This is a genomic window from Geodermatophilus arenarius, from assembly GCF_042654585.1.
Lineage (GTDB): Bacteria > Actinomycetota > Actinomycetes > Mycobacteriales > Geodermatophilaceae > Geodermatophilus > Geodermatophilus arenarius.
The window spans coordinates 1-41302 of the sequence record NZ_JBHSGR010000032.1 but is presented as its reverse complement, the minus strand read 5'-3'; the positions used below and the strand labels follow the sequence as shown (position 1 = coordinate 41302).

Annotated in this window: 43 protein-coding genes; 21 read left to right on the top strand and 22 right to left on the bottom strand. The window is 77.7% G+C overall.

The features are described from left to right. The 3 genes from ACFO3M_RS21460 to ACFO3M_RS21450 all read left to right on the top strand — a co-directional run. Window positions 1–1557: LCP family protein (locus ACFO3M_RS21460; RefSeq protein WP_387993846.1), on the top strand; the 1557-nt coding region annotated here is incomplete at its 5' end. Window positions 1558–1733: 176 nt separating this feature from the next. Then, complete coding sequence (locus ACFO3M_RS21455; RefSeq protein ID WP_387993844.1) at window positions 1734–2096, top strand: STAS domain-containing protein; 363 nt, start codon at window positions 1734–1736, stop codon at window positions 2094–2096. 47 nt (window positions 2097–2143) lie between these two features. Continuing rightward, the gene (locus tag ACFO3M_RS21450) at window positions 2144–3244 is read left to right on the top strand and encodes a LacI family DNA-binding transcriptional regulator (RefSeq protein WP_387993841.1); all 1101 of its coding nucleotides are present in this window, start codon (window positions 2144–2146) and stop codon (window positions 3242–3244) included. Here ACFO3M_RS21450 and ACFO3M_RS21445 read toward each other — a convergent pair. From ACFO3M_RS21445 to ACFO3M_RS21430, 4 genes are read right to left on the bottom strand one after another with little or no spacing between them, the layout of a single operon-like run. Then, on the bottom strand, window positions 3241–4005 hold the full coding sequence (locus ACFO3M_RS21445; RefSeq protein WP_387993838.1) for a crotonase/enoyl-CoA hydratase family protein: 765 nt from the start codon (window positions 4003–4005) through the stop codon (window positions 3241–3243). The two genes, ACFO3M_RS21450 and ACFO3M_RS21445, sit on opposite strands and share 4 nt — an antisense overlap. Window positions 4006–4048: 43 nt before the next feature. Next, a complete protein-coding gene (locus tag ACFO3M_RS21440; RefSeq protein WP_387993835.1) occupies window positions 4049–5158 on the bottom strand; it encodes a CaiB/BaiF CoA transferase family protein in 1110 nt (369 codons plus the stop codon). Next, complete coding sequence (locus ACFO3M_RS21435) at window positions 5155–5859, bottom strand: dienelactone hydrolase family protein (RefSeq protein WP_387993832.1); 705 nt, start codon at window positions 5857–5859, stop codon at window positions 5155–5157. Before ACFO3M_RS21435 ends, ACFO3M_RS21440 begins: the two co-directional genes overlap by 4 nt. A gap of 56 nt (window positions 5860–5915) precedes the next feature. Beyond that, window positions 5916–6416, bottom strand: coding sequence for a winged helix-turn-helix transcriptional regulator (locus tag ACFO3M_RS21430; protein WP_387993830.1), 501 nt, complete (start codon window positions 6414–6416; stop codon window positions 5916–5918). Window positions 6417–6608: 192 nt separating this feature from the next. Here ACFO3M_RS21430 and ACFO3M_RS21425 point away from each other — a divergent pair, with 192 nt between their 5' ends. Next, a complete protein-coding gene (locus ACFO3M_RS21425; RefSeq protein WP_387993827.1) occupies window positions 6609–6752 on the top strand; it encodes a hypothetical protein in 144 nt (47 codons plus the stop codon). Window positions 6753–6935: 183 nt separating this feature from the next. Continuing rightward, entirely contained in the window at window positions 6936–8177 is a 1242-nt protein-coding gene (gene mftD, locus ACFO3M_RS21420) for a pre-mycofactocin synthase MftD (RefSeq protein WP_387993824.1), read from the top strand. A gap of 44 nt (window positions 8178–8221) precedes the next feature. Here mftD and ACFO3M_RS21415 read toward each other — a convergent pair whose 3' ends face one another. Continuing rightward, entirely contained in the window at window positions 8222–8923 is a 702-nt protein-coding gene (locus ACFO3M_RS21415) for a hemerythrin domain-containing protein (RefSeq protein ID WP_387993821.1), read from the bottom strand. Window positions 8924–9142: 219 nt separating this feature from the next. On the opposite strand from ACFO3M_RS21415, the gene ACFO3M_RS21410 reads away from it, so the two are divergent. Continuing rightward, complete coding sequence (locus ACFO3M_RS21410) at window positions 9143–12448, top strand: BTAD domain-containing putative transcriptional regulator (protein ID WP_387993818.1); 3306 nt, start codon at window positions 9143–9145, stop codon at window positions 12446–12448. Here ACFO3M_RS21410 and ACFO3M_RS21405 read toward each other — a convergent pair. Continuing rightward, window positions 12445–13158, bottom strand: coding sequence for a hemerythrin domain-containing protein (locus ACFO3M_RS21405; RefSeq protein ID WP_387993816.1), 714 nt, complete (start codon window positions 13156–13158; stop codon window positions 12445–12447). The genes ACFO3M_RS21410 and ACFO3M_RS21405 overlap by 4 nt on opposite strands. A 122-nt stretch (window positions 13159–13280) precedes the next feature. Here ACFO3M_RS21405 and ACFO3M_RS21400 point away from each other — a divergent pair, with 122 nt between their 5' ends. Beyond that, window positions 13281–14270, top strand: coding sequence for an LLM class flavin-dependent oxidoreductase (locus ACFO3M_RS21400; RefSeq protein ID WP_387993813.1), 990 nt, complete (start codon window positions 13281–13283; stop codon window positions 14268–14270). An 89-nt stretch (window positions 14271–14359) separates the two neighbouring features. After that, window positions 14360–16012, top strand: coding sequence for a Na+/H+ antiporter (locus ACFO3M_RS21395; RefSeq protein ID WP_387993810.1), 1653 nt, complete (start codon window positions 14360–14362; stop codon window positions 16010–16012). 9 nt (window positions 16013–16021) lie between these two features. Here ACFO3M_RS21395 and ACFO3M_RS21390 read toward each other — a convergent pair whose 3' ends face one another. From ACFO3M_RS21390 to ACFO3M_RS21375, 4 genes are all read right to left on the bottom strand, one after another. Next, window positions 16022–16861 (bottom strand): SMP-30/gluconolactonase/LRE family protein, encoded by an 840-nt coding sequence (locus tag ACFO3M_RS21390; RefSeq protein ID WP_387993807.1) that lies wholly within the window; start codon window positions 16859–16861, stop codon window positions 16022–16024. A 40-nt stretch (window positions 16862–16901) separates the two neighbouring features. Continuing rightward, on the bottom strand, window positions 16902–17423 hold the full coding sequence (locus ACFO3M_RS21385) for a pyridoxamine 5'-phosphate oxidase family protein (protein ID WP_387993804.1): 522 nt from the start codon (window positions 17421–17423) through the stop codon (window positions 16902–16904). After that, window positions 17420–18037, bottom strand: a complete 618-nt coding sequence (locus tag ACFO3M_RS21380) for a class I SAM-dependent methyltransferase (protein ID WP_387993801.1) — start codon at window positions 18035–18037, stop codon at window positions 17420–17422. Before ACFO3M_RS21380 ends, ACFO3M_RS21385 begins: the two co-directional genes overlap by 4 nt. Window positions 18038–18110: 73 nt before the next feature. Next, window positions 18111–18947, bottom strand: a complete 837-nt coding sequence (locus ACFO3M_RS21375; RefSeq protein WP_387993798.1) for an alpha/beta hydrolase — start codon at window positions 18945–18947, stop codon at window positions 18111–18113. 92 nt (window positions 18948–19039) lie between these two features. On the opposite strand from ACFO3M_RS21375, the gene ACFO3M_RS21370 reads away from it, so the two are divergent. Both ACFO3M_RS21370 and ACFO3M_RS21365 read left to right on the top strand, forming a co-directional pair. Further along, window positions 19040–20032 (top strand): alpha/beta hydrolase, encoded by a 993-nt coding sequence (locus ACFO3M_RS21370; protein WP_387993795.1) that lies wholly within the window; start codon window positions 19040–19042, stop codon window positions 20030–20032. Next, complete coding sequence (locus tag ACFO3M_RS21365) at window positions 20029–21351, top strand: carboxylesterase family protein (RefSeq protein WP_387993793.1); 1323 nt, start codon at window positions 20029–20031, stop codon at window positions 21349–21351. Before ACFO3M_RS21370 ends, ACFO3M_RS21365 begins: the two co-directional genes overlap by 4 nt. A 4-nt stretch (window positions 21352–21355) precedes the next feature. On the opposite strand, the gene mscL is transcribed toward ACFO3M_RS21365, so the two are convergent. After that, window positions 21356–21766 carry a large conductance mechanosensitive channel protein MscL gene (gene mscL / locus ACFO3M_RS21360; RefSeq protein WP_387993790.1) on the bottom strand — a complete coding sequence of 137 codons (411 nt, stop codon included), beginning with the start codon at window positions 21764–21766 and terminating at the stop codon, window positions 21356–21358. A gap of 194 nt (window positions 21767–21960) precedes the next feature. Then, window positions 21961–23604, bottom strand: a complete 1644-nt coding sequence (locus ACFO3M_RS21355) for a sensor domain-containing protein (RefSeq protein WP_387993787.1) — start codon at window positions 23602–23604, stop codon at window positions 21961–21963. Window positions 23605–23787: 183 nt separating this feature from the next. Here ACFO3M_RS21355 and ACFO3M_RS21350 point away from each other — a divergent pair, with 183 nt between their 5' ends. From ACFO3M_RS21350 to ACFO3M_RS21340, 3 genes are all read left to right on the top strand, one after another. After that, window positions 23788–24312 carry an ANTAR domain-containing protein gene (locus tag ACFO3M_RS21350; RefSeq protein ID WP_387993784.1) on the top strand — a complete coding sequence of 175 codons (525 nt, stop codon included), beginning with the start codon at window positions 23788–23790 and terminating at the stop codon, window positions 24310–24312. Then, the gene (locus ACFO3M_RS21345; RefSeq protein WP_387993782.1) at window positions 24309–25088 is read left to right on the top strand and encodes an MEDS domain-containing protein; all 780 of its coding nucleotides are present in this window, start codon (window positions 24309–24311) and stop codon (window positions 25086–25088) included. Before ACFO3M_RS21350 ends, ACFO3M_RS21345 begins: the two co-directional genes overlap by 4 nt. Window positions 25089–25167: 79 nt before the next feature. After that, window positions 25168–25401 carry a hypothetical protein gene (locus tag ACFO3M_RS21340; RefSeq protein WP_387993780.1) on the top strand — a complete coding sequence of 78 codons (234 nt, stop codon included), beginning with the start codon at window positions 25168–25170 and terminating at the stop codon, window positions 25399–25401. A gap of 29 nt (window positions 25402–25430) precedes the next feature. Here the strand turns inward: ACFO3M_RS21340 and ACFO3M_RS21335 are convergent, their stop codons facing one another. From ACFO3M_RS21335 to ACFO3M_RS21310, 6 genes are all read right to left on the bottom strand, one after another. Next, a complete protein-coding gene (locus ACFO3M_RS21335) occupies window positions 25431–26021 on the bottom strand; it encodes a hypothetical protein (RefSeq protein WP_387993778.1) in 591 nt (196 codons plus the stop codon). Between the two features lie 102 nt (window positions 26022–26123). Beyond that, window positions 26124–27545 (bottom strand): NADP-dependent succinic semialdehyde dehydrogenase, encoded by a 1422-nt coding sequence (locus ACFO3M_RS21330; RefSeq protein ID WP_387993775.1) that lies wholly within the window; start codon window positions 27543–27545, stop codon window positions 26124–26126. A 79-nt stretch (window positions 27546–27624) separates the two neighbouring features. Then, window positions 27625–29019 (bottom strand): chromate efflux transporter, encoded by a 1395-nt coding sequence (gene chrA / locus ACFO3M_RS21325; protein ID WP_387993772.1) that lies wholly within the window; start codon window positions 29017–29019, stop codon window positions 27625–27627. 16 nt (window positions 29020–29035) lie between these two features. Next, the gene (locus ACFO3M_RS21320) at window positions 29036–29467 is read right to left on the bottom strand and encodes a chromate resistance protein ChrB domain-containing protein (RefSeq protein WP_387993769.1); all 432 of its coding nucleotides are present in this window, start codon (window positions 29465–29467) and stop codon (window positions 29036–29038) included. Next, the gene (locus ACFO3M_RS21315) at window positions 29464–29961 is read right to left on the bottom strand and encodes a Chromate resistance protein ChrB (protein WP_387993766.1); all 498 of its coding nucleotides are present in this window, start codon (window positions 29959–29961) and stop codon (window positions 29464–29466) included. Before ACFO3M_RS21315 ends, ACFO3M_RS21320 begins: the two co-directional genes overlap by 4 nt. Window positions 29962–30021: 60 nt before the next feature. Next, complete coding sequence (locus tag ACFO3M_RS21310) at window positions 30022–31197, bottom strand: HNH endonuclease signature motif containing protein (RefSeq protein WP_387993763.1); 1176 nt, start codon at window positions 31195–31197, stop codon at window positions 30022–30024. Between the two features lie 131 nt (window positions 31198–31328). On the opposite strand from ACFO3M_RS21310, the gene ACFO3M_RS21305 reads away from it, so the two are divergent. Continuing rightward, a complete protein-coding gene (locus ACFO3M_RS21305; RefSeq protein WP_387993761.1) occupies window positions 31329–31898 on the top strand; it encodes a dihydrofolate reductase family protein in 570 nt (189 codons plus the stop codon). Window position 31899: 1 nt separating this feature from the next. Here the strand turns inward: ACFO3M_RS21305 and ACFO3M_RS21300 are convergent, their stop codons facing one another. Further along, a complete protein-coding gene (locus ACFO3M_RS21300; RefSeq protein ID WP_387993758.1) occupies window positions 31900–32868 on the bottom strand; it encodes a sulfotransferase family protein in 969 nt (322 codons plus the stop codon). Window positions 32869–32945: 77 nt separating this feature from the next. Between ACFO3M_RS21300 and ACFO3M_RS21295 the strand changes: the two genes are divergently transcribed. The 4 genes from ACFO3M_RS21295 (at window position 32946) to ACFO3M_RS21280 (ending at window position 35076) form a co-directional block, all read left to right on the top strand. Beyond that, entirely contained in the window at window positions 32946–33869 is a 924-nt protein-coding gene (locus ACFO3M_RS21295; protein ID WP_387993755.1) for a glycoside hydrolase family protein, read from the top strand. Window positions 33870–33947: 78 nt separating this feature from the next. Further along, window positions 33948–34037 (top strand): putative leader peptide, encoded by a 90-nt coding sequence (locus tag ACFO3M_RS21290; RefSeq protein ID WP_387993752.1) that lies wholly within the window; start codon window positions 33948–33950, stop codon window positions 34035–34037. Between the two features lie 68 nt (window positions 34038–34105). Continuing rightward, on the top strand, window positions 34106–34669 hold the full coding sequence (locus ACFO3M_RS21285) for a cysteine dioxygenase (RefSeq protein WP_387993750.1): 564 nt from the start codon (window positions 34106–34108) through the stop codon (window positions 34667–34669). After that, window positions 34666–35076, top strand: coding sequence for a rhodanese-like domain-containing protein (locus ACFO3M_RS21280; RefSeq protein WP_387993747.1), 411 nt, complete (start codon window positions 34666–34668; stop codon window positions 35074–35076). Before ACFO3M_RS21285 ends, ACFO3M_RS21280 begins: the two co-directional genes overlap by 4 nt. A 58-nt stretch (window positions 35077–35134) precedes the next feature. Here the strand turns inward: ACFO3M_RS21280 and ACFO3M_RS21275 are convergent, their stop codons facing one another. From ACFO3M_RS21275 to ACFO3M_RS21265, 3 genes are read right to left on the bottom strand one after another with little or no spacing between them, the layout of a single operon-like run. After that, window positions 35135–35311 carry a hypothetical protein gene (locus ACFO3M_RS21275; protein ID WP_387993745.1) on the bottom strand — a complete coding sequence of 59 codons (177 nt, stop codon included), beginning with the start codon at window positions 35309–35311 and terminating at the stop codon, window positions 35135–35137. After that, the gene (locus ACFO3M_RS21270) at window positions 35308–36360 is read right to left on the bottom strand and encodes a glycosyltransferase (protein WP_387993742.1); all 1053 of its coding nucleotides are present in this window, start codon (window positions 36358–36360) and stop codon (window positions 35308–35310) included. The genes ACFO3M_RS21275 and ACFO3M_RS21270 overlap by 4 nt, the downstream gene beginning before the upstream one ends. Beyond that, window positions 36357–37415 carry a glycosyltransferase family 9 protein gene (locus ACFO3M_RS21265; RefSeq protein ID WP_387993739.1) on the bottom strand — a complete coding sequence of 353 codons (1059 nt, stop codon included), beginning with the start codon at window positions 37413–37415 and terminating at the stop codon, window positions 36357–36359. Before ACFO3M_RS21265 ends, ACFO3M_RS21270 begins: the two co-directional genes overlap by 4 nt. A 105-nt stretch (window positions 37416–37520) precedes the next feature. Here ACFO3M_RS21265 and ACFO3M_RS21260 point away from each other — a divergent pair, with 105 nt between their 5' ends. The 3 genes from ACFO3M_RS21260 to ACFO3M_RS21250 form a co-directional block, all read left to right on the top strand. Beyond that, on the top strand, window positions 37521–38774 hold the full coding sequence (locus ACFO3M_RS21260) for a glycosyltransferase (RefSeq protein WP_387993737.1): 1254 nt from the start codon (window positions 37521–37523) through the stop codon (window positions 38772–38774). Then, window positions 38771–40555, top strand: coding sequence for a glycosyltransferase (locus ACFO3M_RS21255; protein ID WP_387993734.1), 1785 nt, complete (start codon window positions 38771–38773; stop codon window positions 40553–40555). The genes ACFO3M_RS21260 and ACFO3M_RS21255 overlap by 4 nt, the downstream gene beginning before the upstream one ends. A 31-nt stretch (window positions 40556–40586) precedes the next feature. Further along, on the top strand, window positions 40587–41302 hold a 716-nt coding region (locus ACFO3M_RS21250; protein WP_387993731.1), incomplete at its 3' end, for a hypothetical protein.

The window sequence follows — 41302 nt, the reverse complement described above, 5'->3', positions numbered from 1 at the left end:
CCGGGACGCCCGATCCCGGCGCGGCTCGACCCGCGCGCCGGCCGCCCGCCGCGCGGCCGCGGCGCCGGTGCGGGCCGGGCCGGCGGCGCCCGCGGGACCCCGACGACGCGCCGGCGCTCCTCCCGGGGCGCCGTCGCGGCCCGCGTCGTCGCCGCCGTCGTGTCGGTGGTGGTGCTGGCCGGCAGCGGGTGGGGCTGGTACCTGGGCCGGCTGGCCGACGCGACGGTCAGCCGCACCGACGCGATCCCGGCCGACGGCAACTCCGAGTCCGGTGGCATGCCCGAGGCGATGAACCTGCTGCTGGTCGGCAACGACAGCCGCGCCGACCTCACGCCCGAGCAGCTCGCGGAGCTCGACGCCGGGGTCGACTCCGGCACGAACACCGACACGATGATCCTGGTGCACGTGCCGGCCGACGGGTCGGGCGCCTCGTTCGTCTCCTTCCCGCGCGACTCCTGGGTGGAGATCCCCGGCCACGGGACGGACAAGCTCAACGCCGCCTACGCCTACGGCGCCGCGGAGGTCGACGACGCCGCTCCCGAGAGCGAGAGGCAGGCCGCCGGCGCGCAGCTGCTGATCCGGACGATCAACCAGCTGTCGGGGCTGCGGATCGACCACTACGCCGAGGTCGACCTCCTCGGCTTCTTCGAGCTCACCAGCGTCGTCGGCGGCGTCGAGGTCAACCTCTGCCACGCGGTCGACGACTCGCAGTACTCCGGCGCGGTGTTCCCCGCCGGGAAGCAGACGATCTCCGGCGCCGACGCGCTGCGGTTCGTCCGCCAGCGCCACGGCGTCCGCCCGGACGGCTCCCTCGCCCTCCCCCGCGGCGACCTGGACCGGATCGTCCGCCAGCAGGTCTTCATCGGGGGGGTGCTCCGCAAGATCCTCTCCCAGGACGTGCTGCTGGACCTCGGCAAGCAGCGGGAGCTGATCCGGGCGGCGTCGGAGTCGCTGACCATCGACGAGGACCTCGACCTGCTCGACCTCGCCCAGCAGATGCAGTCGGTGACGGCCGGGGACATCGAGTTCCGGACGATCCCCGTCGCCGACCCGAACGCGAAGAACGACGAGGGCTCCTCGATCGTGGAGCTGGCCGACGAGGACACGCTGCACGCGTTCTTCGCGGGCCTGTCCGCCGAGCCCGAGGCGCCCGCGTCGGAGGCCCCGGCGCCACCGGCGACGGTCGACCCGTCGGAGGTCTCGGTCGCGGTCTACAACGGCTCCGGCGTCTCCGGGATCGCCGCGGAGGCCACGGCCGACCTGGAGGCCGCGGGCTTCCCGGTGGTCAGCACCGGCAACGCCGACAGCAGCGACCACGAGCAGACGACGATCCGGCACGCCGCCGGCGACGAGGCGCTGGCCGCCACCCTCGCCGCGCAGGTCCCGGGAGCGGTCCCCGAGGTCGCCGACGACGCCACCTCCGGCACCGTCCAGCTGATCCTGGGCTCGGACTTCACCGGCATCGGCCAGGCGACCACCCCGCCCGCGGACACCGGCGATCCGGCCGCACCGACCGAGGAGCCGCGCACCGCCGCCGACACCGGCTGCATCAACTAGCCGGAGGACCCTCCCGCCCCCACCGGGGGAGCCCACCGCCCTCCCCACCCTCCGCGGACCCGGGTGGTGGCCGGGACGGTGCCCCCGGACGCGTACCGTCGTCCCCACGGGCCGGGCCGAGTCAGCGGTCCGGCGGCACCCTCCCTCTCGACGCGTCGGCGGGCGAGGAGGCTGAGATGACTGCCCACCCCGAGGACGTCCGGCCGCTCCCCGGATCCATCACGGTCCGGGAGGAGGGCGGCAGCCGGGTGCTGTGCCTGCGCGGCGAGCTGGACACCGCGGTCGGCACGCGGTTCAAGCAGCGCCAGGGCCGGGCCCCGCTGCTGGTCGACGTCATCGACGCCGCCGGGGTGTCCTTCATCAGCTCGACCGCCCTCAGCGTCCTGGCCCGGTGCGTCGAGGCGTCCCACGCCGTGGGCCGGCGACCGGTGCTGCGCGCGGCGTCGCCCGTCGTGGAGCGCATCCTGCAGCTCAGCGGGCTGCAGGACGACTTCGACCGCCCGCCCGCCACCTCCGGTCGCGCCGAGACGCCGGGCTGACCGCCGGACGGCGGACCCCGGGCGGGGAGCCCCCGCAGAATGGCCGCGTGCCCGCCGACCGCGCCCGCCCGGTGACCCTGCGGGACGTGGCCGCCGAGGTCGGGGTCTCGGCCAAGACGGTGTCCAACGCCTTCTCCCGGCCCGACCAGCTCTCCACGGCGCTGCGCGAGCGCGTGCTGGCCGCCGCCCGCCGGCTCGGCTACCCGGGACCCAACCCGCTGGCCGCGGGCCTGCGCCGCGGCCGGGTGGGCGCCGTCGGCGTCGCCTACGACAACGGGCTGTCCTACGCCTTCGACGACCCGGTGGCGGTCGCGCTGCTGGCCGGGGTCACCGAGGTCGCCGAGCCCGCCGGGTCGGGCCTGCTGCTGGTCCCGGGCTCGACCGACCCCGCCCGGCGCCTGGCCGCCGTGACCGACGCCGTCGTCGACGGGCTGGTCGTCTCCTCGGTCGGCGACGAGGACCCGCTGCTGGCGGCGGCGATCGCCCGCGGGCTGCCGCTGGCCGTCGTCGACCAGCCCCGCCCCGACCGGCTGGCCGCCCTCGGGGCCCCGGCGACGCCGTGGGTGGGCGTCGACGACCGCGCCGCCGCGGCCGCCGTCGCCCGGCACCTGCTCGGCCTCGGGCACCGCCGGCTCGCCGTCGTCTCGTTCGGCATGCACGGCGATCCGATCGCCCCCGGGCTGGTCGACGTCGCCACCCAGGAGGCGGCCACCTACGCCGTCACCCGCGACCGGCTGGCCGGCTACCGCGACGCGGCGGAGCGGGCCGGGCTGGACTGGGCCGCCGTCCCGGTGTTCCACGGCGGGGACAGCACGCCGGAGGTCGGGGAGGCCGGTGCCGACGCCGTCCTCGCCACCGACCCGCGGCCGACGGCGCTGCTGTGCCTGAGCGACCGGCTGGCCGAGGGCGCCCTGCGCGCGGCGGCCCGCCGCGGGCTGCGCGTGCCGGAGGACCTGTCCGTCGCCGGCTTCGACGACGCGACGACGGCGGCCGGTCTCGGCCTGACCACCGTGCGCCAGCCGACCCGGGAGAAGGGGCGGGCGGCCGGGCAGGCCCTGCTGGACCTGCTCGCCGGCCGGCCCGCCCCGCCGCCGCGCACCCTGCCCGCCGACCTGGTGGTGCGGACCTCGACCGGCCCGGCCGGCTAGCGGCCGCGCCAGACCGGCGCGCGGCGCTCGGCGAACGCGGTCGCGCCCTCGCGGGCGTCCTCGGAGGAGAACACCGGCTCGATCAGCTCCTGCTGCCTCGCCCAGCCCTCCTCGGCGGTCCAGTCGGCGGTGCCGCGGGCGATCTCCTTGGTGGCGGCGACCGCGAGCGGGCCGTTGGCGGCGATGACGCCGGCCAGCTCGACGGCGGCCTCCAGCGCCCCGCCCTCGGCGACCACCCGGTTGACCAGCCCGACCGCGGCCGCCCGCTCGGCGTCGATCGGCTGCCCGGTCAGCAGCATCTCCATCGCCACCGCCTGCGGGATGCGCCGCGGGAGGAACAGCGCGGCGCCGGCGGCGGCCACCAGCGAGCGGGTCACCTCGGGCACGCCGAAGCGCGCCGAGGCCCCGGCGACGACGAGGTCGCAGGCGAGCACCAGCTCGAACCCGCCGGCCAGCGCCCACCCCTCGACGGCCGCGACCAGCGGCTTGCGCGGCGGCGTCTGGGTGATCCCGCACAGCCCGCGGCCCTCGATCGCCGGCCGCTCGCCGCGCAGGAAAGCCTTGAGGTCCATGCCGGCGGAGAACGTCCCGCCGGCGCCGGTGAGCACGCCGGCGCGCAGGTCGACGTCGGCGTCCAGCTCGTCGACGGCCGCGGCGACGCCGCGGGCCACCGCGCCGTCGAGCGCGTTCTTCGCCTCGGGCCGGTTGATCGTGACGACCTGGACGGCGCCGCGGCGCTCCACCAGCACGGGTTCGGTCACGGTCCCTCCTCCTCCGCGGCGCACCGCGGCTCGTGCGCTCCCGTCATCGGGGGCGCGACCACTCCTCCAGGACGGCGGCGGCGTCGGCCGGGCCGGGGCTCACCGGCGCGGCGGGGCCGGCCGGGGTGCGCGAGAAGCGCGGCGCGGGGGCGGCCTGCCGCACGCCGTCGACCTCGACGAGCGTGCCGCGGGCGGCCAGGTGCGGGTGCGCGGCCGCCTCGTCCGCGGTGAGCACCGGGGTGACGCAGGCGTCGGTGCCGTCGAAGACGCGCTCCCAGTGCTCCCGCGGGTGCGCGGCGAACGCGGCGGTGAACAGCTCGCGCAGGCGGGGCCAGCCGCGCGGGTCGGTCTGCGCGGGCAGGTCGTCGCCGGCCAGCCCGAGCCCCTCCAGCAGCGCCGCGTAGAACTGCGGCTCCAGCGCGCCGACGGCGACGAACCGGCCGTCGGCGCAGGCGTAGACGTCGTAGTAGGGCGCGCCGCCGTCGAGGACGTTGGTGCCCGGCCGGTCCGACCACAGCCCCGTGCCGCGCATCGACCACAGCATCTGGGAGATCAGCGCGACGCCGTCGACCATCGCGGCGTCGACCACCTGCCCGCGGCCCGAGCGGGACCGCTCGTGCAGCGCGGCGAGGATGCCGACCAGCACCAGCATGGAGCCGCCGCCGTAGTCGGCGACGAGGTTCAGCGGCGGCCGCGGCACCTGCCCGGGTCGGCCGAGCGCGGCCAGCGTGCCGGTCAGCCCGAGGTAGTTGACGTCGTGGCCCACCCGGTCGGCCCACGGCCCGTCCTGGCCCCAGCCGGTCATCCGTGCGTAGACCAGCCCGGGGTTGCGCTCGAGGCACACGTCGGGGCCGAGCCCCAGCCGCTCGGCGACGCCGGGCCGGAAGACGTCGAGGAACACGTCGGCGTGCCCCGCCAGGCCGAGCACGAGGTCGCGCCCCTCGGGCGCCTTGACGTCGACGCCGAGCGAGCGCCGGCCGCGCATGACGACGTCGGGGGCGGCGCCCCCGAGGGACAGGCCGCCGGAGGGCCGCTCCACCCGGACGACGTCGGCTCCGAGGTCGGCCAGCACCATCGCGGCGTGCGGGCCGGGCCCGATGCCGCCGAGCTCGACGACCCGCAGCCCGGTCAGCGGGCCGCTCCCCCCGCTCACGCCGCGGCCCGCAGGTGCCGGTCCAGGAAGCGCAGGATGCGCGCCCAGGCGTCCTCGGCCGAGGGGCCGTGGTAGCCGACGCCGAGCACCTTCTCCAGCGCCGTGAACGGTCCGAGGTCGTGCCGGTTGAGGAACGAGTGCCCGGCGTCCGGGTACTCCTTCACGTCGTGCTCGACGCCCAGGTCGGTGAGCACCCGGCCCAGCCGGCCGGCCGCGCCGCGCAGCACGAGGTCGCGGCCGCCGAAGCTGGCCACCACCGGGCAGGCCCCCGCGAGCACCTGCTCGGCGTCCTTCGGCAGGGGGCCGTAGTTGGGCGCGGCGACGGCGAAGCCGCGGGTGGCGCCGAACAGGGCGAACTTCCCGCCCATGCAGAACCCGAGGACCCCGATCCGGCCGGTGCAGTCGTCGCGGTCGGCGAGGAGGCGGCGGGCCGCCTCGAGGTCGCCGAAGGCCGGGCCCTCGCCCCGGCTCAGCGACCGGAACGTCGAGCGCAGGCAGCGCACCGCGCCGCCGGCGGTGAACAGGTCGGGGGCGACGGCGAGGTAGCCGGCGGCGGCCAGCCGGTCGGCGTGCCGGCGGACGTCGTCGGTGAGGCCGAAGACCTCGTGCACGACCACGACGCCGGGCCAGGGCCCCTCCCCCACCGGCGGCACGGCGAGGTGGGCGGACAGCTCCGGGGCGCTCGCGGCACCGGGGATCACGGTGGTGGGCAGGGCGGCCTCCCGGGGTCGCAGCGGCAGCGCGGGCGCCGCCGACGCTAGCCCGCGGGTGTGTCGGCCGTCTCACCGGCCCGATCACGGCGCACCGGGGTGGCGGTCACCTCGCGCGGGCCGCCGATCCCGTGGCCCGCGGCGCAGCGCAGCCCGAGCGCCACCGGCGCGCCGCAGTCCCGGTGGGTCAGCGCCAGCGGCGGGACGCCGTCCGCCGCGAGCCACCGGTCGCCCCACTGCATCAGCGCCACCAGCGCCGGGTAGAGGTCGCGGCCGCGCTCGGTGAGCCGGTACTCGTGCCGCTGCCGCGCGCCCTCCTCCTGGTACGGGACGCGGGTGAGCAGGTCCTGGGCGACCAGCGAGTTGAGCCGGTCGGTGAGCACCGCCTTCGGCGCCCCGAGCGCGCGCTGCAGGTCGGCGAACCGGCGCACGCCGAGGAACGCCTCGCGCAGCACGAGCAGGCTCCACTTCTCCCCCACCACGGCGAGGGTGCCGGCGACCGAGCAGCGCGCCCGGTCGTACCCGTCGGGAGGCGTGTCGGCCGTCACGGGTGCAGCGTAGGTCACGCTGGGTTCGCTTGACGAACCGTGCGCCGGGGAGGATGGTTGGAGATGCAGACCCAGCAGGTCGAGACGGCGGTCACAGGACCGGCGCCGCACCTGTACGGGCCCGCCGGTGACGACCGGAGGTGGCCGCCGCCGTGGATCGACCGGTGGCACCCGCCCCGAGGAGGAACCGAGATGACCCGCCTGCGCACCGCCCTGGCCTCCGCCCGCAGCACCCGCGCCCGCCGTCGCGACGAGCGCGAGCTGCAGCGCGCTCTCGCCGCCGCCCCGACCCTCGAGTCGGCGCACGAGATCACCGCCGCGGCCGCCCGCTTCTGACCGCGGCACCCGCGCCGCCCGCCGGCGCACCCCTGACGACAGCCCCGTGGCCCCTGGCCGCGGGGCTGCTCCGTCCCCGGGGCGCGACGGTGCCGGGGTGTGGTCTGCGCGACATCCGCGCCGCTAGGGTGGCACTGAGTGCCACCGGGGGTCGGTCCCGGGGACCGACCGGACGGAGACGAGATGGCCAACCCCTGGTTCGAGACCGTGGCCGAGGCCCAGCGGCGGGCGGAGCGGCGGCTGCCCAAGGGCGTGTACGGGGCGCTGGTGGCCGGGTCGGAGAAGGGCCTGACCGCCGACGACAACCTGTGCGCGTTCGACGAGCTGGGCTTCGCCCCGCACACCGCCGGCCTGTCCAACGAGCGGGACCTCGCCACCACGGTCATGGGCCAGGACGTGTCGATGCCGGTCCTCATCAGCCCGACCGGCGTGCAGGCGGTGCACCCGGACGGCGAGGTCGCCGTCGCCCGCGCCGCCGCCGCCCGGAACGTGGCGATGGGCCTGTCCTCGATGGCTAGCAAGCCGATGGAGGAGGTCATCGCCGCCAACCCGAAGACCTTCTTCCAGCTGTACTGGGTCGGCGACCGCGACACCATGGCCGCCAAGGTCGAGCGCGCCCGCCGCGCCGGCGCCGCCGGGCTGATCGCCACCCTGGACTGGTCGTTCTCCTACGGCCGCGACTGGGGCTCCCCGTTCATCCCGGAGAGGATCGACCTCGAGGCGGTGCGCCGCTACGCCCCGCAGGTGGCGCTCAGGCCGCGCTGGCTGTGGGCCTTCGCCAAGACGCGCAGGCTGCCCGACCTGTCCGTGCCCAACATGGTCGGCGACCCCGCCGAGCCGGCGCCGACGTTCTTCGGCGCCTACGGCGCCTGGATGCAGTCCCCCATGCCGACCTGGGACGACGTCGCCTGGCTGCGCGAGCTGTGGGGCAGCGACCGGCCGTTCATGCTCAAGGGCGTCATGCGCGTCGACGACGCCAGGCGCGCCGTGGACGCCGGCGTCACCGCGATCTCCGTCTCCAACCACGGCGGCAACAACCTCGACGGCACCCCCGCCTCGATCCGCGCCCTGCCCGCGATCGCCGAGGCCGTCGGCGACCAGGTCGAGGTGCTGCTCGACGGCGGCATCCGCCGCGGCTCCGACGTCGCCAAGTCCCTGGCCCTGGGCGCCAAGGCGGTCATGATCGGCCGCGCCTACCTGTGGGGCCTGGCCGCCAACGGGCAGGCCGGGGTGGAGAACGTCCTGGACCTGCTGCGCGACGGCCTGGGCTCCGCGCTGACCGGCCTGGCCCGGGGGTCGGCCGCCGACCTGTCCCGCGACGACCTCGTCGTCCCGCCCGGCTTCGAGCGGCGGCTGGGCGTCGAGGGCCCCGACGCCCCGGTCGAGGCCGTGCCCACCCGCCCCCGCCGCGCCCGCAGCGCCTGAACCCGCCGGCCGGGGTCCCGTCGAGGGGCCCCGGCCGAGGCCGGTCAGGCGCCGGCGACGAGGTCGCGGCGGCGGGTCCAGCGGCGCTGCACCGCCGTCAGCAGCAGCCGCAGCGGCGCGGGCGCACCGGCGAACAGCCGCGCCCGCTCCTCCGGCGTCCGGCAGGCGTCGACGACCCACGGCAGGACGAAGACCAGGTCCCGCAGGCCGGTGCCCTCGCGGAAGCGGGTCTCCACCCGCGCGAAGTCCCCGGCGGAGACGTACCGCCGCACCACCGGGAAGACCTCGCGCTCCTCCTCCTCGATGTGCTCGTCGAGCTCGTCGGCGAGCTCGGTGAGGACGGCGGCCAGCGGCCCGGCCTGCGCGGGACCGTCCTGGGCGAACCGCGCGAGCGCCGCCCGGGCCCGGTCGAGCACGCCCTGCAGCGCGGTGTGGTCGTCGGACAGCGGGCCCAGGTCGACCGCGTCCCCGGCCGAGGCGACGATCACCGGCCACAGGACGTCGTCCTCCCGGGAGTGGTGCACGTGCACCTCGTGCAGCACCGCCGCGGCGTGGCGGACGACGGCGCGCTGCCGCCCGGGCGGGCAGGGCCCGCCGGCGGCGATGCCGGTGGCCGCGTCGGCCAGGAGCCGGCAGCCCGACCGCAGCGCGCGGTGCACGAGGGAGAAGCCGAAGAGGTCGGGCTCGGGGTCGCCGGGCCGGCGCGGGGTGACGGGGAAGGGCAGGGCGGGGGCGGTCGAGGTCATGCCGGGACGATCGCGGCGCCCGGTTGGCAGCGGCTTGCGCGCCGCTGGTCGGCGACCCCCGGGGCAGGACGACACGGGACGTGACCCGGCCGTGACCGCTTCCGGTGGAACTCCTCACGACTGCTCGGCGATCGGGCTCGGTCGCCATATGCTCGCGCCGCTATGGGGAGCGGGAGTGCCGGAACCGTCGGGTTCCGGGTGCTGGGCGACGTGGGTGCCGTGCGCGACGGCGAGCCCCTCGACCTCGGCGGCCGCCGCCAGCGCTCGGTGGTCGCCCGGCTGCTGGTCGCGGGCGGGCACGTGGTCCCCGCCGAGGTGCTGGTCGCCGACCTGTGGCGCGGCGCCTCCCCCGCCGACGCGCTGGGGACGCTGCAGGCGCACGTCAGCCACCTGCGACGGGTGCTGGAGCCCGGCCGCGCCCCGCGCACTCCCGCGCGGCTGCTGGTCACCGTGCCGCCGGGCTACGCGCTGCGCCCGGCCGACGACGCCGTGGACGTGCTCGAGGCGGTGCGGCTGCTCGACGAGGGCGACCGGCTGGCCGCCACCGACCCCGCCGGGGCACGCACGCGGTACGGCGCCGCCATCGACCTGTGGCGCGGACCCGCCTACGCCGAGTACCGCGACGAGCCCTGGGCCGCCCCCGAGGCCGCGCGCCTGGACGAGCTGCGGCTGACCGCCGTCGAGCGGCGCGCCGCGGTCGCCCTGGACGCGCCCGGCGGCCGGGACCCGCTCCCGCAGCTGCGCGCGCACGTCGCCGAGCACCCGCTGCGCGAGGAGGGCTGGCGGTTGCTGGCCCTGGGCCTCTACCGCGCCGGGCGGCAGGGCGAGGCGCTGGCCGCGCTCCGCGAGGTGCGCGCCCGGCTGGCCGACGAGCTCGGCGTCGACCCCGGCCCGGAGCTGAAGGCGCTGGAGGAGGCCGTCCTCGCCCAGTCCCCCTCGCTCCTGCCGGCCCGCCCGCCGGCACCGCCCGTCGGCCGCCCGGCGCCCTCCCCCGAGCCCGCCCCCGCCCCCGCTCCGGCCGGCCCCGCGCCCGACGTGCCCCGGCCGGTCGGCCGCGACGACGAGCTGGCCGCGCTGACCGCCGCGGCGGCGCGGGCGGCCGGCGGCCAGGTGGAGGTCGCCCTGCTGGCCGGCGAGGCCGGCATCGGCAAGACCGCCCTGCTGGAGGCGCTGCGCGCCGAGTACGGCCGCCGCGGCTGGGCGACGCTCGCCGTCGCCTGCCCCGAGACCGACGGCGCCCCGCCCGGCTGGCCCTGGTCCGCGGCGCTGCGCGCGCTCGCCGGCCGCACCCCACCGGCCGACCCCGCGCCCCTCGCCGCGCTGCTCACCGACGACGCCCCGGCCGCGACCGGCGGCGACCCGACCGGCAACCGGTTCCGGCTGCACCGCGCCGTCGCCGGCTGGCTGGCCGCCGTCGCCGCGCGGACACCGCTGCTGGTGACCGTCGACGACCTGCACCGCGCCGACCGCGAGACCACCGCGCTGCTGCTCGACCTGCTGCCCGCCCTGGCCGGGTCGCGGGTGCTCGTCGTCGCCGGGCACCGCCCGGAGGAGAGCGCCGGGCTGGCCGACGTCCTCGCCGCGCTCGCCCGCCGCTCCCCGGTCGGCCTGGCGTTGCGCGGCCTGGACGCCGCCGCCGTCGACGAGCTGGTCGAGGACTGGGCGCTCACCCCCGTCGACCGCCGCACCCGCGCCGCGATCACCGTCCGCGCCGACGGGAACCCGTTCTACGTCCGGGAGCTGCTCCGGCTGGTCGACTCCGGCGCCGACGTCGACGCCGTCCCCGGCACGGTCCGCGACGTCGTCCGCCACCGGCTGGCCGGCCTGCCCGCGCGCACCGGCACCCTGCTGCGGCTGGCCGCCGTCCTGGGCCGCGAGGTCGACGCCGAGGTGCTGCTCGCCGCCGCCGTCCCGGCCGGCGGCGGCACCGACGAGGACGAGGAGGCCCTGGTCGAGGCGCTGGAGACGGCGCTGGTCAGCGGCCTGCTGGTCGAGCCGGGTCCGGGGCGGCTGCGGTTCGTGCACGCGCTGGTGCGCGACACCCTCTACGAGGACCTGTCCTCGCTGCGCCGCACGCGGCTGCACGGCCGGGTGACCGCCGTCCTCGAGCGGCTGCGCCCGGACGACGTCACCGCGCTCGCCCACCACGCCGCCGCGGCGGGACCCGGCTCCGCCGCCGTGGCCGCACGCTGGGCGCAGGCGGCCGCCGAGCTCGCCGAGCGGCGGTTCGCGTACGCCGACGCCGCGGTCATGTGGGGCCGGGCGGCCGAGGCGGCGACGACGGCGCAGCCGGGCGACGCGGTCGGTCTGGCGCGGCTGCTCGCCGCGCAGGCGCACGCCACGGCGCTGGCCGGCGCCGTCGGCGACGCCCGCGCGCTGCGCACCCGCGCGCTGGCGGTCCTGCCCGACGACGCCCCGGCGGAGCTGACCGCGGCGGTGCTCCTGTCCTCGGACGTCCCGACCTTCTGGAACTCCTGGGTGGACCCGGTGGACGACCGGTTCGTGGCCCGCACCCGGCGCGTGGTCGCCGCCCTGCCGCCCGGCGACCCGCAGCGCGCCCGGCTGCTGGCGATGCTGGCCGTCGAGCTCGAGGAGCGGAACGACCCGCAGGCGGTCGAGGCCTCCGCCCGGGCGCTCGCCGAGGCCCGCCTCGCCGGGGACCCGCTCGCGCTGGCCCACGCGCTGACGGTCCGGCAGTTCCACGCCACGCGCGGGCCGGACCGCAGCGAGGCCACGGCCCTGGGCACCGAGCTGCTCACCCTCGCCCAGCAGGAGGGCTTCGGCCTCTTCGAGGCGGTGGCGCGGCTGGTGCTGCTCCAGTCGACCTGCACCGTGCTCGACCTCGAGGCCGCCGACCGGCACGCCGCGGAGGCCGAGCGCCTGTCCGCGGCCTACGGGCTGCCGCTGCTGCACGGCATCGCCCGCTGCTACGCCGGCCTGCGCGCCGCCGTCGCGGGGCGGGTCGCCGAGGCCCAGGCGGCGTACGACGTGGCCGAGCAGGCCCTGCTCGACGCCGGCTACTACCCCGCGGTCGCGCGGGCGCTCCGGCTGACCACCCAGCTCTCCCTGCGGCTCGCCGACCCCGGCGCCCGGCCGGTGGACCCCGAGGAGATGGCCGCCCTGGCGCCGATCTCCCCCGAGCTGGCGACCGAGACCCGCGCCCTGGCCCTGGTGCTGGCCGGGCGGGCGGAGGAGGCGCGCTCGGTGGGCCCGCCGCGGCTCCAGGCGGTCCGGGACCTGTTCACGCCGTTCCTCCAGTACTGCCGGGGCCTCGTCGGGCTGGCCCTCGGGGACCGCGGGCGGATGGCGGAGGCCGAGGCGGAGCTGCTCCCCTACCGCGACACGGTGTGCGGGACGCACACCGCGCAGCTGGCCTTCGGCCCGACGGCGACGCTGCTCGCCCGGCTGGCCGCCGCGCGCGGCGACCGGGAGGCGGCCGAGGCGCACCGCGGGGTCGCGATCGCCGTCGCCGAGCGGACCGGCCACCCCGGCTGGATCGCGGAGGCCCGCGCGGCGCTGGACTAGCGGCCGGCGACCACGTCGCGGCGGCGGCGCCAGCCCGGCTCGGCCGCACGCAGCAGCAGCCGCAGCGGCAGCGACGTCGCGCCGAGCAGCCCGGCCCGCTCGTCCGGGGTGCGGCAGGCGTCGGCGACCCACGGCAGCGCGAACGCCGCGGACCGGGGCCCCGAGCCGCGCGCGCAGACGCCCTCGTAGCGGGCCAGGTCGCGCACCGACACGCACCGGCGGATCACCGGGAACACCTCGCGCTCCTCCTCCTCGACGTGCTCGTCCAGCGCGTCGGCCAGTTCCGCGAGGACGGCGGCCAGCGACGCCGCGGCGCCGGGACCGGTGGTGGCGGCGGCGGCGGCGAAGGCGGTCAGCGCCGCGTCGGCCCGGCCGAGCACCGCCCACAGGACGGCGTGGTCCTCGACCAGCGGCTCGAGGTCGGCGGCGTGCGTCCCGGCGGAGGCGGCCACCACCGGCCACAGGACGGCGTCCTCCCGGGCGGTGTGCGCGCGCACCTCCCGCAGCACGCACCGGCCGAAGGCGACCACCGCCCGCCGCCGCTCCACCGGCCACACGGCACCGGCGGCGGCCTCCGCGGCGACGCCGGCCAGCAGCCGGCAGCCGCCGCACAGCGCGCGGTGCGCCAGCGCCAGGCGGGTCACGTCGGCCTCCGGGTCGCCGGGCCGGCGGGGCGTGACGGGGAACGGCAGCGGTGCGGTCGCGGTCACGGTGCCACGGTCGCCCGGCCCGGTTGCCGGTGACTTGCGTCCGACTACCGCCGCGGCGGAAGCCCCCGGGACCGCCCGGTGTTGCAGCGGGCAACGAACCTCGTCGTCCCAGGAGCTGTCCCATGCGCATCCCGCTGTCCGTGCTCGACCTCGCCCCCGTCGCCCCCGGGGAGACCTACGGCAGCAGCATCGCGGCGAGCGTCGCGCTGGCGCAGCGGGCGGAGGAGGCCGGCTACCGCCGGGTCTGGTACGCCGAGCACCACAACATGCCGACGATCGCATCGTCGGCCACCAGCGTGCTGATCGCGCACGTCGGCGCGCACACCTCCACCATCCGGCTCGGCGCCGGCGGCGTCATGCTGCCCAACCACTCGCCGCTCACGATCGCCGAGCAGTTCGGCACGCTCGAGGCGATGTACCCCGGGCGCATCGACCTCGGCCTGGGCCGCGCGCCCGGCTCGGACCAGAACACGACCTACGCCCTGCGCCGCGACCCCGCCTCCGCCGAGCGCTTCCCCCAGGACGTGCTCGAGCTGCAGGGCTACCTGACCGGCGAGTCGCGGGTGCCCGGCGTGCAGGCCGTCCCCGGCCGCGGGTCGGACGTGCCGCTGTACGTCCTGGGCTCGTCGATGTTCGGCGCCGGCCTGGCCGCCGCGCTCGGGCTGCCCTACGCCTTCGCCTCGCACTTCGCGCCGCAGCTGCTGGAGCCCGCGGTGGCCGCCTACCGGCGCGACTTCCGTCCGTCCGCGCAGCTCGACGCCCCGTACGTCATCGCCGGCGTCAACGCGATCGCCGCCGACACTACCGAGGCGGCCCGGGAGATGCTGCGGGCCACCCGCCGCCGGCTCGCCGTCGGGCTGTTCGGCCAGGGCCGCGAGCTCGACGACGACGCCGCGGAGCTGCTGCTGTCCTCGGGCGCGGGCCGGCACGTGGACTCGATGCTCACCCACACCGCCGCCGGCACCCCGGCCGAGGTGCGCGAACGGCTCACGGAGTTCGCGCGGCTGGCCGACGCCGACGAGCTGATCGTCGCCCACCAGGCGCCCGGCACCGAGGCCCGGCTGCGCTCGGTCACGCTGACCGCCGAGGCCATGGAGTCCGTCGCCGCGTAGGACGGGGTGGCGGGGACGGCCGTTCCCGCCACCCCGGGCGCCCGGGGCGTCGGGGTGAGCCGGGGACGGCGCTCGGCGAGGATGACCCGGTGCACGCCGAGACCGTCCTCCTGCTCGTCCTGGCCGCGGTCGCGGTGATCGTGGCGGCCCGCTGGCTGGCCGGCCGCACCGGCGTCCCGGCGGCCGCGCTGCTCACCGTGACCGGACTGGTCTACGCGCTGCTGCCCGGTCCGAACCTCACGCTCGACCCCGAGATCGTCCTCACCGTCCTGCTCCCGCCGCTGCTCTACAGCGCCGCGCTGGACTCCTCGCTGATCGCCATCCGCGCCAACATGCGGACCGTCGTCGGCCTGTCGGTGCTGCTCGTCCTGGTCACCGCCCTGGTCATCGGCGCCGGGTTCGCGCTGTGGGTCCCCGGGGCGACGCTCGCCGCCGGCATCGCCCTGGGCGCCGCCGTCGCCCCGCCGGACCCGGTGGCCGCGCTCGCCGTCGGCCGCCGGGTCGGGCTGCCCCCGCGGCTGGTCACGCTCATCCAGGGCGAGGGGCTGCTCAACGACGCGACCGCGCTGACCCTGCTCAGCGTCGCCGTCGCGGCCGCGGTGGGCGACGGCTTCTCCACCTGGTCGGCCCTGGGCCAGTTCGCGCTCGCCGCCGCCGGGGGCGTCGCCGCCGGGCTGGTCGTCGCCTACGGCGTCCGGCCGCTGCGCCGGCTGCGCCGCGACCCGCTGGCGTCCAACGCGATCTCCCTGGCGACGCCGTTCGTCGCCTACCTGCTGGCCGAGTCGGTGCACGTGTCCGGCGTGCTGGCCGTCGTCGTCGCCGGGCTGGTGATCGCGCACAACGCGCCGTACTGGCAGTCGGGGGCCACGCGGCTGCAGACCGACGCGGTGTGGAGGCTGGTCGACTTCCTGCTCGAGGGCGTCGTCTTCCTGCTCATCGGCCAGCAGCTGCCCGCCGTCATCCGCGGCCTGGGCCAGTACGCGCCCTCGACCGTCGTCGTCGCCTCGCTGATCACCGTGGGCGCGGTGCTGCTGGTCCGGCCGCTGTGGCTGTGGCTCACCGAGCACGCGCCGCAGGCGCTGCACATGCGGCTCAGCGGCGCGCCCGCCGCCGACGAGGACGACGACCCCACGACCCCGCCGCGGCAGCTGTCCGGCCGGGAGATCGCCGTGCTGAGCTGGGCCGGCACCCGCGGCGTCATCAGCCTCGCCGCCGTCTTCACCATCCCGCTGACCACCGACGCCGGCGACCCGTTCCCCGACCGCGACCTGCTGCTGTTCTGCGCCTTCCTCGCCGTGCTGGTCACCCTCGTCGGCCAGGGCGCGACCTTCGCGCCCCTGGTGCGCCGGCTGCGCCTGCGCGCCGACGCCGCCGACGCCGCCCGGCTGCGCAACCAGGCGCGGGTCGCCGCGGTCGACGCGGGGCTCGCCCGGCTCGACGAGCTGCAGGCCGAGCAGCACGACCACCTCGACGACGCCGCGATCGAGTCGATCCGCGCCGCGCTGCGCACCCGGCGGACCCGGTACGAGCGGCGGCTGGAGGTCCTCGTGGACGCCGAGGGCGAGGTGCCGATGTCGCCGGAGTACGAGGCGGCGCTGCGGGTGCGCCGGGCGGTCATCGACGCCGAGCGCGAGGAGCTGCTGCGCTGGCGTGACCTCGGCCGGCTGCCCGACGAGGGGCTGCGCACGCTGGAGCGGGAGCTGGACCACCAGGAGCACCTGCTCCCGGCCCGCCCCGCCTGAGCGCTCCCGCTAGGGGCGCCCGGCCCGGGGCACGTCGACCCGGGCGGCCTCGACCCGGCCGGCGCGCGGGCCGCCCTCGGCCCAGGTGGGCGCGGTGCAGACGAACAGCGTCCGCCCGTCGTCGCCGCCGAGCGTGCAGGCGTAGGACGGCGAGCCCGACCCGACGGGCACCCGGCCGGTCACCTCGCCGCCCTCGCGCACGCGCAGCACCTCGGCGGTGCGGGCGGTGGCGAACCAGACGTGCCCCTCGGCGTCGAGGCAGATGCCGTCGGGCGCCAGGCCCGGCGTCTCCGCGAACACCCGGCGGCCGGACAGCGAGCCGTCGTCGGCGACGTCGAAGGCGGTGAGCCGGGCGCCGTACGTCTCGGCGACCACCAGCGTCCGGCCGTCGCCGGTGAGCGCCATGCCGTTGGGGAAGCGCAGGTCCTCGGCGACGACGGACGCGGCGCCGTCGGGGTCCACCCGCACCAGCCCCGTCGGCTCCACCGGCGCGCCCCCGACCAGGTCGAACCCGAAGCTGCTGACGTAGGCCCGTCCGGCGGCGTCGACGACCAGGTCGTTGGCGCGGGAGCGGGTCAGGCCGGTGAGGTCGGCGCGCACGACCGGGCGCCCGCCGGCGACCTCCAGCAGCGCCCGCCGGGTCATCGCGACGACGAGCAGCGTCCCCTCCGGCGTCCAGCCCAGCCCGGACGGCGCGTCGTCGAGGTCGAGGACCGTCGTCAGGACGCCGTCCGGGGCGAGCGTGCGCACCCGCCGGTCGTGGAAGTCGGAGAACCACAGCCGGCCGTCGTGCCAGCGCGGGCCCTCGGGGAAGCCGAGGCCGCCGGCCAGCGTCGTCGTCGCGTCCACGGCGGGCAGCGTAGGAGTGCGGCGCCCCGGCCGCGGCGGCTCAGGGGCGGTACCGCGTCTGGCCGTGCGGCCCGCCGAACAGCAGCACCTTGTCCGGCGGCACCCGGTAGACCCGCGCGCCGCCCCCGGTGGCCCCGCCGGAGGAGCTCAGCTCGACGAACTCGTCCCCGCGCACCGCGAAGTGCCAGTCCTCGCCGTACTTCGCGTACCAGGCGTCGGCCAGCACCTGCAGCTCCCCGGGGTCGGTGACCCGCACCGCGACGCCCTCGACGACGACGTCGCGCCCGCTGTCCCAGCCGTGCGCGCCGGTGCTGCCGGTGGTCACCGCCACGTGCGGGTTGCCGTCGAGGTTGCGCGCCTTCTGCTCGTCGGCGCCGGTGCAGAAGGCGAACGCGCCGTCGTGCCAGACGCCGACGAGCGGGACGGCGTGCGGCCGGCCGTCCGCGCGGACGGTGGTGATCCAGTAGAGCTGGGCGTCGGTGAGCAGCCGCTCGACGTCGGCCCAGGGCGGTGCGGTCGCCGTGGCGTCGCCGTACCGGGGGTCGATCTGTCCGGTCGTCATGCCCTGTGGGACCGCCGCGGGGCCGGCGGCTCATCGCCGCCGGATCGGTCCCTGGCGCCGGTGCAGGCGAAGAGGAACGCGGGCGGCACGTTCCACGGCGTCACCCGCGTGCGGACGTCGGCGAACCGGCGGCGCAGCTCGCCGAGCACCAGCGGCGAGTACTGGATCACGACCGCGGTGCCGCCCGGGCGCAGCGCACGGGGCAACTGGTCGAGCAGCCGGCGGCGCAGGCCCGCCTCGAGCGAGGTGAACGGCAGCATGGAGACGACGACGTCGGCGCGCTCGCCGTCGAGGAGGCCGTCGAGGTCCTCCGCGGAGCCGCACACGACCTGCAGCCGGGGGTCGTCGAGGCGCTCGGAGAGCCGGCGGGCCAGCTGCGGGTCGATCTCCAGCGCGACCAGCCGGGCGCCCGCGCCGAGCCGGGCGAGGATCTCCCGGGTGGCCACCCCCGTGCCGGCCCCGAGCTCGACGACCAGGCCGGCGGCCGGGACGTCGGCGAGGTCGAGCATGGCGCGCACCGCCGTCCGGGACGTCGGGAGCACCGCCCCCACCTGGCGCGGGTTGGTGACGAAGGCGCGCAGCAGCCGCACGCCGTCGCCGAGGGTCTGCGGCACGGCTCCCCCCTCCGCCGCCCCGTGCGGCGCGGCTGCCCGGACCCTGCCACGGATCGCGGCGCCGGACGACCGCTCAGCCGGCCCGGTGGGCGTCGAGCCAGGCGACGACGTCGTCGAGGACCTGCTCCTTCTCCGGCTCGTTGTGCGGCTCGTGGAACAGCCCGTCGTAGACGCGGTGGGTGAGGTCGGGCGAGCCCGCGTGCTCGCGGACCACCTCGCCGGCCGCCGGCGCCACCAGCCGGTCGGCGCTGCCGTGGACCACCAGCAGCGGGAGCCGGAGCCCGCGCAGCCGGCGGGGCATCGCCGCGGCGGTCCGCATGAGCTCGGCGCCGGTGCGGGCGACCATCCTCCCGTTGTGGTTGAGCGGGTCGGCCCGGTAGGCGGCCACCACCTCGGGGTCGCGGCTGACCGCCTCGACGTCGAGGGTGAGCACGCCCAGACCCGGGGCCAGCCGGGCCAGCAGCGGCGCCACCGCCCGCTGCACCGGGGTGGCGGCGCTGGTGTCGAGCGCGGGCGCCGAGATCACGGCGCCGACGACGCGCGCGTCCGGCTCGCCGGTCAGGTACTGCAGCGCGATGAGCCCGCCGAGGCTGTGGCCGTAGACGAACACCGGGACGCCGGGGTGCCGGTCGGCGGCGGCGCGGACGGTCTGCGCCACGCCCTCGACGGTGCCCGCCATGCTCACGACGTCGCCGCGCCGGCCGGGCGACCGGCCGTGGCCGGGGTGGTCGGGCGCGTAGGAGGCGTAGCCGGCGCGGCCGAGCCGCTCGGCCACGTGCGCGTACCGGCCGCCGTGCTCGTGCACGCCGTGCACGAGCACGACGACACCGACCGGGTCGGTGACGCTCCAGCCCTGCCAGAACTGCCCCGAGGGCAGCGTGCCCTCCCCGTGCCGCACCGCTGTCGTCACGCGTCCTCCCGGTCCGTCGACGTCCGTCCTCAGCACCGTCGCGCACCGTAGCCCCCGCGGCCGCGAGGGGGTCGACCGCTAGCGTCCGCCCGGTGACCGCCCGCTCCCGCCGCCTGCCGCGCCTCGCCGCGCTCGGCCTCGCCGCCGCCCTCGCCCGCCGCGCCCGCACGGTCGCGGCCGTGCCTCCCGAGCTGCGCCGCCCGGACCTGTGGCTGCCGCTGTCGATCGGCTCCCGGCTCGAGCTGCGGATCGGCCGCCGGCTGTTCGGGTCCCGGGTGACCGAGCCGGTGGCAGGGGTGACCGTCACGCGGCACGACGTCCCCGGCGGGCAGGACGTGTTCGTGTACGAGCCGGCGCGCCGCACCGGCGGCGCGCTGCTGTGGGTGCACGGCGGCGGCACGGTCATCGGGCAGCCCGAGGGCGACCACGACGTGTGCAGCCGGATGGCCCGCGACCTCGGCGTCGTCGTGGTCAGCGCCCGCTACCGGCTGGCGCCCGAGCACCCGTTCCCCGCGGCGCTCGACGACCTGCTGGCCGCGCTGTGCGACCTGCACCGGCGGGCCGGGGGGCTCGGCGTGGACCCGGCGCGCGTCGCCGTCGGCGGGGCCAGCGCGGGCGGCGGGCTGGCCGCCGCGCTGGCGCAGCGGGCGCGCGACGAGGGCGTGCCGGTCGCCTTCCAGCTGCTGGTCTACCCCATGCTCGACGACCGCACCGTGCTGCGCCGGAGCACCGCCGGCCGCGGGAGGCTGGTCTGGACGCCGCGGTCCAACCGGTGGGCCTGGACCGCCTACCTGGGGCACGCGCCGCGCGCCGACGAGCCGCGTCCCTACGCCGCGCCGGCCCGCCGCCTGGACCTCTCCGGCCTGCCGCCGGCGTGGATCGGCGTCGGGGCCCTCGACCTGTTCCACGACGAGGACGTCGCCTACGCCCGGCGCCTGGAGGCGGCCGGCGTGCCGGTGCGGCTGCACGTCGAGCCGGGGATGTACCACGCGGCCGAGCTGGAGCTGCAGACGACCGTCGCGACGATGCGGGCCTTCCAGCAGGCCGCGTTCGACGCCCTCGGCGCCGCGGTCGGCGCCGCGTGACGCAGCAGGACACGGCACCGCGCTTCGCGGCACCCGCGGGGACGGTCACCGCCCGGCGGTCCGACGGCGTCGTGCGGGCCACCGGCATCCGGTACGCCCGGGCGGAGCGGTTCCGCCCGCCGGAGCCCGAGCCCCCCGCGGCCGGCGTCGTCGACGCGACGGCGTGGTCGCCGGCGTGCCCGCAGCCGCCGGCGCCGGAGCTCGAGCTCATGGTCACCGACCCCATGGGTGAGCTCGTCACCGACGAGGACTGCCTGCGGCTGTCGGTGACCGTGCCGGAGGACGCCTCCCCCGGCGACCGGCTGCCGGTGATGGTGTGGGTGCACGGCGGCTCCTACGTCAGCGGCGCCGGCGACGCCCCCGCCTACGACCCGGCCGCGCTGGTGCGCGAGCAACGGGTGGTCGTCGTCAGCGTGACCTACCGGCTCGGGCTGCTCGGCTTCCTCGGCGACGGGGACGGCCGGCCGGCCAACCTCGGCCTGCTCGACCTCGTCGAGGCGCTGCGCTGGGTGCGCGGGAACGTCGCGGCCTTCGGCGGCGACCCGGACGCGGTGACGCTGTTCGGCGAGTCCGCCGGCGGCGACGCCGTCGCCCACCTGCTGGCGGCCGACGGCGCCCGCGGCCTGTTCCGCCGCGCGGTCGTGTCCAGCGCCCCGCTGGGGCTGTCCCGCGGCCGGGCGCGGATGAGCGCCGCGATGGCCGCCGAGGCGCGGTCGCTGTCCGCCGCCGCGCCGGTCGCGGAGGTCGTGGCCGCGCAGGCGCGGGTGGCGGCGCGCGCCCGCCGGTACGGGCTGGTCGCCGCCATGCCGTTCGGCACCCAGTACGGCCTCCCGCCGCTGCCGGCCGAGGAGGCGGTCGAGGACGCGTGGGCGGAGGCGGCGCCGGAGGTCGACCTGCTCGTGGGCGCCAACAGCCGCGAGGTGGCGCTGTTCGCCGCGCTGCTGCCGCCGGCCGCACGGCTGGCCCGCGTCCCCGTCGTCGGCCGGCCGCTGGTGGAGGCGGTCGTGCGGGTGCTCACCCGGCGCATCTACGCCCGCGACGCCGCACGGGCCGCCCGCAGGCACCGCGCGGCCGGCGGGCGCGCGGTGCACTACACGCTCTCCTACGGCACCGGCGCGCTCACCGGGGCGCACGCGATCGACCTGCCGCTGCTGTTCCCGCACCGGCACACGTGGGAGGCCTCGCCGCTGCTGGCCGGCCTCCCGTGGGCGGACGTCGTCGCGGCCGGCCGGGAGGTCCGCCGGGTGTGGGCGCACTTCGCCCGCACCGGGGACGTGCCCGCCGACCCGCCGCCGTTCCTGCGGGTCGACCGCGGCTGAGGCCTCAGGGGACGACGGGGTCGACGTCGCGCGTGCAGAACATGCACACCGACGCGTCGACCGGGATGAAGCTCTTGCAGTGGTCGCACTCGCGGTTGCCCTGGGCGCCCGCGGTCTCCCGGCCGGTGGCCCGGCGGATCGCCTGGACGAGGAACATGATCGTCAGCGCGAGCAGCAGGAACGACACCAGCGAGGTCAGGAACGACCCGTAGCGGATCTGCGCGCCGTTCACCGTGAGCACGAGGGCGGTGAAGTCGGGCTGGCCGAAGACCGCGGCCACCAGCGGCAGGATCACGTCGCCGACCAGCGACTCGACCACCGTGGCGAAGGCGGCCCCGATGGCCACGCCCACGGCCAGGTCCACGAGGCTGCCCGAGAAGGCGAAGTTCCTGAAGTTCGTCAGCAGCGTGCGCACGGTGTCCCTCCCCGTCAGGTCCCGACGGCCGGAGGGTAGGGCCCGCGGCGCCTCGGCGCGGCCCGGACGGCGGGCCGTCGTCGCCGGGACCGGGGCCGAGGTCGCGCTGCAGCCAGGCGACGTCGTGCCAGGCACCGTCCTTCCGGCCCACCCGCCGGTGGGAGGTCACGCCGCGACGCCACGGCTGCCGGCCCTCAGGCCGGGGCCAGGACCGGCTCCTCCCGCCACAGCACCGGCTCGCCGCGGCGGTCCTGCTTGGACAGGTACATCGCCTGGTCGGCGCGCTTGGTCAGCGCCGCGGCGTCGAGCCCGGGCTCCCCGCAGGCCACGCCCAGGCTGGCCCGCAGCGGCACGGTGCCCGCGGTGATCTCGGCCGGCACCGCCAGCGCCGCCTGGATCCGGGCACCGAGCGAGGCGGCCGCCGCCGGGCCGTCGACCCGGCGGCTGACGACGAGGAACTCGTCCCCGCCGATCCGCCCGACGACGTCGTCGCGGCGCAGCACGCCGGCCAGCCGCGCGGCCGTGGTCACCAGCAGCTCGTCGCCCGCGTCGTGGCCGAGGGTGTCGTTGACCGGCTTGAAGTCGTCGAGGTCGACGAAGACCACCGCCGTCGACGCCGCGTCCGGCCCGGCCAGCGCGGCCTCCAGGACGGCGATGGTGGAGGCGCGGTTGTAGCAGCCGGTCAGGGCGTCGAAGGTCGCCCGGGCGGTGAGCTCCTCGCGCATGCGGGCGCTGTCGGTGACGTCGGAGACGCACACCAGCGCGCCGGGGGCGCCCTCGCGGTCGCCGAGCGCGACCAGGCTCACCGCGCACACCCGGGCCTCCCCGGCCGGGGTGCGGATGCCGACCTCCACCGCGGCGTCCACGCCGTCGTCGAGGACCCGCGCGAGCGCCGCCTCCAGCGCCGCCCGGCCGCCCTCGTCGGCCCGCGCCGCGACGTCGTCCCAGCCGGTCACCGCGGGCACGCCCAGCAGCACCGGCAGGCGGGAGTTGGTGTGCACGACCTCCCGCTCGCGGGTCAGCTGCGCGATGCCCTGCGGCAGCGCCTCGGTCAGCCGGCGCAGCAGCCGCTCCTGCTGCTGCAGGGCCTCGTGCGCGGCCATCTCGTCGGAGACGTCGCTCATCTGCGTCACGACGACGGCGTCGGCGGGGTCGTCGGCCGCGACGTACTGGTTCTCCAGCTCCAGCCACGCCCACGTGCCGTCGGCGCGGCGGTGCCGCAGCCGCACCCGCTGGGCCTCCTGGCGGGACAGCAGCTCCAGCCAGTTGGCGATCGCCCGCTCCTGGTCGTCGGGGTGGACGAACTCCGAGGAGCGCTGGCCGACCATCTGCGCCGGCGTCCAGCCGAGCATCCGAGTGGTGCGCTCGTCGATGTCGGTGACCACCGCCAGCGACGTCTTGCGGACCGTCGCCGTGCGCGGCCGCCGCGACACCTCCAGCCCCGCCAGCGGCGCGGGCCCGCGGTCGCCGGCGGCCGCGTCGAGCACGTCGAGGGCGCCGAGCAGGACGCCGTGCTCCTCGCGGAGGTCGACGAAGGTGAGCGACAGCGGCACCCCCGGCTCGCGCCGGCCGTGGACCGTGGCCAGGCCGACGCCGTGGGTACGGGCCCGCTCGAAGGCGGTGACGACGAACATCGCGTCGGCGGGGACGATCGCGTCGAGGAACGTGGCGCGGTCGGCCGGCGGGGTCATCACCCGCTCCGGCGGGACGCCGAGCGAGGCCGGCACCGGGACGAACACGCCGTCGGAGGCGATCGCGGCCAGCACGGCGCCGGGCAGCCGGAGCAGCGAGGACAGGACGTCCGCGCGCTCGGCCGGCGTCCTCGGGGTGGCGGTCACGCCGTCGGCATCGGCGCGCCGCGGCCGGCCCTTGAGCGGCCGGTGTGGCCCGCCTCACCCTCCGGGGTCGGTCCTCGGCGTGTCACCGGACCGGGTGGCAGGATGACGGGACGGAGACGTCCGCTCCAACTGCCGGGCGATGACGTCACGCCCACCCCGGGTCACCCGGCTGGAGGTGTCGCGGTGCAGTCTGCGGCCATCCCGACGACCATGCTCACCACCTCGCCCCCGCACCCCGCCCCGGGCGGCACGGGGTGGCTGCTCGGCGCCGCTCGCGGCGGGCACGCCCGCGACCTGGCCGCCGTCCTGCCCGAGCGGTGCGGCGTCGCGGTCACCGCCCGGGTGCAGCGGGCCCCCTGCCTGCCGCTGGACACCGGCAGCGAGGTCGTCGGGGCACTCCCGGTGTACGTGGCCGGCCCCGGGCCGGGGCCCGAACGCGCGACCCTCACCGCGGTGGCCGGGCACGCCGCCCTGGCGCTGCTCTCCGCGCGGCGGACCGCGCACCTGGGCGTCGCGCTGGACAGCCGGGACGTCGTCGGCCAGGCCGAGGGCGTGCTCGTGGAGCGCCACCGGATCACCGCCGACACCGCGTTCGGCGTCCTCGTCCGCGCCTCGCAGGACACCGGCCGCGAGGTGCGCGACGTCGCCCGGCTGGTCACCGAGACCGGGGAGGCCCCGGCCGGCACGCCCGCGGACGGCCCGCGGTGACCGGCGGCGGGCACGACTTCGTCCTCCTCGACAGCGAGGAGGCGCACGCGCAGGTGGTCGGCGACTTCGTCGCGGAGGGGGTGACGCACGGCGAGTGCGTGCTGGTCACCGCCCTCGGCGACCGGGAGGAGCGGCTGTGGGCCCGGCTGCGCCGCGCGGGCGTCGTCGACGAGGCCTGGGAGCCGGCCGCCACGACGGCGGTCCGCGTCGTGCCGCCGGACCCGGCCGAACTGCCGGCGGCGGTCACCGGGGCGCTGTCCGAGGGGTGGCCCGCCGTCCGGTTCACCGGCGCGATCACCACCCCGGGCGTCAACGCGTTCGAGGCCGTCGTCGGCGAGCTGACCGCCGGGCACCCGCTCACCGTGCTGTGCCCCTACTTCCGCGACCTGCTGGTGCCCGGCCAGCACGCGGACCTCACCGCGCTGCACCGCTCGCAGGTGGACGCGACCGCGGAGTACGACGACGGAGTCTTCCGGCTGACCCGGCGCGGGGACCGCCTGCACCTCGCGGGCGAGCTGGACTCGGGCAACGCGGACGCGCTGCGCGCGGTGCTGCAGGCGACGCTGGCCGGGAGCAGCGCCTGGGACCTCAGCGACCTGCGCTTCCTCGACGTCGGCGCGGCCGACTCCCTGGTCGCGGCGGCCGCCGGGCCACCCGGGCTGACCGTCGTCGGCGCCTCGCGGCTGACCGCCCGGCTGGTCCGCCTGCTGACCGACCGCTACCCCGACCGCGCGGTGGAGCTAGTGGACGCCGCCTCCGAGGGCGCCCCTCCGTGACGGAGCCGGACGCCGCCCCGGTGCACCGGGGCGCGTCCCACGCGGGACGGGCGTAGGCCGGCGCGATCGCCGCGGACCTGTGCCGCCGCGCGCCGGCGCGCGGCTGGCCGCCCGCGGCGCGGTGCCCGGCCGGCCGCCGGTGCGCCTGCTCGACGGCGGACCCGGCCTGGAGGTGCGCGTGGCCGGCCGGCCGCCCGGGGACACCGGCCGGCTCGCCCTCGCCGCGTCCGCCGTCACCGCGGTGCGCGTCGAGGCCGGCGACGGCGGCTGGGTGCGCCTGACGGCGGGACCGGGCGGCCCGGCCCCGGCCTGAGCCGGGGCCGGGCCGGGACCGGCGCGGTCTCAGCGCGGGAGCAGCCGCCCGAGGACGCCCCGGACCGTCGCGCCCACCCGGTAGGACTGCACCAGCCAGGCGTTGCAGGTGATCACCGCGCCGGCCAGGGCCGGGACGGCCGCCTGCGCGACCCGCTGCCGGGCCTGCCACTTCCGGATCTCCGGCGGCGTCCCGGCCGACGGCAGCGTGGCGTCCTTGACCTCGAGGCCGCCGTCGGAGGCGGCCTGCTCGGCGAGCCGGCCGATCTTCTGGCCGGTGTACGCCGCGTAGGCGGTGGCGCCGGCGCCGGCGACGGTGAGCGCGGCCTTGAGCGTCCCCACCGTCCCGTAACCCTGCTGCAGGGCCAGCCGCTGGCTGTTCGACCGGGTCAGCTGCAGCCCGGTCACGAGGGTGGCCGCGATCCCGCCCCACTGTGCCGGCGCGAACCGGCCCCAGGCCGAGCTCGCCACCCGGACCTTGTCGATGCCCGCGGTCAGGTCGGCGCCGGACTTGTTCACGCCGGCGATGCCCATCACCGAGCCGCCGAACCACAGGGCGGTGCCGAGGTCGTGCACCGCCTGGGTGAGGAAGCGGTTGTCCGGGCTGGTGGTCGTCGTCACGAGTGCTCCCGTCCGGGTGCCGCGCACCCGTGTGGACCGTCCACCCGGGTCCCCGCTGCTGAGGGGGCGGACGTCCGGGCGGCTACCCGCGCCACGCCGGGGTCACTCCGACGCGCTGGCCGTGTCCCCCTGCGCCTGCTCGCTGCTGGGCGGGCCGATCCACACCGTCTTGGCGTTGGTGAACTCGTACATGCCGAGCTCGGTGAGCTCGCGGCCGTAGCCGCTCTGCTTGACCCCGCCAAAGGGCAGCTCGGGGTAGCTGGTGACCATCCCGTTGACGAACGCCATGCCGCTCTCGACGTCGCGGATGAAGGTGGCCCGCTCCTGCTCGTCCTCGCTCCACAGGTTGGCGCCGAGTCCGTAGGGGTGGCTGTTGGCGATCTCGATGGCCTCCTCGAGACCGTCGACGGTCCACAGCGCAGCGACCGGGCCGAAGACCTCCTCGGCGTAGAGGTCCATCTCCGGCGTGACGCCGGTGAGCAGCGTCGGCTCGTAGAACCAGCCGGGGCGGTCGGGCCGCTTCCCGCCGACGACGACGGTCGCGCCCTTGTCGACGGCGTCCTGCACGTACCGCTCGACGTCCTCGCGGCCGGACTCGGTGGCCAGCGGGCCGACCTGGGTGCCGTCGTCCATCGGGTCGCCGACGACGAGGGCGGCCATCTTCTCGCCGAACAGCCGGGTGAACTCCTCGGCGACGTCGGCGTGCACGAAGAACCGCTTGGCCGCGATGCAGCTCTGCCCGTTGTTCTGGCAGCGCGCGGTGACCGCCACCTCGGCGGCGCGGTCGAGGTCGGCCGAGGGCATGACGATGAACGGGTCGCTGCCCCCGAGCTCGAGCACCGTCTTCTTCAGGACGTCCCCGGCGATCGAGGCCACCGACTGCCCGGCGGGGGCGCTGCCGGTGAGGGTGGCGGCGGCGACGCGGTCGTCGCGCAGGACCCGCTCGATGGTCGAGGAGCCGATCAGCAGGGTCTGGAAGACGTCGGCGGGGAAGCCGGCCTTGCGGAACAGCTCCTCCATGTACAGCGCGGTCTGCGGCACGTTGCTGGCGTGCTTGAGCAGCCCCACGTTGCCGGCCATGAGCGCCGGGGCGGCGAAGCGCATCGCCTGCCAGAGCGGGAAGTTCCACGGCATGATCGCGAGCACGACGCCGATCGGCTGGTGGACCAGGTAGGCCTGCTCGGCCCCGACGGCGCCGGCGTCGGCGGGCTGCGGCTCGAGCATCGCCGGGCCGTTCTCGGCGTAGTACCGTAGCGCCTTGGCGCACTTGGCGACCTCGGCCTCGGCCGCGGCCAGGGTCTTGCCCATCTCGGTGACCATGAGCTCGGCGACCTGGTCGGCGTCGCCGTCGAGGACGTCGGCGGCCGCGCGCAGCCAGCCGGCCCGCTCCTCGGGACTGGTCAGGCGGTAGCTGCGGAAGGCGGCCGCGGCGCGGCCGATCCTCTCGTCGAGGGCCTCGTCCGACAGCGGCTCGTAGGTCTTGAGCGTCTCGCCGGTGGCCGGGTTGGTGGTGGCGATGGCCATGTCGGTCCCTCCCTCGTCGGCGCGCGGGGCTGCACGCCGTCCCGGGGAGAGCCCCTACCCGTCCCCGCCCCGCTCACGCTCACCCGACCGGCAGCCCGGCCAGCCCGGCGACCAGGCCGAGCACGGCGCACACGCCGAGGGTGCGCAGCACCGACCACCGCACGCGGAAGAGCAGCACCGCCGCGACGACGGCGATCGCCAGCGGCACCCACCGCAGGGTCGTGGGGTCGGGCAGCTCGAGCGCCAGCGGCCCGGCGTCGACCCCGGAGGTCCCCGAGAACAGCGTGTGGACGGCGAAGTAGACCCCGAGGTTCGCGATGACCCCCACGACGGCGGCGGTGATGCCGGTGAGCGCCGCCGACAGCGACCGGTTGCCGCGCAGCCGCTCCATGTAGGGGGCGCCGAGCAGCACGAACAGGAAGCTGGGCACGAAGGTGACCCAGGTGACCAGCAGCGAGGCGAGGACGGCCGCCACCCACGGGTCCAGGTCCCCGGACGCCCGGTACGCGCCGAGGAACGCGACGAACTGGACCACCATGATCAGCGGCCCGGGCGTGGTCTCGGCCAGCGCCAACCCGCGCACCATCTCGCGCGGGGTCAGCCAGCCGTAGACCTCGACCGCCTGCTGGGCGACGTAGGCCAGGACCGCGTAGGCGCCGCCGAAGGTGACCACCGCGGCGCCGGAGAAGAACAGCCCCTGCTGGGTGAGGACGCTGCCCCCGCCGGTCAGCACGGCGACCGCCGCGACGGGCAGCCCCCAGACGACCAGCCCGGCCAGCAGCACCCGCACGGTGCGCCGCGTGCTGGGTGCCTCGTGGTGCAGGACGTCGTCGGAGACGACCGGCGGCGGCCCGGCGTCGGGCCCCTCGGCCGCCTTCCTCCGCGGCAGCGCCGTCGGCCGCCAGCGGCCCAGGGCCCAGCCGGCGAGCCCGGCGAGGGCGACGACGACCGGGAACGGCACGCCGAAGAGGGCGAGCGCGAGGAACGCCGCGACCGCCAGGACGACCAGGGCGCGGCTGTCCAGCGCCTTCTTCCCGACGCGGATGACCGCCTGGACCACGATCGCCAGCACCGCGGCGGCCAGACCGGTGAAGACGGCGGTGATCGCGGTGGTGCTGCCGAAGGCGACGTAGACCGCCGAGAGCACCAGCAGCGCGAGCACGCCGGGCAGCACGAACAGGCCGCCGGCGACGAGGCCGCCGCGGGTGCCGTGCAGCAGCCAGCCGACGTAGGTGGCCAGCTGCTGGGCCTCCGGGCCGGGCAGCAGGGTGCAGTAGTTCAGCGCGTGCAGGAACCGGCGCTGGCCTATCCACCGGCGCTCGTCGACCAGCTCCCGCTGCATGACCGCGATCTGGCCGGCCGGGCCGCCGAAGGTCTGCAGCGAGACGAGGAACCAGGCGCGCACCGCCTCGCGGAAGGACGGGTACGCCGTGGCGGGGGCCGCCGTCGGCCCGGCGGGGGTCGGCTCGGTCATCGCGGGCTCCGTCGGGTCAGGCCGGTTCACGGCCGAGCAGCAGGCGGCGTCGGGTGTACTCGTAGAGGCCGTCGAACAGCGGGCCGGAGACGGCGAGGGTCCGCTCGTCGTCGCCGGTCATCGACAGCCCGCGCAGCAGGACGTCGAGGCCCGGCGCCTCCGGCGCGTCGAAGCGGCCGTCGTCCAGGTCGGCCTCGTGCACGATCTCGCCGATCCGCTCCAGCACGGGGTCGTCGAGCCCGTGGACGCGCAGGATCGTCTCGAACGAGCAGTCGCCGCCGATATGGCCCAGCGCGACCCCGCGCATGTCGAACGGGGTGGCGTCGGCCGGGACGTCGGCGGGGTCGGCGACGAAGACGAACTCGGCGTCCGGGTCGACGAAGCGACGGATGAGCCAGGCGCAGGCGGCGCGGTCGACGTGGATCCCGGCGCGGGTCGCCCACCTCACGAGCGGCCCCCTCGCCCGGCCGCGACCGGTTCGCCGGCCGCGGTCGCCAGGGCGCGCAGCGCGGCGCCGGCGACGTCCCGCTCGGGCGGGGGGAAGAAGTCCCGCCTCCCGACGGCACGCCACTCCCCCCGCAGCCGCCGCAGCGCGCGGGTGCGCTCGGCCGGCGGTTCCCCGATCGCCGCGGTGCACTGCGCGGCCAGCTCGCGGTACTCCTCCGCGCGGGCGGCGGCCATGCCCGCGGCCAGCTCCCGCTCCTGCGCGGCGGTCGCCGGGTGCGCGGTCCAGATGCCGGCGCTGCCGCCGGCGGCCAGGACGTCGTCGGCGAGCCACTCGAGCGCCTCCCGGGTGCGGGCGTCGGCCGGCAGGGCCACCACGCCGTCGGCCAGCTGCGCGACGCCGAGCCGGCGCAACCGGCGCCACAGCGTCGTCCGCGGGCCGGAGGGCTCGCGCGGCAGGCGGTAGGACAGCAGCACCCACTCGCCGGTCGCCGTCACGGCGCCGATGCAACCACGGTTGCACGACCACGTCCAGTGCACCCGCACGCCCGCGGGCGCTCACGCCGCGGGGGCGAGCAGGGGTGCCGGGGTGGTGATCTCGGTGCCGTCGGGCCGGTAGGTGCGCCAGGTGCCGGTCGGTCGTCGCTCGACCCGGAAGCCGTGGTGGACCTTGGTGTGGTGGCGCTCGCACAGCAGCGCTGCGTTGTCGAGGCTGGTGTCGCCGCCGTCGATCCAGTGGACCAGGTGGTGCACGTCGCACCACCACGTCGGTGCGCCGCAGCCGGCGAACACGCACCCCCCGTCGCGCAGTTCCGCTGCGCGACGGATGTGGCGGCTCATCAGCCGCCGCTCCCGGCCGAGGTCCAGTGGTGCGCCGTCGGGGCCGAACACCACGCGGGACACCGCGCCGTCGCAGGCCAGCCAGCGGGCCCTCGCGGCGGAGATGGTGGCGCCGAAGCCCATCCGCCCGGCGTTCGGCCCGCCGGCCGGATCGACCAGGTCGTCGAGGTCGATGACGACGGCGATCTGCGGCTTGTGCCCGCGCAGCGTGGGCAGCGAGCCGGCGGCGAGGGCGTTGTCGGCGAGCTGCACCAGCGCGTCCCCGAGGCGCTGGGCGCGGGTGCGCTCGTCGCCGGCGGGCCGGTCGGCCTGCACGTGCGCCTCGAGTGCGGCCTGCAGCTTCTCGCCGCCGACCGCGTCCAGGTGCCCGCGGATGGTGAGGGAGCCGTCGGCGTGCCGGGACAGCGTCAACAAGCGGCCCGCAGTGGGGTCGGGCTCCGGCCCGTCGGGATCGAGGGCGTCGCAGTAGTGCTGCACCACCGCGACGAGGTCGGCGTGCGACTGCTCGATCGCCACGCCGGTGAGCACCGCGTCGATCACCGCCAGGTCCACCCCGGCGGCCGCAGCTGCGGTGAGGCGTTCGGGTGTCACCGCCTTCGCCGCGACGGTGACCTGCTCGGCGGACACGAGACCGGCGTCGTGCGCCTCGGCGAGAGCCGGCAGGTGCTCCAGCGCCTGCCCGGTGCGCACCAGGCGCGACGCCTCCGCCGTCGACAGCCGGCAGTGCCCGCGCAGCCACGAGGTCATCGACGCCAGCCCGTCGCGCTCCGGCGCCTGGGACAGCTCCGCGGCACGGACCGCGCGGGCGAGGCGGGCGTCGATCCGGTTGCGCTCGGCGACCAGCGTGGCGACGTCGTCGAGGACGTCCCCGCTCCCCGGCTCATCCGAACACATGATCGAAGAATAGTCGATCAGAGACGCCCGCGCGACGTGAATCCGCAGCTCAGACGCCTGTTCACAGATCCGGTGGACCCCTTGACGACACCGTGCCGATGAGTCGGCGACACCTCTGGGGTCCTCTGTACATGACCCTCGTCATCGGCGACATCACCGTCTCCCTCGACGGCTTCGTCAGCGGCTCCGGTGAGAGCGTCGAGGCCCTCCACGTCTGGGCACTGCAGAGCGACCACCCCGTCGACCGCGGCGTCCTGGAGCGGCACGCCGCCGCGAGCGGCGCCGTCGTCATGGGCCGGCGCACCTTCGACGACGTCGACCGGGGGTGGACCGACGGGATGGGCTACGGGGCCGCCGTCGACGCCCGGCCGCCCTTCTCCGTCGTCACCAGCGGCCCGCCGGAGCAGCACCGGCTCGCCACCACGCACGACTTCACCTTCGTGACCGCGGGCCCGGAGGCCGCCGTGGACCGGGCGAGTGAGGCGGCCGGCGACCGCGACGTCTTCGTCATGGGCGGCGGCGCGCTGGTCGGCTCCTGCCTGCGCGACGGGCTGCTGGACGAGCTGCGCCTGCACGTGGCGCCCGAGGTGCTCGGCGCGGGCACGCCGCTGTTCGCCGGCGTCGGCCGCCACCGGCTGGCCCGGGTCGCCGTCGAGGTCTCGCCGGTGTGCACGCACCTGACCTACCGCGTGCACCGCTGACTCAGGGACGGCGGGAGCGGAAGTCGCCGCGGCCGGTGTCGCTGCGCCAGTCGTCGAAGGACTCGCCGGTGAGCTCCTCGAGCAGCGCGACGTCGGGCAGCAGCGGTGCCAGGACCTCGCGCCGCACCTCCACCGGCATCGGCGGCCGCGGCGCCCTCTGCGCGTGCAGCGCGGCCAGCAGCGGCCGGGACACCTGCCGCCACACCTGCGGCGGGGCGTACGCGCCGAGCGCCGCACCGGCCCGGGTGACCCGGGCCAGCGCCCGGTACCGCGGCGTGTCGGCCACGTACGGCTTCACGTTCTCCGGCGCCACCGTGTGCGCCACCCCCGGCTCGACGCCGAGGAACGCGCTGACCCGGTCCAGGGTCTCGCGCGGGGAGTCGACCAGCTGCCGGTACCGCAGCAGGAGCACCTGCTCCCGCGGCAGGACGGAGTACAGGTCCCGCAGCTGCTCGCCGTAGCGGCCGAGCCCGCGGTAGTGCCAGAACGGCGCCCAGCCGGCGGCGGCCCGGGACTCCTCGCGCTCCACGGCGGTGGCGAAGTCGGCCTCGGGCTCTAGCCCGTCGGCGCGCAGGTGCACCCAGTTCGACCAGGCGCGGTCCACCGGGTCCCGCACGATCGCGACGACGCGGACCCCCGGGACGTCGGCGGCCAGCCGGCGGTGCGCGGCGCGGTCGTACAGGTAGAACGGCGTGCTCTCGCCGCGGACCGTCCCGGGCGGGGCGCCGTCGAACAGCCGCAGGTAGTCCGCGCGGCGCCAGACCCACTCCCGCGCGCTGTGCGCGTCGCCCGGGCCGCGCTGGCCGCTGCGCGGGGGCGGGCCGCCGTCGGTCAGGTAGTACTTCGGCTCCTTGACCGGGGACAGGTACAGCCCCGGGTGGGTGGCCAGCGCGGCGTGCAGCGCCGTCGTCCCGGCCTTCGGCGCCCCGGCCAGCACGAACTGCGGCAGCCGGTCGGCGTCGGTGCTCATCGGTCCCCTCCCTGCCCGCGGCGGCCCGCGGTGTACACACGGGGAGGCCTGTCCCCTCCCCTGAACGGAGCCGCCGCGTGACCGCGTCCGCGCCCCGCCCGCCGGCGCCCGACCGCTTCTGGTCCGACGCCGAGGTCGTCGTCGAGCCCGAGGACCCCCGCCCGGGCTCGTGGGCCGGCGGCCCGTCGGCCCAGCTCGTCGACGGCACGTGGTGGCTGGCCTACCGGCTGCGCCGCCCGGTCGGCGAGGGCCGCGGCTTCGGCAACGTGGTGGCCCGCTCCGACGACGGCGTGCGCTTCGAGCCGGTGCTCGCGATCGGCAAGGAGCGCTTCGGCGCGGAGTCGCTGGAGCGGCCGGCGCTGGTGCACACCCCCGGCGGGCGCTGGCGGCTCTACGTCAGCTGCGCGACGCCGGGCACGAAGCACTGGCGGGTCGACCTGCTGGAGGCCGACACCGTCGAGGGGCTGGCCACCGCCGAGCCCCGCACGGTGCTGCCCGGCGACGCCGCCACCGCGCCCAAGGACCCGGTGGTCCGCTGGGACGGCGAACGGTGGCACGTGTGGGCCTCGGTGCACCCGCTCGACGACCCCGAGGCCACCGACCGCATGACCACCGAGCACGCCACGAGCCCCGACGGCGTCACCTGGACCTGGCGCGGCACCGCCCTCGCCGGCACCGAGGGCAGCTGGGACGCGCGCGGCGTGCGGTTCACCGCGGTGGTGCTCGACGGCTCGCGCACCTGGGCTCTCTACGACGGCCGGGCCACCGCGGAGGAGAACTGGGAGGAGCGGACCGGCCTCGCCGAACACGATGCGGAACACGACGGCGAGCTCGGCTTCCGCGCCGCCGCCGGCGGGCCGTACCTGCAGAGCCCGCACCCGCCGCACGGGCTGCGCTACGCCGACGTCGTCCCGTTGCCCGGCGGCGGGGCGCGCTGGTTCTACGAGGCCACCCGCGCCGACGGCGCCCACGAGCTCCGCACCGTCGTCCTCCCTGCCTGACCGGTCCGGCCGCGTCCTCGACACGCGGTAATCCCTACCAGACCGATGGACTTGACAGGATTTGGCGGGCGGGGTCGGATGGTCGTCGTGGCACCCGCCCTGACGCTCACCCGCCGGTCCGCCGTGGACCTGCTGCGGGTGGCCAGCGCGCTGTGTCCGGTCGCCTGAGCGCCCGACACCCCTTCCTCCGCGCCGCCCCCGACCGGGCCCCGGTGCGCCCTGCTCAGGAGTACCCCGTGACGCCCCTGCTGTCCCCTGCCGACCTCACCCCGCGCACCGCCACCGCCCGCACCGCCACCGCCCGCACCACCTCCGCCGCCGCCCTGGCCGCCGCGCTGCTCGCCGTCGCCGACGAGTGGCTGCCCCGCGTCGAGTACCGCGCGGGCAGCCGCTGGACCGGCCTGCTGCCCGCCGACGACGCCGCCGGCCTGGTCGACCCCTCGCTGCACGCCGACCTCGCCGACGCCCAGGTGTGGCTGCTGACCTGGCTGCCGGGCCAGGGCACCCCGCTGCACGACCACGGGGGCTCGGCGGGCGCCTTCGCCGTCGTCGGCGGGGTGCTCACCGAGGACGTCGTCGGCGGGCGCCCCGGCGCCGTGCGCGAGGCGGCCACCGAGCTGTGGGCCGGCCGGGTGCGGCCGTTCGGGCCCCACCACGTGCACCGGGTGACCAACCGCGGGACAGTGCCCGCCGTGAGCGTGCACGCGTACACCCCGCGCCTGTCCCGGATGACCGGCTACCGCCTCGAGCACGGCACCCTGCTGACCACCGGCACCGAGAAGGCGGGCGTCGACTGGTGACCGGCCGTCCGCCCGGCGCGAAGAGCGTCGACCAGCTGCTGGAGGAGGCGCGCTCGCGCATCACGCGGGTGACGCCGGAGGAGGCGGCGCGGCGGGTCGCCGACGGCGCGGTGCTCGTCGACATCCGCCCGCAGTCGCAGCGCGAGGCCGACGGCGAGGTGCCCGGCGCGCTCGTCGTCGAGCGCAACCACCTGGAGTGGCGGTTCGACCCGGAGAGCGACGCCCGGGTGCCGCAGGCCACCGGGTACGACGTCGACGTCGTCGTGCTGTGCCAGGAGGGCTACACCTCCAGCCTGGCCGCCGACGCCCTCCGCTCGCTCGGCCTGGCGCGGGCGAGCGACGTGATCGGCGGGCACCGCGCGTGGGTGGCCGCCGGGCTGCCCAGCACCGGCGGGGCCGCCTCCTAGACCGGTCCGGGGACGGCGGCGCGCGACGGAGGCCGCCGCCGTCCCCGGACCACCGCGGTCAGGTCTTGCTCTTCCCCTGGGCGCTGGAGTGCTCGTGGCGGTCGTCGGAGTGCCGGACGGTGCGGATCTGCTTGGAGGCACCGGTGGTGGCGCCCGCCTCGCTGGGCGAGAGCCCCTCCTTCTTGGCCTCGCGGGCGGCGGCGCGCTGGGCGTCGGGATCGGTCTTCTTGCTCATGGGGCGGCGGTACCCGGCTCCCCGTCCGCCACGCCGGAGAGCACCCGGAAGGTCCGCTCCGCCATGAGGTCGGCGCCGAGGTCCCGCTCCGCCCGCGCCCGGGCCCGCGCGCCGAGGGCGGCCCGCCGCGCCGGGTCGGTCAGCAGGCCGCGCAGCGCCGCGGCCAGCGCGCCGGCGTCCTCGACCGGCACGACGACGACGTCCTCCCGCAGCGCGTGCCGCACCCGGCCGACGTCGGTGCTCACGCACGGCAGCCCCTCGGCCATCGCCTCCAGCAGCACCAGCGGTCCCGCCTCCACCCGCGAGGACACCACGAACAGGTCCACCCCGGCGAGGAAGGCGCGGGAGTCGTCCACCCAGCCCGGGAACGCGACCGGCAGGCCGTCGGCCGCGGCGCGCAGGGCCTCCCCGTCGCGGCCGGCGCCGCCGATCACCGCCTCGAACGGCACGTCGAGCCGGCGCAGCGCGGCGAGCAGGACGTCGAAGCCCTTCTGCGCGGTCAACCGGCCGAGCGCCCCGATCCGCGGCACCGCGTTGCCGGCCGGGCCGGCGGGGTCGGGCGGCACGTCGACGCCGTTGGGCACGACGTGCGCCCGCGCCGGGTCGACGCCGAGGTCGGTCACCACCTGCGCGCGGCCCTCCTCCGAGGGGCTGATCACCGCGCCCATCCGCCGGTAGAGGGCGGACAGCACGGCGCGCTCCTCCCCGCCGCGGGTGTCGCCGACCAGGTGCAGCACGCCGGCGGTGGGCGCCACCTGCTGCGCGGCGGCCACCGCGGCGGCGTTGGACGCGGGGTCGACGAGATCGACCACCACGACGTCGGGGCGCTGGGCGGCCAGCGCCGCCCGCGTGTGCGGCGCCGCGGCGGTGTGCCGGGTCAGCGGGACGACGGTGCGCTCGACGTCGAGGTGCGCGAAGCCGGCCGCCACCGGCTCGGCGCACACCAGGGACGCCGTCCAGCCGTTGGCGGCCGCGCGGCGCAGGTGGTGCGTCAGCCACACCTCCGCGCCGCCCCACCCGCTGGAGTCGGCGACGAACGAGACCCTCACGAGGCGGCCAGCTCGAGCGCGGCACCGGCCACCGCCGACGGCGAGACGGTCAGCGCGCAGCGGAACTCGATCGGGCAGGCCAGGTGCGGGCACGGCGCGCACGCCACCGTCGGGGTCAGCGCGCGGTGCCGGGGGCCGGGGTGCGCCCACCGGACCGGGTCGCCGGGCAGGAAGACGGTGACGCTGCGGGCACCGACGGCCGCGGCCAGGTGCGCGGAGCCGGTGTCGTTGCCGACCAGCACCGCGCTGTCGCGCAGCAGCGCGGCCAGCCCGCCGAGGCTGGTGGCGCCGGTCAGGTCGACCGCGGGGGCGCGCATCGCCGCGGCCACCCGGGTGGAGATCTCCCGCTCGCCGGCCACCCCGGTGACGACGACGTCGAGCCCCTCGGCGGCCAGCGCGTCGCCGACCGCGGCGTAGCGCTCGACCGGCCAGCGGCGGGTGGGCGCGGACGCCCCCGGGTGCAGGACGGCGTAGCGCCCCGGCTCCAGCCCGGCGGCGGCGAGGGTGGCGGCGTGCTCCGCCTCGTCGTCGGCGGTGACCGGGAAGCCCATGCGGGCGTCCCCGCCGGCCGGCAGGCCGAGGTGCTCGAGCAGCGCGACGTGCCGCGCCGCCTCGTGCAGGTGCAGCGGGTATCGCAGGTGCAGCGCCTCCGTGCCCGGCGGCGGGTCCCAGCCGGTGGGCGCGAACCCGCCGGTGAGCCGGGCGCCGAGGGCCGCGGCCACCCGGTTGGCGGCCGGCCGGTCGCCGTAGGCCTGCAGCGCGAGGTCGAACCCGCGCTCCCGCGCCGCGGCGGTGAACCCCGCCCACCCCGCGCGGTCGACCGGGCCGTCGGGGACGCCGTCGGCGCCGGGGAACGGCAGCAGCGCGACGGGGACGCCGAGGCGCTCGACCACCGGCGCCATGCGGCCGAAGGTCACCAGCGTGACCTCGACGTCGGGCCGGGCGGCGCGCAGCCGGCGGAGCGCGGGGACGGTGCACAGCAGGTCGCCCAGGCCCACCCGCAGCCGGACCAGGGCCAGGCGTCGGACGGCGGGGTCGGCGAGGGGCGCGGTCACCAGCGCCCACTGCCCCGGCAGGGCAACTCCATAACGCCCAACCGACGGGTGCCGCCGCTTCGTGGTGCACTACGAGTCCTGCCCCCGACGCCGGAGGTCCCCTGCGTGTCCCGTCCCGCTGCCGCCCTGCACGTGCTGCGCCTGTGCAGCGTGTTCGAACCGCCGGCGGCCCGGCCGGCCACGGCGCCGGGGTCGCTGCCCGGGGAACTGGACGCCCGCGCGGCGCGGTTCGACCCGATCGGCGGGATGCAGAACCACACGGCCACGCTCACCCGGTGCCTCGACGCCGCCGGTGTCACGCAGACGGTGGTGACCGCGCGGCTGGCCGGCCCGCGCGGGACGACGCCGCTGGGCCGCGGCACCCGGGTCTCCCGCACCGGGCTGCCGGTGCCGCGGCTGCGGCAGCTGTGGGCGCTGTCCGGGCTGCCGGCGGTGCTGCGCGCAGGCCGGCGGGCGCCGGTCGACGTCGTGCACGCCCACCAGGGCGAGGACCTCGCCACGCTGCCGCTGGCCCGGCTGGCCGCCCGGGTGCACCGCGCCCCGCTGGTGGTCACCGTGCACTGCAGCGTCGGGCACACGCTCACCGGCCGCGGGCCGCGGGTGCGGCTGCTGCGGGCGCTCGGCGGCTGGATCGAGCGCACCACGTTCCGCCGCGCCGACGCCGTCGTCGTCCTCACCGGGCGGACCGCGGCGGCCCTGCGCGCGGACGGCGTGCCGGACGAGCGGCTGTCCACCATCCCCTCCGGCTTCGACCCGGCGCTGTTCTCCGGCGGCGCCCCGGACGTGTTCCCCGGGGTGGCGCGGCCGCGGATCGGCTACGTCGGCCGGCTCGCGCCGCAGAAGGACCCCGCCACGCTGGTGCGCGCGTTCGGGCGGATGCGGGAGGAGGCGTCGCTGGTCGTCGTCGGCGACGGGCCGGACCGGGCGCTGGTGCACCGGCTGGCCGCCGAGAGCCCGGCGGCCGGGCGGATCACGCTGGCCGGGTTCGTCGAGCACGCCCGGGTGCCCGCGGTGCTGGCCTCCCTCGACGTGCTCGTGCTGCCCTCGGCGTACGAGGAGATGGGCTCGGTGCTCACCGAGGCGATGGCCGCGGGCCTGCCGGTGGTCGCCAGCGACGTCGGCGGGATCCCGGAGGTGGTCCGGGACGGGCGGACCGGGCTGCTCGTCCCGCCCGGCGACGCCGACGCGCTGGCCGCCGCGCTGGACCGGGTGGCCGGCGACGACCTGCTGCGCGCCCGGCTGGCCGCCGGCGCCCGCGCCCGCTCGGCCGAGTACGGGTGGCCGGCGCTGTCGGCGCGGGTGGCCGCCGTCTACGACCGGGTGCTCGGCGTCGACTCCGACCTCGAACCCGCCGCGTGAGGCCGCGGGTCGCCGTCCTGGTCCCCGTGCACGACCAGGCGGCGTTCCTGCCCCGGGCGCTGGAGTCGCTGCTCGCCCAGGAGGAGACGGCGTGGGAGGCGGTGGTCGTCGACGACGGCTCCCGCGAGCCGGTCACCGTCCCCGCCGACCCCCGGCTGCGGCTGGTGCGCACCGACGACAACCGCGGCCTGGGCGCGGCGCTCAACCGCGGCCTGGACGAGACCACCGCGCCGGTCGTCGCGTACCTGCCGGCCGACGACGTCTGGTTCCCCGCGCACCTCGCCGGCCTGCTCGCGTGCCTGACCGACGGCGTGGTGCTGGCCCGCGCCGACCTCGACGAGCCGGCGGGCACCTCCTACGCGCAGCTGGTGCAGGTGGCCCACCGGCGCACCGGCGACCGCTGGACCGAGCGCGCGGAGCTGGAGACCGACGACCTCGACCGGCTGATGTGGTCGCGGGTGGCCGCCCGCGGGACGGCGACCGGCACCGGCCGGGTCACCTGCGCGTGGACGCGGCACCCGGGCCAGCGGTCACGCGCGATCCGCGAGTCCTCCGACGGCGGCCTCAACGTGTTCCGCGGCCGCTACCGGGTCGCCGGGCCGCTGCGGTTCGCCTCCACCGACGGCGGGGAGACCGACGAGGTCGCCCGGTACGCGCGGTTCCGCGAGCGCTCGTACCCGCCGTCGCCGGACGGGCTGCGCGTGCTGGTGGTCGGCGAGCTCGCGTTCAACCCCGAGCGGGTGCTGGCGCTGGCCGAGCGCGGCCACTCCCTGACCGGTCTGTGGACCCCCGACGGCCTCGGCGACTCCAGCGTGGGGCCGCTCCCGTTCGGGCACGTCGCCGACCTCGACCGCGACCGCTGGCGGGACGGGGTGCGCGCGCTCGCCCCCGACGTCGTGTGGGCGCAGCTGAACTGGCGGGCGGTGCCGTTCGCGCACGCCGTGCGGCAGGCGTTCCCCGACCTGCCGTTCGTGTGGCACTTCAAGGAGGCGCCGCAGCGCAGCATCGTGCGCGGGGAGTGGCCGCTGCTGGCCGACCTGGTCTGCGGCGCCGACGCCTGCCTGTTCGCCACCGAGGAGGAGCGCGACTGGTTCGCCCTCGCGCTGGCCGGCCGGGTCGACCCCGCGCGGCTCGGCGTCCTCGACGGCGACCTGCCCAAGCGCGACCGGCTCGACGCGCCGTTCTCGCCCCGGCTCTCCGACGCCGACGGGCAGCCGCACACCGTCCTCGCCGGCCGTCCCTCGGGGCTGGACCTGGACTGGGTGCTGGCGCTGGCCGACCGCGGCGTGCACACCCACCTGTACGGGCAGGTGCGGGCGCCGGGCGCGACGGGGTCGTGGACCGGCTGGCTGGACCAGGCGCTGGCCCGCGCGCCGGGCTTCGTGCACGTGCACCCCGCCGTCGGGCCGGAGGACTGGGTGCGCGAGCTGTCCCGCCACGACGCCGGGTGGCTGCACCGCTTCGACTCGGCCAACGGCGGCGACCTGCGGCGGGCCAGCTGGGACGACCTCAACTCCCCCGCCCGGCTGCCGGTGCTGCTGGCCGCGGGGCTGCCGCTGCTGCAGCAGGCCAACCCCGGCTCGCTGGTCGCGGTGGAGCGGGTGCTGCGCGCCGACGGGACGGGGCTGTTCTACCGCTCCGCCGACGACGTCGCCGCCGCGCTGCACGAGGAGCTCGGGACACGGGCCGGGCACGCCGCCGCCGTGGCCGCGCGGGAGCGGCACGTCTTCGACGCCCACGCCGACCGCCTGGTGGACCTGTTCCGCTCGATCGCCCGTTGAATCGTCGGACCCCGGGCCTAGCGTCGGCGCCGTGACGGGCGAGCTGCGCTGGGCGGTCACCGACGGGCCGGACGGCACCGCGGCCGTCGAGCTGCCCCGCGACGACGACGACGCGTGGCGCCTCGAGCAGCAGGCCCGCGGCGGCTTCTGGTGCGCCCGCGAGGCCGGCGGCTGCGGCGGCCGGCTCGAGGTCGCGCACGGGCCGCGGCCCGCGTTCCGGCACGGGGGGTCCGCGGCCTGCGCGTTCGCCCGGCACGGCGCCGCGGCCGGCCCCGCCTACGACGCGCTGCGCTACCGCCGCCCCCTGACCGCGTGGCTCACCGGCCAGGGCCACGAGGCCCGGGTGGTGCGGGCGCCCGACCCGGGCGGGCACCCCGGCCTGCACGTCGTCGTCCCCGGCACGGGCGTCCTCGAGGTCCAGCTCGCCCCGCTGGCCGACGACGCCTGGCGGGAGCGGGACGACGCGCTGCGGCGCGCGGACGGGCGGGTCACCTGGCTGCACGGCCCCGACGCCGAGGTGTCCGCGGCCGCCGAGGCGCGGGTGCGCGGCGCCGCGCTCGTGGTGCGCCGGCACGACCGCGGCCTGATGGTCGGCGTCCGGGACGCCGGCGCGGCCGTCCGCTGGGTGCGGCTGGCCTCCTGCCTGCTGACCGCCGGCGGGCTGGACGTACCCGGACTGGCCGAGGCCCGCGCCCGGCACGCGCGGCGCACCGCCGAGCGGGAGGCGGCCGCCCGCCGCGCGGGCCG

What these genes read in the sequence shown, in the direction of transcription:
- ACFO3M_RS21290 (WP_387993752.1), top strand. Translation starts at nt 33,948, where the DNA reads ATGGTCGTCGTGGCACCCGCCCTGACGCTCACCCGCCGGTCCGCCGTG.
- ACFO3M_RS21385 (WP_387993804.1), bottom strand. Translation starts at nt 17,423, where the DNA reads ATGACGACCGGACAGATCGACCCCCGGTACGGCGACGCCACGGCGACC.
- ACFO3M_RS21330 (WP_387993775.1), bottom strand. Translation starts at nt 27,545, where the DNA reads ATGGCCATCGCCACCACCAACCCGGCCACCGGCGAGACGCTCAAGACC.
- mftD (WP_387993824.1), top strand. Translation starts at nt 6,936, where the DNA reads ATGGCCAACCCCTGGTTCGAGACCGTGGCCGAGGCCCAGCGGCGGGCG.
- ACFO3M_RS21310 (WP_387993763.1), bottom strand. Translation starts at nt 31,197, where the DNA reads ATGTGTTCGGATGAGCCGGGGAGCGGGGACGTCCTCGACGACGTCGCC.
- ACFO3M_RS21275 (WP_387993745.1), bottom strand. Translation starts at nt 35,311, where the DNA reads ATGAGCAAGAAGACCGATCCCGACGCCCAGCGCGCCGCCGCCCGCGAG.
- ACFO3M_RS21425 (WP_387993827.1), top strand. Translation starts at nt 6,609, where the DNA reads ATGACCCGCCTGCGCACCGCCCTGGCCTCCGCCCGCAGCACCCGCGCC.
- chrA (WP_387993772.1), bottom strand. Translation starts at nt 29,019, where the DNA reads ATGACCGAGCCGACCCCCGCCGGGCCGACGGCGGCCCCCGCCACGGCG.
- ACFO3M_RS21455 (WP_387993844.1), top strand. Translation starts at nt 1,734, where the DNA reads ATGACTGCCCACCCCGAGGACGTCCGGCCGCTCCCCGGATCCATCACG.
- ACFO3M_RS21300 (WP_387993758.1), bottom strand. Translation starts at nt 32,868, where the DNA reads ATGAGCACCGACGCCGACCGGCTGCCGCAGTTCGTGCTGGCCGGGGCG.
- ACFO3M_RS21305 (WP_387993761.1), top strand. Translation starts at nt 31,329, where the DNA reads ATGACCCTCGTCATCGGCGACATCACCGTCTCCCTCGACGGCTTCGTC.
- ACFO3M_RS21400 (WP_387993813.1), top strand. Translation starts at nt 13,281, where the DNA reads ATGCGCATCCCGCTGTCCGTGCTCGACCTCGCCCCCGTCGCCCCCGGG.
- ACFO3M_RS21415 (WP_387993821.1), bottom strand. Translation starts at nt 8,923, where the DNA reads ATGACCTCGACCGCCCCCGCCCTGCCCTTCCCCGTCACCCCGCGCCGG.